At 73.0% G+C, this 55,052-nt stretch carries 55 protein-coding genes, 4 tRNA genes and 1 pseudogene (2 of these 60 running past the window's edge); 42 read left to right on the forward strand and 18 right to left on the reverse strand.

Features of this window, described 5'->3' with window-relative positions:
• The 3 genes in view from HOQ23_RS08590 to HOQ23_RS08600 are tightly spaced (at most 31 nt apart) and all read left to right on the forward strand, a layout consistent with a single transcriptional unit that may run on beyond the window.
• A protein-coding gene (locus tag HOQ23_RS08590; RefSeq protein WP_172213760.1) for a hypothetical protein crosses the window boundary here: on the forward strand, positions 1–1,405 show its 3' portion. Its footprint begins 164 nt before the window's first position; only the last 1,405 of its 1,569 coding nucleotides appear in the window; the start codon falls outside the window, past its left edge; its stop codon occupies positions 1,403–1,405.
• Between the two features lie 4 nt (positions 1,406–1,409).
• A complete protein-coding gene (locus tag HOQ23_RS08595; protein WP_172213762.1) occupies positions 1,410–2,177 on the forward strand; it encodes an SDR family oxidoreductase in 768 nt (255 codons plus the stop codon).
• Between the two features lie 31 nt (positions 2,178–2,208).
• Positions 2,209–3,612 carry an MFS transporter gene (locus tag HOQ23_RS08600; protein WP_172213764.1) on the forward strand — a complete coding sequence of 468 codons (1,404 nt, stop codon included), beginning with the start codon at positions 2,209–2,211 and terminating at the stop codon, positions 3,610–3,612.
• On the opposite strand, the gene HOQ23_RS08605 is transcribed toward HOQ23_RS08600, so the two are convergent.
• On the reverse strand, positions 3,524–4,291 hold the full coding sequence (locus tag HOQ23_RS08605) for a YoaK family protein (protein WP_172213766.1): 768 nt from the start codon (positions 4,289–4,291) through the stop codon (positions 3,524–3,526). The genes HOQ23_RS08600 and HOQ23_RS08605 overlap by 89 nt on opposite strands.
• 158 nt (positions 4,292–4,449) lie before the next feature.
• On the opposite strand from HOQ23_RS08605, the gene HOQ23_RS08610 reads away from it, so the two are divergent.
• The 7 genes from HOQ23_RS08610 to HOQ23_RS08640 are packed head-to-tail and all read left to right on the forward strand — an operon-like array spanning position 4,450 to position 10,688.
• Positions 4,450–5,166, forward strand: a complete 717-nt coding sequence (locus HOQ23_RS08610) for a TenA family transcriptional regulator (protein ID WP_172213768.1) — start codon at positions 4,450–4,452, stop codon at positions 5,164–5,166.
• A 43-nt stretch (positions 5,167–5,209) separates the two neighbouring features.
• Positions 5,210–5,536, forward strand: a complete 327-nt coding sequence (locus HOQ23_RS08615) for a Rieske 2Fe-2S domain-containing protein (protein WP_172213770.1) — start codon at positions 5,210–5,212, stop codon at positions 5,534–5,536.
• Positions 5,533–6,750, forward strand: a complete 1,218-nt coding sequence (locus HOQ23_RS08620; RefSeq protein WP_172213772.1) for an NAD(P)/FAD-dependent oxidoreductase — start codon at positions 5,533–5,535, stop codon at positions 6,748–6,750. Before HOQ23_RS08615 ends, HOQ23_RS08620 begins: the two co-directional genes overlap by 4 nt.
• Positions 6,747–8,180 (forward strand): aldehyde dehydrogenase family protein, encoded by a 1,434-nt coding sequence (locus HOQ23_RS08625; protein ID WP_172213773.1) that lies wholly within the window; start codon positions 6,747–6,749, stop codon positions 8,178–8,180. The genes HOQ23_RS08620 and HOQ23_RS08625 overlap by 4 nt, the downstream gene beginning before the upstream one ends.
• Positions 8,181–8,191: 11 nt before the next feature.
• The gene (locus HOQ23_RS08630) at positions 8,192–8,605 is read left to right on the forward strand and encodes a Rieske 2Fe-2S domain-containing protein (protein WP_253945281.1); all 414 of its coding nucleotides are present in this window, start codon (positions 8,192–8,194) and stop codon (positions 8,603–8,605) included.
• Between the two features lie 3 nt (positions 8,606–8,608).
• Positions 8,609–10,237 carry a gamma-glutamyltransferase family protein gene (locus HOQ23_RS08635; RefSeq protein WP_172213774.1) on the forward strand — a complete coding sequence of 543 codons (1,629 nt, stop codon included), beginning with the start codon at positions 8,609–8,611 and terminating at the stop codon, positions 10,235–10,237.
• On the forward strand, positions 10,227–10,688 hold the full coding sequence (locus HOQ23_RS08640; protein WP_216653914.1) for a RidA family protein: 462 nt from the start codon (positions 10,227–10,229) through the stop codon (positions 10,686–10,688). The genes HOQ23_RS08635 and HOQ23_RS08640 overlap by 11 nt, the downstream gene beginning before the upstream one ends.
• A gap of 86 nt (positions 10,689–10,774) precedes the next feature.
• Here HOQ23_RS08640 and HOQ23_RS08645 read toward each other — a convergent pair whose 3' ends face one another.
• Both HOQ23_RS08645 and HOQ23_RS21510 read right to left on the reverse strand, forming a co-directional pair.
• The gene (locus HOQ23_RS08645; protein ID WP_172213775.1) at positions 10,775–11,230 is read right to left on the reverse strand and encodes a heme-binding protein; all 456 of its coding nucleotides are present in this window, start codon (positions 11,228–11,230) and stop codon (positions 10,775–10,777) included.
• Between the two features lie 101 nt (positions 11,231–11,331).
• Positions 11,332–13,077 carry a helix-turn-helix domain-containing protein gene (locus HOQ23_RS21510; protein ID WP_172213776.1) on the reverse strand — a complete coding sequence of 582 codons (1,746 nt, stop codon included), beginning with the start codon at positions 13,075–13,077 and terminating at the stop codon, positions 11,332–11,334.
• A gap of 88 nt (positions 13,078–13,165) precedes the next feature.
• On the opposite strand from HOQ23_RS21510, the gene HOQ23_RS08655 reads away from it, so the two are divergent.
• A complete protein-coding gene (locus tag HOQ23_RS08655; protein WP_172213777.1) occupies positions 13,166–13,786 on the forward strand; it encodes a TetR/AcrR family transcriptional regulator in 621 nt (206 codons plus the stop codon).
• Positions 13,787–13,925: 139 nt separating this feature from the next.
• On the opposite strand, the gene HOQ23_RS08660 is transcribed toward HOQ23_RS08655, so the two are convergent.
• Complete coding sequence (locus HOQ23_RS08660) at positions 13,926–14,462, reverse strand: hypothetical protein (RefSeq protein WP_172213778.1); 537 nt, start codon at positions 14,460–14,462, stop codon at positions 13,926–13,928.
• 75 nt (positions 14,463–14,537) lie between these two features.
• Positions 14,538–15,368, reverse strand: coding sequence for an arsenite methyltransferase (arsM, locus tag HOQ23_RS08665; protein ID WP_172213779.1), 831 nt, complete (start codon positions 15,366–15,368; stop codon positions 14,538–14,540).
• Between the two features lie 89 nt (positions 15,369–15,457).
• Between arsM and HOQ23_RS08670 the strand changes: the two genes are divergently transcribed.
• Positions 15,458–15,799: a helix-turn-helix transcriptional regulator gene (locus HOQ23_RS08670; RefSeq protein WP_172213781.1), complete on the forward strand. Its 342-nt coding sequence runs from the start codon at positions 15,458–15,460 to the stop codon at positions 15,797–15,799.
• An 81-nt stretch (positions 15,800–15,880) separates the two neighbouring features.
• Here the strand turns inward: HOQ23_RS08670 and HOQ23_RS08675 are convergent.
• The 3 genes from HOQ23_RS08675 to HOQ23_RS08685 all read right to left on the reverse strand — a co-directional run bounded on the left by HOQ23_RS08675 (position 15,881) and on the right by HOQ23_RS08685 (position 16,167).
• Positions 15,881–15,955 (reverse strand) — tRNA-Val (locus HOQ23_RS08675).
• Between the two features lie 24 nt (positions 15,956–15,979).
• A tRNA-Cys gene (locus HOQ23_RS08680) sits at positions 15,980–16,050 on the reverse strand.
• 44 nt (positions 16,051–16,094) lie between these two features.
• Positions 16,095–16,167 (reverse strand) — tRNA-Gly (locus HOQ23_RS08685).
• Positions 16,168–16,308: 141 nt separating this feature from the next.
• On the opposite strand from HOQ23_RS08685, the gene HOQ23_RS08690 reads away from it, so the two are divergent.
• Positions 16,309–17,082 carry an aminotransferase class IV gene (locus HOQ23_RS08690; protein ID WP_172213783.1) on the forward strand — a complete coding sequence of 258 codons (774 nt, stop codon included), beginning with the start codon at positions 16,309–16,311 and terminating at the stop codon, positions 17,080–17,082.
• Positions 17,083–17,103: 21 nt separating this feature from the next.
• Positions 17,104–17,175 (forward strand) — tRNA-Val (locus HOQ23_RS08695).
• Positions 17,176–17,288: 113 nt separating this feature from the next.
• Here the strand turns inward: HOQ23_RS08695 and HOQ23_RS08700 are convergent.
• Positions 17,289–18,653, reverse strand: coding sequence for a rhodanese-like domain-containing protein (locus HOQ23_RS08700; protein ID WP_172213785.1), 1,365 nt, complete (start codon positions 18,651–18,653; stop codon positions 17,289–17,291).
• A 202-nt stretch (positions 18,654–18,855) separates the two neighbouring features.
• On the opposite strand from HOQ23_RS08700, the gene HOQ23_RS08705 reads away from it, so the two are divergent.
• The 4 genes and pseudogenes from HOQ23_RS08705 (at position 18,856) to HOQ23_RS08715 (ending at position 23,934) form a co-directional block, all read left to right on the forward strand.
• On the forward strand, positions 18,856–20,118 hold the full coding sequence (locus HOQ23_RS08705; protein ID WP_172213787.1) for an HNH endonuclease signature motif containing protein: 1,263 nt from the start codon (positions 18,856–18,858) through the stop codon (positions 20,116–20,118).
• 58 nt (positions 20,119–20,176) lie between these two features.
• Positions 20,177–20,341, forward strand: a pseudogene (locus HOQ23_RS21515) (hypothetical protein); the annotation flags it as partial.
• Between the two features lie 77 nt (positions 20,342–20,418).
• The gene (locus HOQ23_RS08710) at positions 20,419–21,651 is read left to right on the forward strand and encodes a tyrosine-protein phosphatase (RefSeq protein ID WP_172213789.1); all 1,233 of its coding nucleotides are present in this window, start codon (positions 20,419–20,421) and stop codon (positions 21,649–21,651) included.
• Between the two features lie 108 nt (positions 21,652–21,759).
• The gene (locus HOQ23_RS08715; RefSeq protein WP_172213791.1) at positions 21,760–23,934 is read left to right on the forward strand and encodes an acyltransferase family protein; all 2,175 of its coding nucleotides are present in this window, start codon (positions 21,760–21,762) and stop codon (positions 23,932–23,934) included.
• A 170-nt stretch (positions 23,935–24,104) separates the two neighbouring features.
• Here the strand turns inward: HOQ23_RS08715 and HOQ23_RS08720 are convergent, their stop codons facing one another.
• From HOQ23_RS08720 to HOQ23_RS08730, 3 genes are all read right to left on the reverse strand, one after another.
• Positions 24,105–24,917: a hypothetical protein gene (locus HOQ23_RS08720; RefSeq protein WP_172213793.1), complete on the reverse strand. Its 813-nt coding sequence runs from the start codon at positions 24,915–24,917 to the stop codon at positions 24,105–24,107.
• Positions 24,914–25,399, reverse strand: coding sequence for a sigma-70 family RNA polymerase sigma factor (locus tag HOQ23_RS08725; RefSeq protein ID WP_172213795.1), 486 nt, complete (start codon positions 25,397–25,399; stop codon positions 24,914–24,916). Before HOQ23_RS08725 ends, HOQ23_RS08720 begins: the two co-directional genes overlap by 4 nt.
• 120 nt (positions 25,400–25,519) lie before the next feature.
• The gene (locus tag HOQ23_RS08730; protein ID WP_172213797.1) at positions 25,520–26,305 is read right to left on the reverse strand and encodes a hypothetical protein; all 786 of its coding nucleotides are present in this window, start codon (positions 26,303–26,305) and stop codon (positions 25,520–25,522) included.
• 322 nt (positions 26,306–26,627) lie between these two features.
• Between HOQ23_RS08730 and HOQ23_RS08735 the strand changes: the two genes are divergently transcribed.
• A complete protein-coding gene (locus tag HOQ23_RS08735; protein WP_172213799.1) occupies positions 26,628–27,386 on the forward strand; it encodes a hypothetical protein in 759 nt (252 codons plus the stop codon).
• Positions 27,387–27,410: 24 nt separating this feature from the next.
• Here the strand turns inward: HOQ23_RS08735 and HOQ23_RS08740 are convergent, their stop codons facing one another.
• Complete coding sequence (locus HOQ23_RS08740; protein ID WP_172213801.1) at positions 27,411–27,677, reverse strand: hypothetical protein; 267 nt, start codon at positions 27,675–27,677, stop codon at positions 27,411–27,413.
• 83 nt (positions 27,678–27,760) lie between these two features.
• A complete protein-coding gene (locus tag HOQ23_RS08745) occupies positions 27,761–28,696 on the reverse strand; it encodes a universal stress protein (protein ID WP_172213803.1) in 936 nt (311 codons plus the stop codon).
• A gap of 145 nt (positions 28,697–28,841) precedes the next feature.
• Here HOQ23_RS08745 and HOQ23_RS08750 point away from each other — a divergent pair, with 145 nt between their 5' ends.
• On the forward strand, positions 28,842–29,717 hold the full coding sequence (locus HOQ23_RS08750; RefSeq protein ID WP_172213805.1) for a universal stress protein: 876 nt from the start codon (positions 28,842–28,844) through the stop codon (positions 29,715–29,717).
• 59 nt (positions 29,718–29,776) lie between these two features.
• Here HOQ23_RS08750 and HOQ23_RS08755 read toward each other — a convergent pair whose 3' ends face one another.
• The 3 genes from HOQ23_RS08755 to HOQ23_RS08765 all read right to left on the reverse strand — a co-directional run bounded on the left by HOQ23_RS08755 (position 29,777) and on the right by HOQ23_RS08765 (position 31,455).
• Complete coding sequence (locus tag HOQ23_RS08755; protein WP_172213807.1) at positions 29,777–29,986, reverse strand: PspC domain-containing protein; 210 nt, start codon at positions 29,984–29,986, stop codon at positions 29,777–29,779.
• A 101-nt stretch (positions 29,987–30,087) separates the two neighbouring features.
• Positions 30,088–30,846 carry a DUF4389 domain-containing protein gene (locus HOQ23_RS08760; protein WP_172213810.1) on the reverse strand — a complete coding sequence of 253 codons (759 nt, stop codon included), beginning with the start codon at positions 30,844–30,846 and terminating at the stop codon, positions 30,088–30,090.
• A gap of 174 nt (positions 30,847–31,020) precedes the next feature.
• Positions 31,021–31,455 (reverse strand): hypothetical protein, encoded by a 435-nt coding sequence (locus HOQ23_RS08765; RefSeq protein ID WP_216653915.1) that lies wholly within the window; start codon positions 31,453–31,455, stop codon positions 31,021–31,023.
• 131 nt (positions 31,456–31,586) lie between these two features.
• Between HOQ23_RS08765 and HOQ23_RS08770 the strand changes: the two genes are divergently transcribed.
• The 5 genes from HOQ23_RS08770 (at position 31,587) to HOQ23_RS08790 (ending at position 36,280) form a co-directional block, all read left to right on the forward strand.
• Positions 31,587–32,240 (forward strand): response regulator transcription factor, encoded by a 654-nt coding sequence (locus HOQ23_RS08770; protein ID WP_172213812.1) that lies wholly within the window; start codon positions 31,587–31,589, stop codon positions 32,238–32,240.
• A 93-nt stretch (positions 32,241–32,333) separates the two neighbouring features.
• A complete protein-coding gene (locus HOQ23_RS08775; protein ID WP_216653916.1) occupies positions 32,334–33,071 on the forward strand; it encodes a hypothetical protein in 738 nt (245 codons plus the stop codon).
• Positions 33,061–33,561, forward strand: a complete 501-nt coding sequence (locus HOQ23_RS08780) for a hemerythrin domain-containing protein (protein ID WP_172213814.1) — start codon at positions 33,061–33,063, stop codon at positions 33,559–33,561. The genes HOQ23_RS08775 and HOQ23_RS08780 overlap by 11 nt, the downstream gene beginning before the upstream one ends.
• 162 nt (positions 33,562–33,723) lie before the next feature.
• Positions 33,724–35,751 (forward strand): acyltransferase family protein, encoded by a 2,028-nt coding sequence (locus HOQ23_RS08785; protein ID WP_172213816.1) that lies wholly within the window; start codon positions 33,724–33,726, stop codon positions 35,749–35,751.
• Positions 35,752–35,779: 28 nt separating this feature from the next.
• Complete coding sequence (locus tag HOQ23_RS08790) at positions 35,780–36,280, forward strand: FBP domain-containing protein (protein WP_172213818.1); 501 nt, start codon at positions 35,780–35,782, stop codon at positions 36,278–36,280.
• A 17-nt stretch (positions 36,281–36,297) separates the two neighbouring features.
• Here HOQ23_RS08790 and HOQ23_RS08795 read toward each other — a convergent pair whose 3' ends face one another.
• Positions 36,298–37,461, reverse strand: coding sequence for a hypothetical protein (locus HOQ23_RS08795; RefSeq protein WP_172213820.1), 1,164 nt, complete (start codon positions 37,459–37,461; stop codon positions 36,298–36,300).
• A 223-nt stretch (positions 37,462–37,684) separates the two neighbouring features.
• On the opposite strand from HOQ23_RS08795, the gene thrS reads away from it, so the two are divergent.
• The 17 genes from thrS to HOQ23_RS08880 all read left to right on the forward strand — a co-directional run.
• On the forward strand, positions 37,685–39,622 hold the full coding sequence (gene thrS, locus HOQ23_RS08800; protein ID WP_172213904.1) for a threonine--tRNA ligase: 1,938 nt from the start codon (positions 37,685–37,687) through the stop codon (positions 39,620–39,622).
• A 357-nt stretch (positions 39,623–39,979) separates the two neighbouring features.
• Entirely contained in the window at positions 39,980–40,936 is a 957-nt protein-coding gene (locus HOQ23_RS08805; protein ID WP_172213822.1) for a hypothetical protein, read from the forward strand.
• Between the two features lie 43 nt (positions 40,937–40,979).
• The gene (locus tag HOQ23_RS08810; RefSeq protein ID WP_172213824.1) at positions 40,980–41,531 is read left to right on the forward strand and encodes an HIT domain-containing protein; all 552 of its coding nucleotides are present in this window, start codon (positions 40,980–40,982) and stop codon (positions 41,529–41,531) included.
• Complete coding sequence (locus HOQ23_RS08815; protein WP_367650429.1) at positions 41,528–42,295, forward strand: inositol monophosphatase; 768 nt, start codon at positions 41,528–41,530, stop codon at positions 42,293–42,295. Before HOQ23_RS08810 ends, HOQ23_RS08815 begins: the two co-directional genes overlap by 4 nt.
• A 15-nt stretch (positions 42,296–42,310) precedes the next feature.
• A complete protein-coding gene (pgsA, locus tag HOQ23_RS08820) occupies positions 42,311–42,928 on the forward strand; it encodes a phosphatidylinositol phosphate synthase (protein ID WP_367650430.1) in 618 nt (205 codons plus the stop codon).
• Between the two features lie 41 nt (positions 42,929–42,969).
• The gene (gene pdxS / locus HOQ23_RS08825) at positions 42,970–43,887 is read left to right on the forward strand and encodes a pyridoxal 5'-phosphate synthase lyase subunit PdxS (RefSeq protein WP_172213829.1); all 918 of its coding nucleotides are present in this window, start codon (positions 42,970–42,972) and stop codon (positions 43,885–43,887) included.
• A gap of 124 nt (positions 43,888–44,011) precedes the next feature.
• Entirely contained in the window at positions 44,012–45,058 is a 1,047-nt protein-coding gene (locus HOQ23_RS21520) for a metallophosphoesterase (protein ID WP_172213831.1), read from the forward strand.
• Positions 45,059–45,105: 47 nt separating this feature from the next.
• Entirely contained in the window at positions 45,106–45,687 is a 582-nt protein-coding gene (pdxT, locus tag HOQ23_RS08835; RefSeq protein WP_172213833.1) for a pyridoxal 5'-phosphate synthase glutaminase subunit PdxT, read from the forward strand.
• 98 nt (positions 45,688–45,785) lie between these two features.
• The gene (locus tag HOQ23_RS08840; protein ID WP_172213835.1) at positions 45,786–46,553 is read left to right on the forward strand and encodes a YebC/PmpR family DNA-binding transcriptional regulator; all 768 of its coding nucleotides are present in this window, start codon (positions 45,786–45,788) and stop codon (positions 46,551–46,553) included.
• Positions 46,554–46,679: 126 nt separating this feature from the next.
• Positions 46,680–47,225 (forward strand): crossover junction endodeoxyribonuclease RuvC, encoded by a 546-nt coding sequence (gene ruvC, locus HOQ23_RS08845; protein WP_172213837.1) that lies wholly within the window; start codon positions 46,680–46,682, stop codon positions 47,223–47,225.
• Positions 47,222–47,830: a Holliday junction branch migration protein RuvA gene (ruvA, locus tag HOQ23_RS08850; RefSeq protein WP_172213839.1), complete on the forward strand. Its 609-nt coding sequence runs from the start codon at positions 47,222–47,224 to the stop codon at positions 47,828–47,830. Before ruvC ends, ruvA begins: the two co-directional genes overlap by 4 nt.
• A gap of 4 nt (positions 47,831–47,834) precedes the next feature.
• Positions 47,835–48,914: a Holliday junction branch migration DNA helicase RuvB gene (ruvB, locus tag HOQ23_RS08855; RefSeq protein ID WP_172213841.1), complete on the forward strand. Its 1,080-nt coding sequence runs from the start codon at positions 47,835–47,837 to the stop codon at positions 48,912–48,914.
• Between the two features lie 149 nt (positions 48,915–49,063).
• Positions 49,064–49,378, forward strand: a complete 315-nt coding sequence (gene yajC, locus HOQ23_RS08860; RefSeq protein WP_172213843.1) for a preprotein translocase subunit YajC — start codon at positions 49,064–49,066, stop codon at positions 49,376–49,378.
• A gap of 1 nt (position 49,379) precedes the next feature.
• Complete coding sequence (gene secD, locus HOQ23_RS08865) at positions 49,380–51,167, forward strand: protein translocase subunit SecD (protein ID WP_172213844.1); 1,788 nt, start codon at positions 49,380–49,382, stop codon at positions 51,165–51,167.
• Positions 51,167–52,408: a protein translocase subunit SecF gene (secF, locus tag HOQ23_RS08870; RefSeq protein WP_172213845.1), complete on the forward strand. Its 1,242-nt coding sequence runs from the start codon at positions 51,167–51,169 to the stop codon at positions 52,406–52,408. The genes secD and secF overlap by 1 nt, the downstream gene beginning before the upstream one ends.
• Positions 52,409–52,428: 20 nt before the next feature.
• A complete protein-coding gene (locus tag HOQ23_RS08875; RefSeq protein WP_172213906.1) occupies positions 52,429–52,968 on the forward strand; it encodes an adenine phosphoribosyltransferase in 540 nt (179 codons plus the stop codon).
• A gap of 96 nt (positions 52,969–53,064) precedes the next feature.
• Positions 53,065–55,052, forward strand: the 5' portion of a protein-coding gene (locus HOQ23_RS08880) for a bifunctional (p)ppGpp synthetase/guanosine-3',5'-bis(diphosphate) 3'-pyrophosphohydrolase (RefSeq protein ID WP_172213908.1). 244 nt of this gene lie beyond the right edge of the window; the window shows 1,988 of its 2,232 coding nt (coding positions 1–1,988); the start codon lies at positions 53,065–53,067; its stop codon lies off the right edge, out of view.

Raw genomic sequence — 55,052 nt, forward strand, 5'->3', positions numbered from 1 at the left:
CGCGAGCCTGGTGGCGGCCTCCGAGCTGTTCAGCATCTTCTTGATCATCGCGCTGATCACGGCACTGCTCGGCGGGCTGAGGGCCATGGGCGCGGACGAGCGGATGGTGCTGCCGTTCCAGCGGATGATGCGCAACGGCTCGACCGCGTTCGTGATCATCTTCTCCGTCACCTACCTGATCAGCCTCTTCTTCTGGCCCACGCCGGCGGTGCCGCTGATCGGCGCGATCCTGCTTCCCGCCGCGATCCGTGCCGGTCTGCCTGCGATGGCAGGCGCGATGGCGATCGCCATCGCCGGCCAAGGCATGGCGCTCTCCAGCGACTACGTCATCCAGGTGGCGCCGGGGCTGTCCGCAGTCTCCGCCGGCGTCGACACCGGGACCGTGGCCGACCGGGCCATGGTGCTGTCCCTGATCACCGGCGCGGTCGCGATCGTGATCGTGTTCCTGCGCATGCGCAGGCAGATCCTGCCGCCCGACCAGGCGCTGCTCGACCAGTGGGAGCGCATCGGCGAGGACGGGTCCCTCGTGGAGGAGTTGGCCGAGGCGAACATCGAGGTCCCGGTCTCCGGCGACGACGGCATCTCGGGCACGACGACCGTGACCACGACCGGTGGCGGCGAGCACGCTGTTCCGGTGTCCGGGCGGGCCGGTGCACCGACCCTGAGCTTCGATGAGGACGCCGACGCCGGCGCCTCGGAGCGGCGGGCCCGGGTCTTCGCGATCCTGGTGCCGGTCGTCTTCGGCCTGCTCGTGGGCTACATGGCCCTCGGCAAGTTCACCGACGTGGTGCCCGAGAGCACCGGCGGCGACGCGGCCGGCCTGGTGGGCGGTACGGCGGCGCTGCTGCTGATGATCGCCACCCTGGCGCAGGACCGCTCCAACTTCCTCGACACCTGCGCCACCCACGTGGTCGACGGGCTGGTGTTCGCGTTCAAGGCCATGGGCGTCGTGATCCCGATCGCCGGGTTCTTCTTCATCGGCAACTCCGACTTCGCTGGACGGATCATGTCCCTGGACGAGGGCGCGGCCGCGCCGGGCTTCCTCTTCGACCTGGTCGCGCAGACCCAGGACGCGATCCCCGATGTGCCGCTGGTGATGGGGCTCGGCATGCTGCTGATCGGCATGGCGACCGGTCTCGACGGCTCCGGGTTCTCGGGCCTCCCGCTCACCGGCTCGCTGTCCGGCGCGCTCGGCCCGGCGGCGGGCATGGACCCGGAGACCCTGGCGGCGATCGGTCAGATGGGTGCGATCTGGACGGGCGGCGGCACGCTCATCGCGTGGTCCTCGCTGCTCGCGGTGGCAGGGTTCTGCAGGGTCTCGGTGCTGGAGCTGGTCCGCCAGCTGTTCCTGCCGGTGGTCGCCGGCCTGCTGGTGTCCACCTGCGTGGCCGTGTTCATCTTCTGACGCCATGGATCTCGGACTGAAGAGTGCACGGGCCCTGGTCCTCGGCTCCACCTCCGGCCTCGGCGCCGCCGTCGCAGCCGGTCTGCTGGCGGAGGGCGCCGAGGTCGTGGTGGCGGGCCGCGACCGCGCCCGCGCCGACGCGGTCGCCGTGCGTCTCGGTGCCCGCGCCGGCCTCGGTGCCGACCTGACCGACCCCGGCGCCGGAGCGAGGGCCGTCGCCGAGGCGGTCACCGCCCTCGGCGGCCTCGACGTCTGCGTGGTCAACACCGGCGGCGGTACGCCCGGCGGCCTCCTGGAGCGGGCGGACGAGCTCGACGCGGCGTACCGCTCGATGCTCGCCCCGGCGGTCGAGGTCGCCCACGCCGCCGCGCCCCACCTGGCCCGCGAGGGTCGCGGCCGCCTGGTCTTCCTGACCGCCCGGTCCGTGGTGGAGGCGACTCCGGAGCTGGCGCTCTCCTCGGTCATGCGCAGCGGCGTCGCCGCGGCGGCGCGCTCGTTGGCCCTCGAGCTGGCCCCCGACGTGCTCGTCAACGTGGTCGCCACCGGTCAGTTCGCCACCCCCGCCCTCGACCGCTTCGAGTCGGCCCGCGCCCGGTCCGAAGGTCGTACGCCGGAGGAGGTGCGGTCCGGGCACGTCGGCGCCATCCCGCTGGGCCGGCTCGGCGAGGCGGAGGAGCTGGCCGACGTCGTCACGTTCCTGTGCTCCGCGCGGGCCTCGTTCGTCACGGGGTCGGTGATCCGCGTCGATGGTGGTGCGGTCCGCGGGTTCTGAGGCGCGTGGGGCGGCGTCCTACCCTTCTGGCGTGGATCACCGGGGGGCCTCGTCGGCCGGCGCGCTCGCCAAGTACTCCCTCCTCGGCGTCACCGTGCTCGGCACGATGTCGAACAACATCATCAACGTGCCGCTGCACGCGATCGCCGCCGACTTCGACCGCTCGATCTCCGCCACCGTCCTCGCCGTGAGCGCCTTCGTGCTCGTGCTGGCGGTGGCGATGCCGCTCACCGGCTGGCTCGGGGACCGGCTGGGTCGCAAGCGGACCATTCTCGCCGCTCTCGTCCTCATGCTCGCCGCACAGCTGGCAGCGGCCGCGGCCCCGAACCTGGAGTTCCTGATCGGCACCCGTGCCGTGCAGGGCCTCGCCTGCTCGGCCATCCCACCCCTGGTGATGGGCATGCTGGTGACGCTCTTCCCGGACCGCCGGTTCCGGATGATGGCGGCCTGGGCCGCGGCCAACGGCGTCGGCCAAGCACTCGGGCCGCCGGTCGGCGGCCTGGTCAGCGAGGTCGCCGGGTGGCGGGCGATCTTCCTGGTGATGTCGGTGGTGACCGCGTTGATCCTGGTGGGCGTGTGGCGCTCCGTGGGATCGCGGCCCAGCGAGGCGCCCGCCCTGCACCTGCGCGGCGCGTTCCTGCTCACCAGTGGCACCGGACTGGTGCTGGTCGCCCTGACCGCGGTCAGCCAACCGGCGGTGCCGGTCGTGGTGGACATCGGCGCCGCGGTGCTCGGCGTGCTGCTGCTGGTCGGCTACGTGCTGGTCTCGCGCGACAACCCGCGGGCGATGATCCCACCGCGCCTGATCGTGGAGAGCCGGTTCCTGCGCAGCAGCCTCGCGGCCTTCTCACAGATGTTCGTGCTGGGCACCCTGCTGGTGGTCATCCCGCTGTACCTCACCGACACCCTCGGTCTCAGCTCCGGCGCCGCGGGCCTGCTGTTCTTCGCGCTGCCCGTGTCGATGGCGGCATTCGCGCCCGCCGTCGGACGCCTCGTCGACCACGCGCAGCCCCGGACGGTGCTGCGCAGCGGCCTGGTCGTGCTCATCGTCGGCTCGTTGGTCACCGGCCTGGTCGCCACCGACGAGGAATCGGTGGGACGGGTCGCGGCCGTGTGCGCGCTGCTCCTGCTCCTCGGGGCCGGCGTGGCCATGGTGCAGACCCCGGCCGCCGCGGGCGCCACTCGGTCGCCGGCGGGCCAGACCGGCGCCGCCCTGGGGCTGTTCAACATGCTGCGGTTCTCCGGCTCGACCGCGGGCACGGCCTGGGTGGCACTCACCTTCGGGCGCACCGACATGCTGGTCGTGCTGACCGGCTGCGCGGTCGTCGCCGCGCTCGGCCTGCTGGTCAGCTTCGTCGGCCCGAACCCGTCCGAGCCCGCGCGGGCCGCGTCGGGAGCTCCGGCTCCGGTGCCGCCGGGCGCATCGACCGGCTGAGACAGGCCACCGCCAGGACCCCGCCGACGCTCACCAGCTGCAGCGCCGGTACGGCGGCCGGCGCGAGCTCGAGGAGAGCGGTGGCGATCGCGGCCCCGGTGACCAGGCCGGCCAGGATCAGCAGGCTGTGGCCGACGGTGCGCAGGCCCTTGCCCTGGGTCAGCCGGATCACCACCGTGGTCAGCGTCCCGGTCAGGTAGGTCGTGGACAGGCCGGAGACCCCGAAGCGCTGGATGGCACTGCTCTGCAGCCCGAGTGCTGCCGCGTTGAGCGCCAGCATCGGCAGGAACACCCGCTCGCCGGGCGCGGAGCCCTCGGCCCACCACCAGGCGGCGAAGACCGCGAACAGCACCAGCTCCACGGCGAGGGCGATGGTGACCGCGCGGGGCCAGACCGTGTCGTCGTCACGGGCCTCGCCGGCGGTCCGGGCACCGACCGCGGCGCCCAGCATGAAGCTGGCGATCGCCACGCTTACCAGGCCGACGGCCTGGAGGTCGCGGTCGGCGGCACCGACTCCGAGGAGCACCATGTTGCCGGTCATGACGCTGGTGAAGGCACTGCCGAGCGCGAGGAATCCGATGGCGTCGGTGGCGCCGCTGGTGATGGCGAGGACCACGACGAGGCGGGCGCGCTGGCGCACCCCGATCGCGCGGTCGGTGGTCGAGAGGGTCGTGGTCACCGCGCCATCGTGTCGCGGCTCGCGCCGTACCGACTTCAGCCCAGGTGCACGATGAATCGCCGGAACGATGTGCATTGTGCCCGTGGAGCCGAGGTGCCCTGGATCACAGGATGGGGACAGGTCGACACACGACCTCGCGCCGATCCGAGAGAGGCATCATGACCGAGCTCCTGAACCGTGACGACTTCCGCACCGCGCTCGAGAACGCGATCAAGGGCCGGGAGGCCTCGAACGCGTCGTTCAGCCAGGCGTGGGCCGACGGCAAGCTCCAGCGCCACCACTTCGCCCGCTGGGCGGAGAACCACTACAACTACGTCGGCCCGTTCGCCGACTACCTCGGCTACATCTACGGCAGCACCCCGGACCACCTGACCGACGCCAAGGACTTCCTGCTCCAGAACATGTACGAGGAGGAGCTGGCCGACATCCGCCACACCGACCTGCTGATCCGCTTCGCGGAAGCGTGCGGGACCACCCGCGAGGCGGTCGAGGACCCGAACACGTGCAACGCGGTCACTCGCGGGCTGCAGGCCTGGTGCTACGCCACCGCCATGCGCGAGCACTACGTGGTCGCCACGGCAGCCCTGATCGTCGGGCTCGAGTCGCAGGTCCCGCAGATCTACAAGAAGCAGATCGTCCCGCTGCGGGAGGTCTACGGCTTCACCGAGGACGAGATCGAGTTCTTCGACCTCCACATCACCTCCGACGAGGTGCACGGCGAGCGCGGCTACCAGATCGTGCTCGACGGCGCGGACACCCCCGAGCTCCAGCAGCGCTGCCTGCAGTTCGTGCGCTGGGGTGCGGAGATGCGGTTCAGCTACACCCGGGCGCTCTACGACACCTACGTCGCGCCCGACCTCGAGCCCGCCGTCTGAGCCGGGCGCCGTCCCGCCCCTCGTGACCAAAGGAGGACCCGGCATGACCGACTGGCACGCCGTCACCACCCTCAGCGACCTTCGCGCCCGCAAGAAGAAGGCAGTCGAGGTCGCCGGCACCGCCGTGGCGTTGTTCTACATCAACGACGTGGTCTACGCCCTGGCCGACACCTGCATCCACGAACAGCGTCAGCTCAGCAAGGGCGCCCTGCTGTTCGGCAAGGTGATCTGCCCCGGTCACCAGTGGAAGTTCGACCCCGAGACTGGGGAGGCTGAGGGGCAGGACGGCTGCCAGCCGACGTACGCCGTGAAGGTCGACGACGACGGCATGGTGCACGTGTCGACGGCGCGTGCCCGGGCCGACGCATGAGCGCGGAGCACGGCGTCGTCATCGTCGGGGGCGGGCAGGCCGCCGCGGTCGCCACCCGGACCCTGCGCCGCCGCGGCTACGCGGCACCGATCACGATCCTCGGCGAGGAGCCGCATCGGCCCTATCAGCGTCCGCCGCTGTCGAAGGAGTTCCTCGTCAAGGGCGACGACTCCGCGCTGGACCTGCTGGCGCCGGCCTGGACCGAGGCCCAGGGGGTCACGGTCCGCACCGGCGTCCGGGCGACCCGGGTGGACAGCGCCTCCGGCGCGGTGGACCTGGCCGACGGCACCAGCGTGCGGGCCGACCACGTGCTCCTCGCGACCGGGGGCAGGCCGCGCCGGTTCCCGGGGGCCGATGGCGACCGGATCCGTTACCTGCGCACCCGCGCCGACGCCGAGACGCTGCGCGGGGACCTCGCTCCCGGCGCCCGGCTCGTCGTCGTGGGCGCCGGCTTCATCGGCGCCGAGGTCGCCAGCAGCGCTCGCGCCCTCGGAGCGGAGGTGACGGTCCTGGAGATGGCTCCCGCGCCGTTGCTCGGGCTGCTCGGCCCGCGGCTCGCGGAGACCTGCGTGCGCCGGCACACGGCCGCGGGCGTGGACCTGCGCTGCGGGGTCACCGTGGCGGGCATCCAGCAGGCAGGCGAGGAGGTCGTCGTCGAGACCTCCGCGGGCCGCTTCGTCGCCGACGTGGTCGTCATCGGCATCGGCATCGAGCCCAACGACGAGATCGCCGCGGCCTCCGGGCTCGTCGTCGGCAACGGCATCCACGTCGACGAGCACTGCCGCACCAGCCACCCGCACGTCTACGCGGCCGGCGACGTCGCCAACCAGCTGCACCCGCTCCTCGAGGGGCGGGTGCGCGTCGAGCACTTCGACAACGCCTCCAAGCAGGCGGCGACGGCGGCGAACAACATCCTGGGCCGGACGACGGTGGCGGCCGACCCGCACTGGTTCTGGTCCGACCAGTACGACGCGAACCTGCAGTACGTCGGCCACGCCAGCGGCAGCGACGACATCGTGCTGCGCGGGAGCACCGAGGCGGACTCCTGGACGGCGTTCTTCCTCCGCGACGGCGTCCTGCGTGCGGCCTTCGCGGTCGACAACCCCGAGGACATCATGGTCGCCCGCGAGCTGGTCGCCGGGCGCCGCGTCGTGGCGCCGGAGGTCCTCGCCGACCCCGACGTCGACCTATTCGAGATGGTGGAGCAGGCATGAGCATCACGGTCCAGAACTACGTTGCGGGGGAGTGGTCCACCGGTGGCGGTCGCACCTTCGAGCGCCGCAACCCCGCCGACCTCCAGGAGGTCGTGGCGACGGCACCGGAGTCGGGCGCCGACGAGGTGGCCGCCGCGGTGGCGCACGTCGCCGAGCACCGCCACGCCTGGTCAGCGCTCGCGCCCGAGGTCCGCGCCGACGTCCTGGTGCGCGCCGCGGACATGCTCCAGGCGCGCGCCGACACCCTCATCGAGGAGCTGGTGCGCGAGGAGGGCAAGACCCGGGCCGAGGCGCGCATGGAGGCGATGCGGACCCCGCAGAACCTGCGCTTCTACGCCGGAGAGGCGCTGCGGCTCTCAGGGGAGACGTACCCCTCCTCCGGGGGCGGGCTCGTCTACAGCTCGCGGCAGCCGGTGGGAGTCGTCGCGGCGATCACGCCCTGGAACTTCCCGCTCAACATCCCCTCGCGCAAGCTCGGCCCCGCCCTCGCCGCCGGCAACGGTGTCGTGTTCAAGCCCAGCGAGCTGACCCCGGTCACCGCCCAGCGCCTGGTCGAGGTCCTCCTCGAGGCCGGCGTGCCCGGGGGAGCACTCGCCCTGGTGCACGGCCATGCCGAGGCGGGCCGTGCGCTGGTCGCCGACCCGCACGTCGACGCCGTCACCTTCACCGGCTCCACCGCGGTCGGCGAGGCCATCCACCGCACCGTCCCGGTGCAGGTGCGCTGCCAGCTGGAGATGGGCGGCAAGAACGCCATGGTGGTCTGCGCCGACGCCGACCTCGAGCGCGCCGCCGACATCATCGCCAAGGGCGCCTTCGGGCTGAGCGGCCAGGCCTGCACCGGCACCTCACGGGTGATCGTCCACGAGAGCGTGCAGCTCGACCTGCTCGACCGGGTGATGGAGCGGGCCCGCGCTGCGGTGGTCGGCAACGGCCTCACCGACGGCGTCACGATGGGCCCGCTCGCCAGCGAGGCGCAGTGGGACAAGTACCACGAGTTCCTCAAGGAGGGCGACAACTCCGCCGCCCGCCGTGAGACGCCGCTGCAGGACCCGGTGCTCGACGGCGGTTACTTCGCCCGCCCGGCCATCTTCTCCGACGTCGACCCGCAGGACCGGATGGCGCAGGAGGAGATCTTCAGCCCGGTGCTCGCCTTCATCACCGTCGCCTCGTACGACGAGGCGGTGCGGGTCGCCAACGGCACGCCGTACGGCCTCTCTGCCGGCATCGCGACCCGGGACATCGCGACTGCGCTCGCCTTCAGCCGTGACGTCGACGCCGGCGTGGTCAAGGTCAACGAGGCCACCAGCGGGATGGCGATGAACGCGCCGTTCGGCGGCACCCGGCGCTCCAGCACGCAGACGCACAAGGAGCAGGCCGGCGCCACGATGATGCATTTCTACACGACCGACAAGACCGTCTACGTCAGCTGAGAGGGACGCCCATGTCCGACGCACAGACCACGCCCGCCGACAGCGGCACGCCGGCGTCCACCGAGCTGGAGTACCACCGGGTCGCCCGCTCCGGCCAGGTCCCCGAGGGCTACGTCCGGCGCTTCTACGTCGGTGAGCTGGAGTGTGCCGTCGCCCGGCTGGGCGGCAAGGCCTATGCCACCAGCAACTACTGCACCCACTTGGACTGCCTGCTGAGCAGCGGCAAGCTCGTCGACGACGGCCTCGGCTGCTCGTGCCACGGAAGCGTCTTCGACCTCGAGACCGGCGAGCCGGTCTACCCTCCTGCGACCGAGCCCATCCAGGTCTATCCGGTGCGCGAGGAGGACGGCCAGGTCTACGTCGGCGTGAGCGAGGCCGACGTCGTCGCGGGAGGCCCGCGCCGGCGCAAGCCCCGCGGGGACTGATCCATGGAGCACGGGCGCACCGCGCCGCGGCCCCGTCGAGAGGCCGGCCGCGCCTCGGTGCTGGGCGCCCGCGCGGCGGTGAGCTCGAGCAGCCCGGTGGTGTCGTTCGCCGGCGCCCGGGTGCTCGCCGACGGCGGCAACGCTGTCGACGCGACGCTCGCGATGGCGGCCGTCGCATGGATGGCGCTGCCGGGCCAGTGCGGTGTCGGAGGAGACGCGTTCGCGCTCGTCCGTGAGCCGGACGGCCGGGTGTGGGCCATCTGTGGCAGCGGCTTCGGGCCAGACGGCGGCGAGCCGGACTTCTACCGCTCGCTCGGGCACTCCGCCCTGCCGCTCAGCGGTGCGCTCGCCGTGACGGTCCCCGGTGCGCTGGCCGCCGTCCGCACCCTGCACGCCCACGGCGCCACCCGGGCGCTCGACGAGCTCTGGGCGCCGGCCATCGACCTGGCCGAGCACGGCATCGCCTGCACCGCGAAGACTCGCGCCGACATCGCCCTGCACGCCGACTCGCTGCGCGCGGACCCGGACGCCGCGGAGGTCTTCCTCCCCGGCGGGGACCTGCCGCGGGTGGGGCAGGTGCTGCGCCAGAGCGCGCTCGGCGCCTTCCTGCGTCGCACGGCCGCCGGCACGGAGGGGTTCTACGACGGTGAGTTCGCCGACCGGGCGCTCGCCGCGCTGGTCGGCGCCGGCGCACCGTTCAGCGGTGAGGAGTGGGCCGCAGGAGCAGACGCGCCCGCCGTCGCGGCGCTGTCCACGTCGTACGCCGGCCTGCGGGTGCACCAGACCCCCATGCCCTCGGCGGGGTGGATGGTCCTGCAGCAGGCCGTGATCTGCGACGGCGTGCTGGCCGGCCGCGAGCGCCTGGACGCCGAGTCGGTCCACTGGCTGGCCTCGGCCGCGCGGCGCGCGTTCCGTGACCGGTTCGAGGCCGGCGGGTCCGACTCGACCGGGTGGGCGGAGTCCTTGAGGCCGGAGCGCGTGGCCCGGGCCCGCGAGGAGATCGCCGGCGGTCTGGTGGCCGCCGGTCCCGCCCGCCTCGACGGCGACACCACCTCCACGGTGGTGGTCGACGAGGAAGGGCGGACGGTCTCGTTCATCCACTCCCTCGCCTTCACCTTCGGCGCGCACCTCAGCGTGCCCGGCACCGGGGTGCTGCTGAACAACCGCCTCGGCCGGGGCGCGTACCTGCTCGACGGTCATCCCAACGAGGTCCGGCCGCGGCGCCGACCGCTGCACACCCTCAATGCCTGGATCGCCGACGACGCGACCGGCCTGCGGCACGTCGGCAACTGCCCGGGCGGGGACGGGCAGGTGCAGTGGAACATGCAGGTGCTCAGCCACCTGGTCGACCACGGCACCGACCCGCAGGAGGCCGTCTCCCTGCCGCGGTTCACCGTCTTCCCCGGCTCCGACGCCGACGTGATCTCCGAGCCCGAGGAGCTGCGCTGCGAGGAGGGGCTGGCGGCGGATACCCTCGCCGGCCTGCGGTCCCGTGGCCACACGGTCCGGGAGATCCCGGTGCAGCACGGCGGGCCGGGAGGGTCGGCGCTGGCCATCAGCGTCGACCACGAGCACGGGGTCCTGCGCGCGGGCGCGGACCCCCGGATGGAAGGTGTGGCACTTGCGCTCTGAGGAGACCGACGTGGCCGGGGCCCCGACCCTGCTGCCGCCCCCGCCGCGGGCCCAGGGGAGCTACCGACCCGCCGTACGCCATGCGGACCTGGTGATGACGGCGGGCATGACCCCGCGGGTGGATGGTCGGCTGCGGCACGTGGGCCGGCTCGGTGCCGAGATCGACGTGGAGGAGGGCCGCGCCGCCGCGGCGATCGCCGCGGGCAACGCCCTCGCTGCCGCGGCCGCAGCCGCGGGCTCGCTCGACGAGCTGGGCAGGGTGCTGCGGATGACGGTCTACGTCAGCGCGGTCGACGGGTTCACCGAGCACACCCGGGTGGCCGACGGTGCCTCCGAGCGCCTCGCAGCCCTGGTCGGTGATCGCGGCGCCGCCGTACGCAGCGCCGTCGGCGTGGCTTCCCTGCCCGGCGGGGCCTGCGTGGAGGTCGAGCTCACCTGCTCCCTGAGGTGAGGACGGACGTCGGACGGCCCCGGTGAGCGAGGTGCTCACCGGGGCCGTGGGCCGGACGGGGTCAGGTCGGGCCGGGCCGACTCGGCTCAGCTTGCGGGCGGATTGTCGGCGATGTGCTTGGCGAAGGCCTCCAGGGCCGCCGCGCCGACCGCCTTGTCCTGCTCGCCGTTGCCGCCCGAGACACCGATGGCGCCGACGATCTGGCCGTCGTGCTCGAGCGGGAAGCCGCCGACGAAGATGGCGAACTTGCCCGGGAGCATGTGGCTGATCCCGAAGGCCTCGTTGCCCGGCAGGGCAGGGCCGTTCGGCGGCTCGTTGAACTTGTGCGTCGCACGCTCGTGCCCGGCCGCGGTGAAGGCCTTGGCGATCGAGATGTCGACCCCGGTCAGGCGCGCGCCCGGGATGCGGTGCAGCGCGATGACCTGGCCCGACTCGTCGACGACACACAGTGTCTGCTTCACGCCGATCTCGTCGGCCTTGGCGCGTGCCGCGGCCAGTACGGGAAGGGCGTCGTCCAGGGTGATCCGATAGATCCGGTGCATGTCCCTGAGCATCCAGCCCGGCGGTGGTGCGGCGCCATGGACACCTTGTCCGTGTCGGCGCTTGGATGACTGTGCGGTGTGCACAGGAGCGGTGGCTGCGCTCAGTGCGGTGGGGCGAGCTCGTCGTCGAGCTGGGCGGTGACCTCGCGCAGCGCGAGGAGGTGGTGGGCGAGCCAGACCATGAACTGGGCCTCGGAGGTGCGGATGTCCATGTGCAACGCACGGGAGGTGCGCTCCAGCTTGTAGAGCATCGTGTTGCGGTGCAGGTGGAGCCGACGGGCGGTCGCGTTGAGGTTCCCCGACTCCGCGATGTAGGCGAGCGCGACGGCCTCCAGGTTCCCGGTCTGCCCGTCGCTGTCCTGGAGCGGGGCCAGGATCTCGCGCGCGAACTCGATGCCGGCCCGGCTCGCGGCCGCGTCCTGGAGCGCCGCGAAGACGCGCAGGTCCTGGTAGGTCGTGACCGCGCTGGTGCCGACACGTCGGGCGAGGGCCTCGGCGGTCCGCGCCTCGCGATAGCTCTGGGCGACCCCGGAGGCGCCCTCGGCGGCCCGCCCGAACGTCACCCGGACGCCGTCGCCGAGGCGTCGGGAGGCCAGCTTGAGGACCTGGTCGGCGAAGGATCGCAGCGCCACGGTCTCCTGCTCGGGGTCGTCGCGTCGCGCGGCCGGCACCTGCTTGACCACCACGATCATGGACCCGATGAGCGCGCTCAGGGCGAGGGAGCCCGGGGTCGTGCCGTCACGGCGTGCCGCGCGCGCGACGTCGACGGCCCGCTGGCGGCCCATGGCGTCGTCGGGTCGGACGTCGGGGGAGGAGACGATCAGGACCGCGAAACGCCCGTCCAGGGGGAACCGGTAGTGCTCGGCCCGGGCGGCGAGCTCGAACTGGTCGGTGAAGCGGTTGTGCAGCAGCGCGTGCACGAAGTCGTTGCGCGCCCGCTCCTCGGCCTCGCGCACCGACTGCTGGCGCAGCAGCTCGCTGCCGGCGAGGCTCACGCCCTGCTCGGCCATGACGCGGTGCTGGGCCAGCTCGTGCCCGGCGACGGGCTGGTCGGGCTCGACGACGACTAGCAGCCCGTAGCGGGTCGCGGCCACGAGGACGCGGGCGACGACCAGGTGTCTCGTGACGCCGTCGAGCTCGATCGTGACGACCTCCGCGGCGGTCGGCCCGTCCTCGAGGAAGCCGCGGTCGGTCAGCTGCTCGACGATCGCGGTGACCTGGGAGGACGTGGCCTCGCCGGCCCGGTCGGTGCCGGTCTGGGCAAGCAGGTCGCCGCTGCGGTTCAGGACGAGGACCTCGGCGCCCGAGATCCGCGCCATCGCCTCGGTGAGGGCGGCCAGCCCTGCCCCGCGGGCGAAGACATCGCCGAGGGCGCGGTGCACCCGCGAGCCGTACTCGAGCACGTGGGTTGCCTGCGCGAGGACCTTGGTGGCGATCAGCTGACTGGTCTCGCGGAACGTCGCGTGGTGGGGGAGGAGGAGCACCGGGATGCCGAGGTCGTCGGCCAGGTCGAGCGCGGCCCGGGCCAGGGGGAGGTTGCGGTGCCCGTCGACGGAGGCGGGTGCATCTGCCCAGACCAGGACGGCCGCGGCGTCATGGGCGTGCAGCCGGGCCAGCAGGTCTGTTGCGTGCGCCTCGAAGTGGGTGCGGGGGTAGAAGACGGCGGCCCCGCGGATGTCGTGGGCCTCGACGGCGCAGGCGGTGCCCGGGCCGCCGGGCAGGCACCAGCCGACCAGGCGGCCGGTGGCGTCCGCGCCTGCGACGAGCGTGCCGCGCAGCAGGTCCTCGGCGAGCAGTGCTTCCAGGCTGATCGCGGCACTGGTCGGGGGAGCTGGGAGTGATGTCACGTGCGCCTCCTCGGCGGGACCCCGGGATCGCTGGTGACGTACGCTAGCCAGTCCTTACACCGCTGTAAAGGGTCCGACGAGGGATGCGATGACCAGGAAGATCTCGGGGAGCACACCGGACTCGGTCGGCACGCCGTCGCCGGCCCCACGGCGGGCGGACGCGCGGCGTACCCATGAGCGGATCGTGGGTACGGCGAGCACGATGGTGCTCGAGGGCCGCCCGCTCTCCATGAGCTCGCTGGCGCGGGAGGCCGGGGTCAGCAGGCCGACGCTCTACCAGCACTTCCCCTCGACAGAGGACGTGCTCGAGGCGGCGGTACGGCGGGCGGTCGACCTCGGCCAGGACGCCGTCGAGGGCGTGGGCGAGGCGACTGTGTCGCCGACCGGGGCGCTCGCCCGGCTCCTCGAGTACCGGTGGAGCAGCCTGGCGGCCTACGACGAGCTGTACCGGGTGGCGGCGGAGGTGCTGCCACCGGCGCGGATGCTGCGCCTGCACCACCGGGCCCAGGAGTCGTTGGGGACGCTCATCGACGAGGGCAGGGCGGTCGGCGAGTTCCGCGCCGACCTGCCGACCTCGTGGTGGGTGACGGTCGTCTACGGGCTCCTGCACCAGGCCGCGCACGAGGTGCTCGCCGGGCGGCTGACCAAGGAGGACGCGGGCAGCTTCCTCTCCGCGACGATTCTCAGCACGCTCGCCGTCCGCTCCTGACGCGACGGTGCCGCGCGGTGCGGCTCGGCGAGGGCCGCGCGCCCGGGTGGGCACCGACGCGCACGAAGCCCCCTCGCCGAGCGTGTCGGCGAGGGGGCTTCCTGTGACGCTGCGGGGCGCAGCGGCGCCGGACGGGACCTCAGGTCGCCGGGCCGGGGCTGCGGTGGCTACCGCCGGTCGCCTCGGGGCCGTCGGGACCCTGCGTCCCGTCGCCGGGACCGTTCGTGTGCTCGTCGGGGGCTGCGGTCGGGGTCGCGGGAGCAGCGTGGGTGGCGGTGGTGCCGTTCTCGCTGTGCCGCGGGTCGGGGACCTCGGGCCGGTAGTCCTTCGAGCGGTGGTCGACCGCCGGGTCCATCCGGTCGGCCTCCCGGACCACGTCCTCCTGCTGTGCGGAGGTGGCGGCGGCCGCCTGTCGGGTCTGGGCGGCCTCGGCCTCGGCGCGCTCGGCCTCGGCGCGTCGCAGGTCGGCCTCGGCCTGCGCCTTGCGTGCCTCCAGCTCGGACTGCTGCACGGCGGGCTGGTGCTGCGCGGCCTCGCGGCGCAGCTGCTCGGCCTGTGCGTGTGCCTGCACGCGGTCGCGTTCCCTCTTGCGCTTGAGCAGCAGGTAGGCGAGCGCGGCGAGGAGCGCGATCACGACCACCGCGATGACGATCCACACGACGTTGTCGTTGTCCATGCCGGTTGACCTCTCGTTGGGAGGGTCCTCCGGTACCCGACCTCGGCGATGCGTACGCCGAGCCCGCGCCGGCGCTCAGCTCCTCGACGCCGGCTTGGTCGCGCGGATGATGGCGCCGTGCATCCCGGGGGCGGCCTCGTGGGTGAACTCGACCACCGTCTCGGTGAACCCGGCCGCGGCCAGCCCGTCGAGGTACTCGCTGCGCGACAGTGCGCCGGCGATGCACCCGACGTACGAACCGCGCTCGGCCCGCTCGGCGGGCGTGAGGTGGTCCTCGGCGACGACGTCGGAGATGCCGATCCGGCCGCCCGGGGTCAGGACGCGGTACATCTCCGCCAGCACGCGCGGCTTGTCGACGGAGAGGTTGATGACGCAGTTGGAGATGACGACGTCGACAGCTCCGTCCGGGAGCGGGACGTCCTCGATCGTGCCCTTGAGGAACTCGACGTTCGTCGCGCCGGCCTTCGCGGCGTTCGCCCGGGCGAGCTCCAGCATCTCGTCGGTCATGTCGACGCCGTAGGCGAACCCGGACTCCCCGACGCGCCGGGCGGAGAGGAGCACGTCGATGCCACCGCCGGAGCCCAGGTCGAGGACCCGCTCGCCGGGGCGGAGGTCGGCGACCACGGTGGGGTTGCCGCAGCCCAGGCTGGCTGCGAGCGCCTCGGCCGGCACGTCGCCGTGCTCGTCGGGGGAGTAGAGCCCGGCGCCGAAGGCCCCGTCCACGACGGTCTCGTCGGTACCGGTCGGGGAGCAGCACGACGCCGTCCCGCAGTCGTCGGCCAGCTGGAGGGCGTCGTTCAGGTCGGCGTTGCTCTGGCCCTGCCCGACCGCGACCGCCGCCGCGGCGTACCGGGACCGGACCTCCTCGCGGAGCTCGTCGGTGCTGGTTCCTGTGGTGTCGCTCATGGTGGCGCTCCTGGCGGATCGGTGACGGTCGATGTATCGAGGATTCTCGATGCATCGACGGATGTCAATCTCTCTGGCACGATGGCGCCATGTCCACCACGCCGCTCGTCGAAGCCACCGCGTCCTGCTGCAGCTCGGTCGTGGGGGGCGTCCTCGACGTCGAGGAGGCGGAGCGGCTCGCCCGGGCGTTCAAGGCGCTCGGGGACCCGACGCGCGTGCGGCTGCTCTCGCTGATCGCCGCCAGCCCCGAGCGTGAGGCCTGCATCTGCGACCTCGTCGACCCCGTTGGCCTGAGCCAGCCCACGGTGTCGCACCACATGAAGCAGCTGGTGGACGCCGGGCTGGTGCTGCGCGAGCAGCGGGGCCGTTGGGCCTTCTACCGGCTCGCCGACGATGCGCTTGCAGCCCTAGGTGGGGCGCTCGTGCGCTGATCTGCGGGGCGGGGGCCCTCCGCTGCATGCGTTGCATGCGAAAGGCCCCGGCTGCGTCTCCGCAGCCGGGGCCTTTCGTGGTGGTGGGCGATACTGGGTTTGAACCAGTGACCTCTTCCGTGTCAAGGAAGCGCGCTACCGCTGCGCCAATCGCCCATGTTATTCAGTTGTGGTAAATCGAGGTGGGTACGGGATTTGAACCCGTGTAGACGGATTTGCAGTCCGTTGCCTCGCCTCTCGGCCAACCCACCGCGGTGGCCCTCCCATGGGAGGACCCGGTGGAAAGACCCTTCCGAGCGGACGACGAGGCTCGAACTCGCGACCTCAACCTTGGCAAGGTTGCGCTCTACCAACTGAGCTACGTCCGCTTGCTGCCTTGGGCCGTGGCCCTCGGTGCGGTCAGAACATTAGCCTCCTGGGGTCCGGGGCGCAAAACCGGGGGGTCCGCGGGGTGTCGCTGAGGGTTGGGATCGCGGCGTTTGCCGAGGTCAGAGGCCTAGAGTGCGGGCGTGGACGCATGGAGCGGGATTGCGCGAGGTGAGGGGGTCTTCACCTCGGTGCTCGTCGAGGACGGTCGGGCGTTCGCCCTGGAACGGCACCTGGACCGCCTCCTCGGCAGCGTCGAGACGCTGGGGTTGCCGGCGCTGGACCGTGAGGCGGTACGCCGCGCGGTCGCCGGCCCGGTGGGCGCGTGGCGGTCCGGGCGTGGACGCCTCCGGATCGTGTGGGTCGCCGGGGCGCGGGAGGGGGAGCTCGTCGTCGACCTCGACCCGATCGGCGCGGCCGCCGAGGCGGTGAGCGTCGTGACCTCGCCGTACGTCGTGGACCACCACGGCGTCCTCGTCGGTCACAAGACCACGGCGTACGCCGACAACGTGGTGGCGCTCGCAGCGGCGCGGGCAGCCGGCGCGGGGGAGGGGATGCTCGCCAACCTCGACGGCGACCTGTGCGAGGCGAGCGCGGCCAACGTCGTCCTGGTGCTCGACGGGGAGCCGGTGACCCCGACCCTGGCCAGCGGGTGCCTGCCGGGTGTCACGCGCGAGCTCGCGGTGGAGGCGTGCGGGGTGCGGGAGGTCGACGTACCCCTGACGGAGGCGGCGGCCCGTGCCGAAGAAGTCCTCCTGACCTCCACCACCCGCGGGGTGCAGCCCGTGAGCGCGTGGGACGGGCGTGCGCTGCCGACCGATGGCCCGGTGCTGCGCGAGGTGCGCCAGCGCTGGTCGCAGGCGGCCCGGGACCCGTGGTGGACCCCGGGATGTGAGCTCGCGGCCGGTATGCGTTAGTGTTTCCGACCGCAGCACAAGGGGCGATTGGCGCAGTGGTAGCGCGCTTCGTTCACACCGAAGAGGTCACTGGTTCGAACCCAGTATCGCCCACCCTTGACAGAAGGCCCCCGCCAGCGGAGACGCTGGCAGGGGCCTTTCTTGTTTTTCGTTTCCGTGCCTGCTCGGCCTTCCGCCGTCGCGCGTAGCGCGCCCGCGGAGCCCGGTCAGGCGCTGCGCAGGCCGAGCGGGCCGGCGCGGTCGAACGAGTCGTCGACCAGGGTGACCTGGTGGCCGGCGCGGGTCAGGACGCTGGCCGCGATGGCCGCGCGGTAGCCGCTCTGGCAGTGCACCCACACCGGGCGCGCCGGGACCTCGTCGAGGCGGCCCGCCAGCTCGTGGAGAGGGATGTGGGTGGCGCCGCGGACGGTGCTGGCTGCGTGCTCGTCGTCGCGGCGGACGTCGAGGACGGTGACGCCGGCGCGTTCCTGCGCAGTCATCGCGGCCAGCTCCTCGAACGTGCCGACCGCGTAGCCGTCGAGGTCGTCACCCAGGGACCACTGCTGCGGGTCACCGACGCTGGCCGCAGCCGGGCGATCGATGCCGATCCGGACCAGCTGGCGCTGGGCCTCGGCCACCTCGTCGGCGCTCGTGCCGAGCAGGGTCAGCGGGGTGCCCCACGGGATCATCCACCCCAGGTAGGTGGAGAGCTGGTCGCTGATCTCGAAGCCGATGCTGCCCCGCAGGTGCGAGCGCGCGTGGGCGCGGCGGTTGCGCAGGTCCACCACCCACTCGCCGGCGTCGAGACGACGTCGCAGCTCGGCCGCATCGGCGGAGGGCGGGGGACTGAGGTCGACGGGGCCGGCGCCGCTCAGGTTCCGCGGCGCCATGTGTCGGTAGTACGCCGGGTAGGCGGTCAGTCCGGCCACCAGGTCCGCGACGAAGCGGTCCTCGTCGGTGGCCAGGAACGCCTGGTTCCCCCGCAGCTCGTCCTCGAGGGTGGAAGCGGTCGCCCCGCTGGTCGCGCCGGTCGAGCAGAAGCTCCCGAAGCCATGGGTGGGGAACACCCGTGACGCGCCGGGAAGGGTGGCGAGCACGCGTGCGGAGCGGTACTGCGCCCGGCTGAGGTGGTCCACGAGGCCAGGGGAGACCAGGTCGGTGCGCCCGACCGAGCCGTAGAGCAACGACCCGCCGGTGAAGATCGCGGGATCGTGCTCGCCGCTCCGGTCCGTGACGGCGTACGCGAGGTGGGTCAGGGTGTGGCCCGGCGTCGCCATGACGCGGACCTCCAGGTCGCCGTAGACCAGGCGTTCGCCGTCCGCGACACCCTGGCGATCGAAGGAGACCGGGTCCTCGATGTTGACGAGGTAGTCGGACCGCGCGCGGCGGGCCAGCTCGAGGCCGCCCGAGACGTAGTCGTTGTGGATGTGGGTCTCCAGCACCGCGACGCAGCGCAGCCCCCGCCGGCGCACCACGTCCAGGACCCTGTCGATGTCGCGCTGTGGGTCGACGACGATCGCCACCTCGCCGTCGTGGGCGATGTAGCTGCGGTCGCCGAGGGAGGTGGTGCTGATGATCTCGACGTTCAACATCGTGTGCTCCATCTGTCGCCCGACTTGTGAATACAACTGTATGCATCGACTTAGCCAAGTTACACATGCAGGATGCCTGCGCCGTCCGGGGGTCCACAGGCAGCGGGAGGGCGGGCGGTCCGAGCCCCGGAAATGTCCCCGGTCAGTCCTACGATGAAGCCATGTCGTAGAGCTCCGCAGCACCTGGTCCAGGGAGGCCCGGATGGCCGAAACGCTCGATCCCTATCTGGTGGATCTGGAGCGTCTGCACGCCGACCTGGACCGGGTGGTCGAGCGGGACCCGGTGTTCCTTCCCGTGGCGACGAAGCGCCAGGCGTTGCTGAGGGCGGCCTCGGCATCGTCGCGGGCCCAGGCTGTCCTGGCGCGGCTGGTCGGGTGCGCCGACGACGTGGCGGACGCGGAGGGACACCGGGACGTCGCCTCGTGGTTGACGCACCGCAGCCATGACTCGCTGACCACGACCCGTCGGGTGCAGCGGCTGGGGGTGGCGTGCGAGCAGCGTTGGCACCGGGTCGGTCTGGGGCTGCTGGGCGGGAGGGTGACGGCCGACCAGGGGCACGTGATCGTGGCGGCGCTCGACGAGCTGGCCTGCGGGCGTGACCTGGTGGACGCGCCGGCGGAGGAGTGGGCCGAGGTCCTGGTCCGCGCGGAGACCTACCTGGTCGAGCAGGCGGTCGACTTCGGTCCGCGGGAGCTGCGGAGGCTGGGGGAGCGGCTGCTCGAGGTGGTCGCGCCGCAGTGGGCAGAGGAGCTGGAACGGCGCCAGCTGGAGGCCGCGGAGCGCGCGGCTCGGCGGCGTACGACGCTGTCGGTGCAGCACCAGGGCGACGGCACCGCGTTGATCCGGGCGCGGGTGCCCGAGAGCGTCGCGTTGCGGGTGACCACGATGCTCGAGGCGTTCACCAACCCCCGCAAGGAGGACGGCGCGGCGGCTGCGGACGACGGGCGCCGGCTGCCGTACGAGCGGCGCCTCGGTGAGGCGTTCTGCTCGCTGATGGAGGCCCTCGACCCGGCACGGCTGCCGCTGCACGGCGGGGACGCGACGACGCTCGTCATCACGATGGACCTGGCCACCCTCACCAGGGGCCTCGGGACGGCCACGCTCGCCGACGGCTCCCGGATCACCGCCGGCGAGGCCCGGCGTCTCGCCTGCACGGCGGGCCTGGTGCCCGCGGTGCTGGGCACCCGCTCGGTCCCGCTCGACCTCGGCCACGCCACGAGGCTGTTCAGCCCGGGCCAGCGCAAGGCCCTCGCGATCCGCGACCGGGAGTGCCACGCGGCCGGCTGCTCGATCCCCTCGAGGTGGTGCGAGGCACATCATCTGAAGCCGTGGTCAGCGGGCGGGAGGACCGACCTCGCGAACGCGCTGCTCCTCTGCTCCCACCACCACCATCTGATCCACGACGACCGCTACCTCCACCAACGGATGCCGAACGGCGACATCCGCTTCGCCAGGCGGACGTAGGCACCGTGCCACGGCTCACGCACGCCCGGCGGCGAGGGGGCGCGTCGACGAGGTCCTCGTCGACGAGAAGGTCATCACCTTCGCGAACCGGTTCGTCGGCTTCTGGCTGCGGCGCGACATCGCGGGCACCCTGACCGTGTGCCACGAGGGGCGGCACGGCGCCGTCGACATCGCCACCGGCGAGTCTGACCCGATCTGCCTGACTACGCTCCGGCTGGCCTGACCGGCAGAGACGCTGCTGCGTTCCGGTCATCGGGAGTGACGGGCGTCACCAGGCAGAGTCCGTCCTACGTTCCCGGGATGTCCCCCCATCTGTCACCCGTTCCTCGTGAGCGGTCGCCGCGTCTCCGCACGCGTACCGCTCGCGTCGTCGTCACCACCTCCCTGCTCGCCGGGCTCAGTGGCGGCCTGGCTGCCGGTCCGGTGGCCGCAACCGGGGCGCTCGACGCCCGGGCCGCTTCCGGCCGGCACGACCAGTCGCCGGAGACGGCCGCCGTGAACCGCACCGCCGCCGGCAGCCACACGGTGACCTGGTCGGCGCCGGGTCGTCACGTGGTGTTCGCCAGCAGCAACCGGGTCAACCCCTCGAAGTCCGGGCGCCGGGTCGGCGCGAGCGCCTGGGGCTCGGTCACGGTCAAGCGGCTCGACCCCCGTGCCCGGTGGTACTTCGAGGTTGCGCCGGCCCGAGCCGTGCGGGCTGCCGCGCGCGAGGGGCGGGACGTGCGCGGGACCGTGGTGTCGACGCGCAGCGTTGGCTTGGACGGCTCGACCAACACCCGCGACCTCGGAGGGATGCGGACCAGCGACGGCCGCTCCGTGCGCTGGGGCGTGCTCTTCCGCAGCGATGCCGTCACGGCACCTACCGAGCGGGACATGGCCGTCCTGCGGTCGATGCGCCTGCGGCACGTGGTCGACTTCCGTGCCGAGTCGGAGGTCGCGGCGAGCGGCCCGAACCGTCTTCCCGCCGGCGTGACCGCCCACGCCGTACCGCTGCTGGACGCGAGCACCGACGCGCTCTCGCAGGCCATCCAGGCAGCCCTGCGGGAGCGTGACCCCGCGATCGTCGAGGCGCTCCTCGGCGACGGCAAGGCCGAGCAGATCGCCGCCGATGGTCCGATCGACCTGATCCGCAGCACACCGGCCCGCGAAGGCTTCGCGGCGACGCTCCGCACGCTGGCTGCGTCGGACGGAGTGCCCCTGATCTTCAACTGCACCGCGGGCAAGGACCGCACCGGAGTCTTCGCCGCGGTGCTCCAGCGGCTGCTCGGGGTGTCGGAGAGGACGGTGCTCGCCGACTACGAGCTCTCCAACTCCTACCGCGCGACCGGCAATGCCGCCACCTACGAGCGCCTCTCCGCGGCCGGGGTCGACCTCGCCCTGATCCGACCCTTGCTCGAGCAGAGCGGCGCCAACCTGGCCGGCATGTTCCGGGCGATCGAGGAGGACTACGGCACCTTCGACAGGTTCCTCCTCCGAGGCCTCGGGCTGGAGCGCTCGACCATCGCGGCCCTGAAGGCGCGCCTGCTGGTCTGACCGCCTCTGCGCCGGCTGGCCTCGTCGGAGCCCCGGGCGATCGCGCGCTTCGGGAGCGTGCCTAGGATCACGCGACGTGTTCATCTCGGGACGGGAACCCGCACACACATGACCGTGACCGCGAAGCGGCTCGACATCCAGGGCCTGCGCGCCGTCGCCGTCGGGCTGGTGGTGGCGGGCCACGTGTTCGGCCACCCGGTGGGCGGTTTCGTCGGGGTGGACGTCTTCTTCGTCATCTCCGGCTTCCTGATCACCGGCCTGCTGCTGCGCGAGGTCGAGGAGCACGGGCGGATCTCCCTGGGCGGGTTCTACCGGCGCCGGGCCCGCCGGATCCTGCCCGTGGCGCTGCTCTCGCTGGCGGCCACGGTCACCGCGTCGTACGTCGTGCTGCTGCAGGACCGCTTCGAGCGCACCGCGGCGGACGCCGGCTGGGCGGCGGGGTTCGTCGCCAACTGGCGCTTCGCGGCCAGCGACGCCGACTACTTCAGCTCCGCCCTGCCGCCCTCGCCGCTCCAGCACTACTGGTCGCTGGGGGTGGAGGAGCAGTTCTACGTGGCGTGGCCGCTGGTGCTGCTGGGCCTGGTCGCGCTCGCCCGCCGGGCGCGGCACGGCCGCGGCGTCGACGTGCGCACCGCGGTGGCCGTCCTGGCCGCGGTGGTGGTGGCGGCGTCGTTCGCCTGGGCGTGGGTCCAGTCAGGGCAGGAGCCGACCCTGTCCTACTACTCCACGCTCACCCGAGCCTGGGAGGTCGCGGCCGGTGCGCTGCTGGCCGCGCTGGCCCCTCGGCTGACGAGCATCCTGGGCCCGGCCCGCAACGTGCTCGGGGGCCTCGGGCTCGCCGCCATCGTGGCCGGTGCGCTGCTGCTCGACGGCGGGTCCGCGTTCCCGGCGCCGCTGGCGGTGCTGCCGGTGCTCGGCGCGGTCCTGGTCCTGGCGTCGGGGATCGGCACCGGCAGCAGTGCCGGCACCGGCTCGCCCCGGGTCGCCGCGACCGCGCTGCTGCGCACCCGCCCGTTGGTCCACCTCGGCGCGCTGTCCTTCTCGATCTACCTGTGGCACTGGCCGGTGCTGGTCCTCGGCGACGTGCTGGTGGCCGAGCGCACGCTCACCTACCAGGTCGCGGTGCTCGCGCTGACCCTCGCGCTCGCGACCGCGTCGTACCGCCTCGTCGAGCGCCCTGTGCTCGACTCCGACTTCCTGCGTCCGGACCGGGATGGCGCGTCGCGGGCGGGCCGCCGGGTGGCGCTCGCCGCCGTCGGCGTCGGCGTCGTGCTCCTGGCGGTGGCCCTGGTCGTCCCGCGCGACGCCCCCGGGACCCCGTCGCACGTCGCCACCGCACCGGGATCGGCACCGGGCGAGGAGGGCCAGCAGGCCGCGGGCCGCACGCCACGGCAGGCCGCGGAGGACAAGGTGGCCGGCGCCCTGGTGGCGGGGCTGACCGCGGAGGAGTTCCCCGCGCTCCAGCCGCCGCTGGACGACGTGGTCGAGGGCGGCATCAACCCCGAGCTCGAGCCCGGGGCCGAGTGCCTCAACCCGAGCAGCCTGACCGACCCGGACCTGTGCTGGCACGGCACCGGACCGCGGCGCGCGATGGTCGTGGGCGACTCGGTCGCGATCGCGTGGATGCCCGCGGTGATGAAGGCCCTGGGTCCGGACTGGTCGGTGCGCGGCTACGGGCTGTCCAACTGCCCCTACGTCGACGCCACGATCGAGATCGACTACGACCCCGAGGGCGCCGCCAGGTGCAACGAGGCCCGGTCGACCATCCACGAGCAGGTGCGTGCCGAGCGGCCCGACCTGCTGGTGCTCTCGACCTTCGAGGCCGGCGTCCTGTGGCTGGGGGAGTCGCCGCTGCCGCGTGCCCACGACGCGTGGCGCGACGCCGCGGTGCGCGCCATCGACAAGATGGCGGGGGAGGGCACGCAGGTGGCGATCATGGCCCCGCCACCGGCCGGGCACGCGGTGGAGGGCTGCGTGAGCAGGTTCTCGGTGCCGCGCGACTGCCAGGGCTCCCCGAGCGACGCTTGGACGGCGCAGGCCGCCGCCGACCGCGCAGCCGCCCGCCGCACCGGTGCGACCTACGTCGACACCTCGTCGTGGTTCTGCCTCGAGGACCAGTGTCCGATCTTCGCCGGCGACACGGTCGTCCGCTGGGACATCGTCCACGTCACCCGCCAGTACGCCGACTCCCTCGGCGACGTCCTGCGCTTCGCGCTGCGTCCCGCGCTGCGAGCGGTCGCGCGACCGCCTGCGACACCGGACGCGTCGGTCGGCGGACGCTGACCCTGACGCTCCTGCGCGCGTCACCGCCCCCGCCACCATGGCGGTGCGAGCACCAGGAGCAGTGACGGTGCCAGCACGGCCAGCGCCACGGCCGGGCCGAGCGGCGAGAGCTGCACGGCAGGACGGTAGCGTCCCGCTGCTTCACGGCGTCAGCGGTGCGTCGGCCCCGCTCAACGCCACCTGAGCGCGGGGTCGATCGCCACGGCGGTGAGCTGCTGCTCCGTGGCGGCGAACGAGGTCTCCTCGAGTCGAGGAGGACCGTCCACGGTCTCGACCACCGTGGTCTTCACGCCGGACGGCCGGACCAGGGAGACGTGCTTCTCGAGTCGTACGTCGGCGAGGTCCTCGGGAGTCAGCAGGCGGGGGTCGTCGACGACGCTGTAGGCGGGCCCGCCCCCGGGGAGCTGCAGGTCCGGGAGCCTCCTCAGCACGTACTGGCTCACGACCACGACGCCGTCGGCGGTGTCACGTGCCGAGCACGGCAGGACGGTCGTGGTCCGCTGCGGGCACAGCCGCGCAGGATCGTCGGGCAGGTCGCTCGCCGGTCCCACGTAGATGCGCCAACGGTGCCTGCTGTCCCGGGCGCCGAGCTCCATGCGGGCGGCGGACGCCTCCGCCGCCCGCGCCGCAGGCAGCTTCTCGGAGTTGTCGCCCAAGAGCTGGAGCCTGATCGGCGCGCCTTCGACCAGGACCCCGAGAGACCGCTCGGCGGACCGGCGCATGGCCTCGGCGATGCCTCCTGGATCGGTGCTCAGGGTCGCGACAGGTTCTCCGGTGGTCGAGCGGCGGTCCTCGAGGATCGCCACGGCCTGCGGAAGGGCGACGAGCACCGCTGCCAGGACGCTCGCCGCTGCCATGACGAGCACGCGGTGGCGGACGCGACGCCTGCGTCGGTCGCGCTGCCGCGCGGCTCGCAGGACGGCGTGGGCGTCGAGCTCAGGCTGGTCGGCGAGACGGCGGAGGCGCTGCTGGAGATCGGTCATCGCGGGGCTCCGTGGGTCTCGGGGGCGGTCGCGCGCAGCGACTGGAGCGCGCGGGTGAGCAGGCTGCGGGCCGAGGACTCCGTGCACCCGAGCACGACCGCGATGTCACGGTGGCTGTAGTCCTCGTAGTAGCGCAGGACCACGGCCGCGCGCTGCCGTGCGGGGAGCCGGGCCAGCCGTCGTTGCAGGTCCAGGTCCTCGACGACCGCGTCGTCGTGGCGCACGACCGCCGGGGGCGGGACGGGATGGGCCTGCTGCACGGCGCGGTGCCGCCACACCGAGCGGAGCCGGTTGACCACGGCGCGGCGGCTGTAGGCGTCGATCACCTCGACCTCCCGCTCCAGTCGCGCGCGGTGGCGCAGCAGGTCGACGACGACGTCCTGCACCACGTCCTGCGCCAGCTCGGTGGACCCGCACTGCAGGTAGGCGAAGCGCAACAGCCGGTCGGTGCCGTGCGCCAGCCACTCGTCAAGATCGGGCACGTTCGGCTCCCTGACTTCTTTCCATGCCCAGCAGACGCCGGGGCCCCGCGAAACGCTGCGCCGACGTGCCGACCGCCCGACAGGTCTAGAGCGGCCCGTGGCGGTGTCGCCCGCCGTCGCTCAGATGCCGAGCCAGGTGGCGGCGAGCTCCCGGTCCTCGAACGGGCACAGCACCCCGACGGCGGTCAGGAGGAGCTCCTCGGAGTGCTGTTCTCCGAACTCCGGGACGAGGATGTCGTGCAGCTGGCCGGCGGTGGAGGTGAAGGCGTCCTTGCTCTCGCAGATGGCCTCTCCGACGTCGACCAGCGCGGCTGCCATCGCGTGGCTGACCGTGACCGGAGCCAGCACGTCGCGCATGGCACGAAGGAAGTCCTCCTCGGCGACTGCGGGGTCGGGCAGGTCCACGTCCGCGTCGGGATCGCAGGCCGTCGGGTCCTCGGGGACCGCCTCGCAGGTGTTCTCCTGCAGGTCGCCACCGATGATCGGGACCAGGGCCCGGAGCTGCTCCGCGGCGCCCTCGACCGCCCAGTTCGGTCCGACGAGCAGCGACGGGACGATGTCGGAGGTGCCGATGGCCCGCCACTTCTCGGCGAGCTCGGCCTTCTCCAGGATCGCAGCCTGGGTCCGTTCCTCCGAGGTGTACAGGTCGAAGGACGCCAGGCTGGCAGCGTCGTCGCAGAAACGGGTCTCGGTGTCACGCCGCTGGAGCATGGGCTTCTTCCACAGCGAGTCGCACGCCAGTCCGGCGTCCATGACCATGTCCTGCAGCTCCTCGATCGTGTCCGGGCTGGCCGGGACCGGCGCGTCGGCCTGCGAGGAGTCGGCAGGGTCGCTCGCGCAGCCGGCCACGAGCGTGAGGGCCAGGAGGAGCACCGCGAACGGTGTGAGGGTGGCGCGCTGGAACATGTGAGCGGATCCTTCGGGGTCGGGGCGTGCGTCGGGACCGGCAGGGCTGTCCCCGGGCGTCAGTGTGAGGCCGCGGTGCCGCACCGGGTCCGCGAATCGGAGCGGTGTGTGCCAGGACACGGGACGGGGGGGCGAGACGTGTCCTGCCGGAGGACCAGCAACGGGCGACACGGCGCCCGGCGGCGGTCTACGTTGGGCCATGGCCTTCGCGCACCGCTCCGTGGAAGCTGGGCTCGCGGGCGCGGTGGTGGGACCGGACCACCCCACGGACGGGTCGCAGCGGCTGCCGAGGCCATGGCTGTGGTTGTCGCTCGCTGCGGCCGTGCTGGCCGCAGCGGGGAGCGTCGTGGGGCTCTGGGCGCCCGAAGCGGTCTACGGCGAGGAGACCGCGGCTCTCGCCGACTCCGCAGCGGCGCAGGACCTCGTCAACCTCGTCCTGGTCGCTCCGCTGATGGCGGCGACGGCGCTCGCGGCGTCACGTGGGTCCCTGCGGTCCTGGCTCTGCCTGGTGGGCTTCCAGGGATTCACGGTCTACAACTACGCGATCTATGCGTTCTCCATCCACTTCGGACCCCTGTTCCTGCTCTGGGTCGCCGTGCTCGGGCTGTCGCTGTTCGCCCTCATCGGCACCCTGGCCGCGTTGGACTCCGCGGCGGTCCGCGCACGGTTCATACGGCGGTCGATGGCGCTGCCCGGGAGCTTCCTCGTCGCGGTCGCGTCGCTCTTCGTGCTGCTGTGGCTCAGCGAGATCGTCCCGGACCTCGCGGCGGGACGCCCCTCTCGCAGCGCGCGTGACTGGAACGTCCCCACCAACCCGGTGCACGTGCTCGACCTCGCCTTCTTCCTGCCCGCGGTGGTGGTGAGCGGGGTCCTCCTGATCCGCCGGCACCCGCTGGGCATGGTCACCGCCGCCGGCCAGCTCGTGTGGCTCGCCCTGACCTGCCTGCCGATCTTGGCCACGGTGTTCGTGGCCGATGCGCGCGGCCGTGAGGCGGGCTGGGGGCTGCTGGCCCCCATCGGCGTCCTGTGCGCCGTGACGGTGGCAGTCCTCCTCGGTTTCCTGCGCCGGGTCCGCGCCTGACATCGGGAGGTCGGTGGCCCGTGCTCAGTCGAACGTCACCACGGCCGAGCCGCCCATGCCCCGGCGGGCGATGTCGCGCAGCGCCTCGTCGGCGCGCTCGAAGGGGTACGTCGTCAGGTGCGGGCGGATGCCGAGGCGCGCCGCCAGCGCCAGCAGCTCCTCGCCGTCGCGGCGGGTGTTGGCGGTGACGGTGCGTAGGTTCCGTTCCAGGAACAGGTGGCGCTGGTGGTCGAGTGCCGGCACCTGGCTCATGTGGATGCCGGCCAGGACCACGCTCCCGCCGCGGTCCACCGCGGTCCACCGCGGTGAGCGTCACCGGCACCAGCTCGGCGGCCGGCGCGAAGACGATGGCGGCATCGAGCAGTCGAGCCTGCTCAGCCGCGCGCGGCGTGGCGGCCGGGCCTGGGGATCGAGGGATCGACGCCGGTCTCGACGACGACGGGGCACATCGCCTCGCGCAGGACCACCCGGGTGATCGGCCCGAGGTGGGAACCCAGCGGCAGCGCCGGGTGGTGACGGCCGACCACGACCTGCCGGGCGCGCTCGGAGTCGGCGACCAGCGCCTGCGCGGGCGGCGCGTGGGTGATGACCAGGGCAGCCTCGACGTCGGTGAACTCGCTGAGCAGCGGCCCGAGCTCGATCTCGAGGCGCTCGCGCTGGCGCTGGGCCTCCGCCTCGCCCTCATCGCCGGCGAAGACCAGGGTGTCGAAGGCATCGGAGTACCACCAGGCGTGCTCCAGCTCGACGCGCGTCGGGGAGCGCCGGGCGCGGGTGAGCACCGCGCGCACCATCTCGCCGGACTCCTCGGCCCCCTCGACCCCGACGACCACCGGGGCGTCCTCCCGGGCCGACTCCCACTCCCGGGGGACCACGGCGACCGCGCAGTCGGCGCGCGCCGCCACGCCGTGCACCACCGACATCGCGCTGAGAGCGGGGACCGGACGCGGATGGGTGCGGGTGAGGACCACCAGCTCGGCGTCGTGGCTGCTCTCGACCAGGGTCGCGGCGACCCGGCCGTGCAGCACCTCGCCGGTGACCGCCAGGTCGGCGCCCGCGAGCGCCTCGCGCACCGCCTCCTGGCAGTGCTCGACCGCCGAGGACCCCAGCACGCGCATCTCCTCGCCGTCCAGCCCGACGTCGGAGGTCACCGGCATGCCGGGGAAGCTGGGGGTCACGACGTGGACGACGTGGATGCCGGCGCCACGGCGCCGTGCCTCCTGCGCCGCGAAGGCGACGCCGGGACCGTGGTCGTCCACCCCGTTCACCGCAAGCAGGATCGTGGCCGGACGACTCGTGGGGGACTGGCTCATCGGCTGCTCCTCTCCGCCCGGCCACCCTCGCGGATCGACGGCGGCCAGAACAGGGCCGTTCGCCCCTACGCCCCGGGCCCCCGGCACGGGAGCATCGACGCCCAGGAGCACCATCCGTCCCGTCCGCGAGCCACAGGAGATCCCGATGTCCCTGATCGACACGTGTGCCGGCGCCGTCGTGGTCGGCGTCGACGGCTCGGAGGACGCCGAGCAGGCGCTCGCCTGGGCGGCCACCCAGGCGGCGCTGGAGGCGCGGCCGCTCACGATCATCCACGCTGCGGGGCTGGCCAGTCTGACGGGGGACGAGGTCGACCCGGCGATGGTCATGGCCGCGGTGCGGGCGGAGGGTCGTGCCCTGGTGCAGCGCAGCGCGGCCGCGGTGGCCGCCCGGGAGCCGGACCTCGAGGTGCGCTCGGAGCTGGTCCTCACCGATCCGCGGGTGACGCTGCTCGAGGCGGCGGAGCACGCGCACCTGGTGGTGGTGGGCTCGCGCGGGCGGGGCCCGGTCAGCAGCCTGCTGCTCGGCTCGGTCGGGGTCGCGCTGTCCCAGCACGCCCGCTGCCCGGTCGTCGTACGCCGGCCGCATCCGCCCGAGGACTCCGGCGAGGGGGTCCTGGTCGGCACCGACGCGACCGACCGCTCCGACCCGGCCGTGGCGTGGGCCTTCCACCAGGCGTCGCTGCGACGTACGCCGTTGACCCTGGTGCTCACGTTCTTCGAGGCGGGGCCCGAGGGCGACGTGGCCGAGGGCGAGGGCGGGTACGACGCGCTGTGGGCCCAGCTCCGCGAGGTCGCGGACCGGTTCCGCCCGCGCTTCCCGGACGTCGAGGTGGTGCTGAGGCTGCGCCGGGGGCTGGCCGACGAGGCGCTCACGCATGCCGCCGCGTCGGTGGAGATGGTGGTGCTCGGTCACCACGTCAGGCGTTCGATCTTCGGGCTGCTCGACCTCGACGTGCCCCACGGCGTGCTCGTGCACGCCCCGCGGTACGTCGCGGTCGTCCGGGCGCCGCCCGGCCTCTGAGTCCCACGGGCTCCGAGCCGGACGTCGGTGCGTCGGCGCCAAGGGTCACCCGCCGGGCCTCACTCGTTCGGCATCAGGATCCACAGCACCGGGTAGATCAGCAGCTGGCTGCCCGGGATGATCATCAGCACCAGCACGAACAGCAGCCGGGCGATCCACGGCGACAGGCCGAAGCGGCGCCCGAGGCCGGCGCAGACGCCGGCGATGACCCGGTCCTGGCGGGGGCGGACGAGGCCCTGACGGGCGAGGCTGGAGCGGATGTCGGACATGTGAGGCGTTCCTCCGGTCGGTGGCGGTGATGGGCCCAGACTGCCCGATCCGCGCGACCTGGCCCATCGGGACCAGCCCTGGTCCCACCCTGACCCAGCCCTCAGGTGTGCGGCGGGTACGGCGGCGCCCCGGCTCCGGGATCGGTCCAGGCCGGGTCGCTGGAGGTCGGCTGCGCAGGGGCGGCGGGCGGACCGCCGTCGTCCTCGCGACCACCTTGGTCGAGGCGCAGCGGCGGGTAGACGTCGGTCATCAGCGCGACGTACCCCGAGACCCGCAGCGACCAGCGGTTCAGACCGAGGACCAGGTCGAACAGCGGCTGCGGGTAGCGCCCGGTGAACAGCAGCAGCACCCCGGCGAAGAAGACCAGGACCCCGACCAGGCCGGGGGTGGACACGGTCGCCTCGCCGCCGCTGGCAGTGGTGGCGACGTAGCTGGTCCCGGACACGATCAGCCCGACGACGATGTAGTGCGGGATCGCCAGCAGCCACCACTTCACCAGCACCAGGCCGCGGGAGAGCCGCTCGGGGTAGTCGATGTCGAGGTGGGCGGGGTAGTCGGGCACGTCGCGCAGCGCGAACGGCGGGTAGCGGTCGGTGCCCAGTGCCGAGTAGGTGTAGAACGAGACCCGCCAGCTCCAGCGCATCACGCCGACGTTGAAGTCGAAGATGCCTTGCGGGTAGCGCGCGGTGATGAGGATGGCGAAGAACGCCACCACGGTCAGCACCACGAAGGCGACCCACAAGAAGAACAGCACGACGAGGTGGGGGATGGCCAGGAGCCACTTCACCAGCCAGAGCCAGCGGCTGAGCGGCTCGTCGAGGTCTCCCGTCACATGGACGGGGTAGCGGTAGGTGCTCATCGCGCGTCCTCCTCCGGAGTCGCCTCACCGTCGCCGCTGGCGCGCCACCGCGGACAGGGCCGAACGGACCGCGGCGGCCGGGACCGTTGCCCACGACAACGGGACGTCGTGCCTGACGGCGGCGGGCCGGAGCCGGCGGCGGGCGGGTGCGCGGGAACACCCGCACCCCCGGCCTCAGCCCAGCCGCCATCCGCGGTCGCGCGCGGCCAGCACGGTGAGGACGGCGAGCGCGGGCACGGCGTACCACCACGCCCAGAGGCCGAAGAGCAGGAGCAGCACGTGGAAGCCCAGGACCCCGGCCCAGCCCACGGCCGCGACCCGCCCGCCGATGAGCAGCAGGACGCCGAGCAGCGCCTCGCCGGCGGCGAGCTGCAGCCCCCAGAGGCGCGGGTCGTCCATGAAGACGTCGCGCCATCCGGTGCGCACGAACCCGAACAGCGCGTCGCCGGCGAAGGGCGCGTACGTCGTGGGGTCGGAGGCCACGATGCCGACGTGCACCCCGGCGCCGACGAGGTAGACCGCGGCGACCACGGTGCGTTCCCAAGGGGCGCGAGCGGGTCGGGTGACCGGCGCCATCTGATCCTCCTCGCCCGCACCGGGTACTGGCATGCGCACCATGCTGGCACAGGACGGGCCCCGCGGACCGGGGCCCACGGCGCCGGCAGGGACGACATCAACGGGGCAGGAGCCAGGACCCGGCGAGGGACGCCGGGCCGGACGCCCCGCAGGGAGGGGACCGCATGAAGCCGGTCAAGGTCGCACTGTCGAACGACTACGAGCTGGTGCTGCGCGGCTTGGGAGCGCTGCTGGCACCGCACGCCGACAAGGTCGAGGTGGTCGAGGCATCCACGGGCACCGACTTCGTACCCGAGGCCGACGTGATCCTCTTCGACACCTTCGGACGCCTCCCCGGCAAGGACGAGAAGCTGCAGGCCGTCGCCGACTCGAACCCCCGGGCCAAGATCGTGGTCTACAGCTGGGAGAGCTACCCGCCGGAGGTCGCGCTCGAGCACGGCGCCGTCGGCTGGATCGGGAAGGGGGTCAGCGGCCAGGAGCTGGCCGAGCGGCTGGTGGAGGTCCACGAGGGCGCCGAGGTGACGGTCGTGCCTCCGGACAGCGCAGGCGGAGGAGGAGGTGTCGACGCCGAGGACACCACGATGCCCGACTGGCCCGGGCGCGCCCACGGCCTGAGCCCCCGCGAGGGGGAGATCCTCGGGATGATCTGCCGCGGCCTCACCAACGACGAGATCGCGTCCCGCTCGTTCCTCAGCGTCAACACGATCAAGACCTACATCCGCACGGCGTACCGCAAGATCGGCGTGAGCAGCCGGCCGCAGGCCATCTTGTGGGGCATCGACCACGGCCTGCGCGGCGAGGGGTCGATCCAGCCGTAGCCGGCCCCGGGCACGCCCCGCCGGAACCTCACCCGTCCGTGCGGTGTCCCCGCCTCGGGCGCGGGGTACCAGTCGCGCGGACAGGAGGCCCCGATGGACACCGAGCAGCTCACCCGTGCCGCGGCCGGCGCCGGCGGTGCCGTGCTGGCCGCGGGCACCCGGGCGCTGGCGGCGGTGCGTCCCGCGCGCAAGCCGCTGCACCCCGACGGGGACGTACGCCCGGGGCGGATCCGCCGCACCGGCTCCGCGGTGCGCAGTGGCGTCGCCTGGCTCGACGAGCCGGGGGAGGACGAGGTGCGGGTGCGCCTGTCCCGCGCGGTCGGGCTGCCGGCCCCGCTGCCCGACATCCACGGCATCGCCGTCCGGGTGCCCGGCCCCGCCGGCCCCGGCGACCTCCTGTTCGCGAGCACCGGCTGGGGTCGTCTGACGCGCTTCCTGCTCACCGGCGGGCGGCACCCCGACAGCCGGCCGATGACCACGCTGCTGCCCTACGCCACCGCCGGGGGCCCGGTGCTGCTCGGCCTCGGCGCCGCCCCCGCGGCCCCCGGCGGGGCGACGGAGGCATGGGAGCTGCGCTGGGCGCGTCCCAGCGGGCCGTGGCACCGCTTCGCCGAGCTGCGCCTGGCCCCCGGGCCGCGCGAGCCCGCCGCCGGCGAGGACCGCGCGATCTCCTTCGACCCGGTCCGCCACCAGGTCCCCGGCCTGCGCCAGTACGACGTCGTACGACGCCTGCGCGAGCCTGCCTACCTCCGCGCCCGCGCCTCGCGCACGGCCGGCCCCGCGACACCCGCCCCGACACCCACCACCGAGGAGAGACCCTGTGTCCACTGACGCCATCGTGATGCTCAAGGACGACCACAAGCTGATCCTGCGGGCCTTCCGCGAGTTCGAGGCCGCCGGCGAGGAGGCCCACAAGACCAAGGCCAGGATCGTGGACCGGATCATCGAGCTGCTCACCGTGCACACCTACATCGAGAACGAGGTGATGTACCCCCGGGTGCGCGAGCTGGTCCCCGAGCTCGAGGACGACGTGCTGGAGTCCTACGAGGAGCACCACGTGGCCGACGTCCTGGTCATGGAGCTGGCCGGGATGCAGCCCACCGACGAGCGGTTCACCGCCAAGACCACCGTCCTCATCGAGAACGTGCGTCACCACATCGAGGAGGAAGAGGAGGAGTGGTTCCCGCAGGTGCGGGAGGCGCTGGGCCGCAAGGTGCTCCAGGAGATCGGGGCGGAGATGGCGGAGGCCCGGGAGAAGGCGCCGCGCAGCCCGGCCCAGCCGAGCGCGCTGAAGAAGACGATCGACGCGGTCATCGCCTGACCCTCGCCCGGCCGGGCCGCCCGCGCGGTCCCCGGCGTGGCGGCGCCGGGGACGCGGTGCGGGCTGCTTGCATGCTGCTCGCACTGACATCGCGTGATCCCGGTCACCTCGACGGGGTCGCCCCTGCGAGGTCCCGGGCACCCGGGCAGGACGGACGGCACGGTGAGCCAGGCGAGCACGGGCACTCACCGCGGCGACATCCAGGGACTGCGCGCACTCGCCGTCCTCGCGGTCGTGGCCTACCACGCCGGGATGCCCGGCATCAGCGGCGGCTTCGTCGGCGTGGACTTCTTCTTCGTCCTCTCCGGGTTCCTCATCACCAGCCTGCTGCTCGCCGAGCACGCCCGCACCGGCACGGTCTCGCTGCGCGGGTTCTGGGCCTGGCGCGCGCGTCGGCTGCTGCCCGCCTCGACCCTCGTGCTGCTGGCGACCGGGCTGGCGGCGGCGCTGTGGATGCCGGTGCTCGACCGGCGCTCGATCGCCCACGACATCGGCTGGTCGGCGCTGTTCTCGGCGAACTGGCGCTTCGCCCAGCAGCAGACCGACTACCTCGCCCAGGACCGCACCTCGAGCCCGGTGCTGCACTTCTGGTCCCTCGGCGTCGAGGAGCAGTTCTACGTCGTGTGGCCGCTGCTGGTCGTCGCGATCGGGCTGCTCGTCGCCCGCGCCGGGCTGCGCCGCCACCTGCGCACGGCGTACCTGCTGGTCTTCGCGCTGGTGGTCGTCGTCTCCTTCGCCTGGTGCCTGCACCAGACCGGCGTGAGCCAGCCCTACGCCTTCTTCGGCACCCCCGCCCGGGCCTGGCAGCTCGGTATGGGTGCGCTGCTGGCCGCCGCGGTGCCGCTGCTGCGCCTGGGCCGCCGCACCCGCGTCGGCCTCGGCCTCGCCGGCCTGGCCGGGTACGCCGTGGCGCTGGTCGCGCTCGAGGAGAGCGGCGCCGGCGGGTTCGCCTACCCCGGCTTCCTCGCGCTGCTGCCGTCGCTGGCGGCGCTCGCCCTGATCGCCGGCGGTACCGACGGCCCCTCCGGGTCCCCGACCCTGCTCAGCCGCGCGCTGTCGATCCGGCCGCTGCAGTGGCTCGGCGACCTGTCCTACTCCTGGTATCTGTGGCACTGGCCGGTGCTGGTCATCCTCCCGTACGCCGTGGGCGACGGCAGCTGGCCGTGGCGGGTGCTGGCCGTGGCGCTCTCGCTGCTCGCGGCCTGGGGCTCCTACGTCCTGGTCGAGCAGCCGCTGCGCCGCGCGCGGCTCCTCGTCGTGCGCCCGTGGCGCTCGATCGCGTTCGGCGGCGCGCTGGTCGCGCTGGTGGCCGTGCCGGTCACGGTGCTCGCTGCCGCGCGGACCGACGGCGTGGTCGAGCTGCGCGACGGCCGCACGGTGACGCTGGTCCCGAACCCCGCCGTCGCCGCCAGCGACGTCTTCTCGATGCGCCAGCGCGGCTGCGACCTGGACTACGAGGCGAGCGAGCTCGGCGACCTCGGCGCCTGCGGCTTCGGCGACGCCGAGGGCGAGCGCAGCGTGGTGCTGCTCGGCGACAGCCACGCCGTCCAGGTCTTCCCGGGCCTCGAGGTCGCCGCCCGCGCCGAGGGCTGGCAGCTGTGGTCGTGGACCAAGAGCGCCTGCCCGGTCGCCGACGTCACCAAGCTCGACCGGGCCCTCGGGCGTGCCTTCGAGGAGTGCGACACCTTCCGCGAGGCGATCCTCGACGAGGTCGTCGAGGCGAGCCCCGACCTGGTCGTGCTGGGCATGGCCAGCGACAACGTCCGGGTCGTGGACCGCGGCAGCGGCGAGCAGCTCGACGCCCGGGCGTCCCGCGAAGCGGTGGTCGCCGGGCTGCGCAGCACGGTGCAGCGCCTCACCGACGCCGGCGTGCCGGTGCTGATGGTGGCCGACCTGCCGGCGGCGCGGGTCAGCCCGCCGTCCTGCCTGGTCGAGACGGGACGGGTGGCCGACTGCCTGGTCCCCGCGCGCCGCGGCGTACGCGTGGAGAAGGCGGCGCTGGCCGGCATCGACGGGGCCGAGCTCCTCGACCTGCGCCGGGGCGTGTGCCGCGACCGCGTCTGCACGCCGGTGCGCGGCGACACCCTCGTCTACCGCGACACCAACCACATCACCCGCACCTACGCCCTCACCCTCGCGCCGCGGTTCCGCGCGGTGCTGGCCCGCCAGGACACGGACCGCCCGGGGTGAGGCCGGCGACGGATGGGAGGCTGGGGTGATGGAACCGCTCACCTCGGAGGAGATCCGCCGCTCGTTCGTCAACTGCACCAAGGGCGAGGCGAGCCGGCTCCCGCTGCCGAAGGCGGTCCCGGCCTCGCGCTGGGAGCAGCTGGACTTCCTCGGGTGGCGCGACGCCGGCGCGCCCGACAGCGCCTACCTGGTCGTGCCGGGCGACGCCGGGCCGGTCGGCGTGGTGCTGCGGATCAGCAACGGGGCCGGTCGCGGCGGGCGCAAGAACATGTGCGCCTTCTGCCTCACCACCCACTCCAGCACCGACATGGCGCTGATGGTCGCGCCGCGGGCCGGCGCCGCCGGTCGCGCGGGCAACACCGTCGGCACCTACCTGTGCGCCGACCTGGCCTGCTCGCTCTACGCCCGCGGCATCCGCCGCCCCGACCGAGCCCAGCCGCACGAGACGCTCAGCCCCGAGCAGCGCGTCGAGCGGTTGCGCGCCAACGTCGACACCTTCATGCGCCGGGTGCTCGCGCCGCGTCCGTGACCGGCTGACGGCGGGCGTCATCGACCGAACCGCGCCCAGCCGCGGGCGGTGACCCCGGCGACCCGGGAGAACTCGCCCCCGACGACCAGTGCGTCGGGGGTGGCGGTGATGGTGCGGACCCCCCAGAACCCGTCGACCGAGGGGCTGAACGAGGCGTCGAGCTCGCCGGTCACGGCGTCCGCGGAGAGCAGCTTGAGCCGGGTGTCGCCGCCGAACCCCTCGTGGAACCCGAAGTAGACCCGGTCGCCCTCGACGTCGACGGCCTGTACGTCGCCCATTGCGGTGTGCCGGAACAGGCGGGTTCCGCTGGCGGCGTCCCACGCGACCAGGGCGTTGGCGTACTCCCCGGCGGCCACGAAGACCCGCCGCCCGTCGTCGGAGACGTCGACGCCGAGCGAGGGCGAGACCGAGGAGGCGTACGCCGGCCCGCTCAGCGCGCCGGTGGAGCGCGCGACCGCGCCCACCCCGCGCCGGGTCGCACCGCCGACGGTGGTGAAGTCCCCGGCGAGGTAGGCGCGCGAGCCCGTGACCGCGACGCCGTGCACCCGACCGTTCACCGCGGGGCGGAACCCCGTGTCGACGGCGCCGGTGCGCGCCCGGACCCGCGCCAGCCGCGCCCGCGCGGTGCCGGCGACGGAGGAGAAGTCGCCGCCGACGAACAGCGCGCGCCCGGAGTGCTCCAGGGCGAGCACGGCGCCCCCGGAGGCGTTCGCCCGGAACGACGTGTCGACCGCGCCCCACAGCGCCCACAGCTTGGCCAGGCGCGCTCGGGCGACCCCGCGGACGCGGGTGAACTGCCCGCCCACCCACAGCGACGTGCCGTCCGTGGCCAGCGCGCGCACCGGGCCGGAGGTGTCGGCGTGCCAGCCGGTGAGCAGTCGGCCGGTCCGCAGCGAGAACGCCGCCAGGTTGGCGCGCGGCACGCGCGCGCCGGTCGGGCCCATCGCGGCGGAGAAGCTGCCGCCGACGACCACCACGTTCCCGGCCACCGCGGTCGCGTAGACCGGCCCGTTCACGCCCCAGCTCGCCGTCGGGGTGTCCCGGACCGACGCGACCGGGGCGGCGGAGGCGGAGGCGGTGCGGGCAACCGAGCCAGCAGCGGGGAGCAGCGCCGGGAGCCCCGCCGCCAGCACCGCGAGGGCGAGCAGCACGAGCGGGACCCGGCGCGAAGGAGCGGACATGGGGGGAGTCTGGACACCGCCCGCGAGGAGCGCATCGTCGCAAGTGGGGACCCGGGGTGCGAAACCGATGCGGGACGAGGGGCACGCGCTCGATACGATCGCGGGGGACGCCCGGGGGCGTCCGCACCGACTCAAGCCGTTCCAACCGAGCCAGCCGATCCAAGGGAGCACCCACGTGTCCGACTACAAGATCGTCCTCGTCCACGCCGACGCGCGTGAGGACATGACGGTCACGGCGGGCACCAAGGCCTGGCAGCTGTTCTCCGAGAACCCCGACATCATCGCCGCGCGCGTCGGCGGCGAGCTCAAGGACCTCTCCTACGAGCTCGTCGACGGCGACGTGGTCGAGGGCGTCGAGATCGCGTCGAAGGACGGGCGCGACATCCTGCGCCACTCCACAGCCCACGTGCTCGCCCAGGCCGTGCAGCAGCTCTTCCCGGAGGCCAAGCTCGGCATCGGCCCGCCGGTCACCGACGGATTCTACTACGACTTCGACGTCGAGACCCCGTTCGTGCCCGAGGACCTGGTCAAGATCGAGTCCGCGATGCGCAAGATCATCAAGGAGAACCAGCGCTTCGAGCGCCGGGTCACCACCGACGCCGACGCGCTCGTCGAGCTCGCCGACGAGCCCTACAAGGTCGAGCTGATCGGCCTCAAGGGCTCGGGCAACGCGGAGAACGCCGCCGAGGGCGCGTCCGCCGAGGTCGGGGCCGGCGAGCTGACCATCTACGACAACATCAACCGCAAGGGCGAGGTCGCCTGGTCCGACCTGTGCCGCGGCCCGCACCTGCCCACCACCAAGCGGATCCCGGCGTTCAAGCTGATGCGCACCGCCGCGGCGTACTGGCGCGGCGATGAGAAGAACAAGATGCTCCAGCGCATCTACGGCACCGCGTGGGAGTCCAAGGAGGCCCTCGAGGAGCACCTGCACCGCATCGAGGAGGCCGAGCGCCGCGACCACCGCAAGCTCGGCCGCGACCTGGACCTGTTCAGCTTCCCCGACGAGCTCGGCTCCGGCCTGCCGGTCTTCCACCCCAAGGGCGGTGTGCTGAAGCGGGTGATGGAGGACTACGTCCGCAACCGCCACATCGAGGAGGGCTTCGAGTACGTCGGCACGCCCCACATCTCCAAGGACGGGCTGTTCCACACCTCCGGGCACCTGCCGCACTACGCCGACACGATGTTCCCGCCGATGGAGTTCGAGGGGTCGAACTACCAGCTCAAGGCGATGAACTGCCCGATGCACAACCTCATCTACAAGAGCCGCGGCCGCTCCTACCGTGAGCTCCCGCTGCGCCTGTTCGAGTTCGGCTCGGTCTACCGCTACGAGAAGTCCGGCGTCATCCACGGCCTGACCCGCGTGCGCGGCTTCGCCCAGGACGACTCGCACTCCTACTGCACCCCCGAGCAGGCACCCGAGGAGGTCAAGCACCTGCTGAACTTCATGCTCAGCGTGCTGCGCGACTTCGGCCTCGACGACTTCTACCTCGAGCTGTCCACCCGCGACCCCGAGAGCGACAAGTTCATCGGCTCCGAGGAGCAGTGGGCGGTCGCCACCCGGGTGCTCGAGGACGTCGCCGCGGAGACCGGCCTCGAGCTGGTCCCGGACCCGGGCGGCGCGGCCTTCTACGGCCCGAAGATCTCGGTGCAGGCCAAGGACGCGATCGGCCGAACCTGGCAGATGGGCACGGTTCAGTACGACTTCAACCAGCCGCACCGCTTCGAGCTCGCCTACCAGGCCGCCGACGGCTCGCGCCAGGAGCCGGTGATGATCCACTCGGCGAAGTTCGGCTCGATCGAGCGCTTCATCGGCGTCCTCGTCGAGCACTACGCCGGCGCCTTCCCGCCCTGGCTCGCTCCCGTCCAGGCCGTGGCGATCCCGATCGCGGAGCGCCACGACGGCTACCTCAAGGACATCGTGGCCCAGCTCAAGGCCGCCGGCCTGCGCGCCGAGGTGGACCTGAGCGACGACCGGATGCAGAAGAAGATCCGCAACGCCCAGCTCCAGAAGGTGCCGTTCATGCTGATCGCCGGCGACGACGACGTGGAGGCCGGCGCGGTGTCGTTCCGCTACCGCGACGGTCGCCAGGACAACGGCGTGCCGGTCGCCGAGGCGATCGCGCGGATCACTGCGGCCGTGGAGGCACGCGAGCAGGTCTGATCGAGCCTGGCTGTCTTTGGTTCGTGCTTCGGGTGGTGCCTTTCGGCGCAGTTGCGCAGAAGCACCACCCGACGTGCAGCTCGGCCGGTGCCTGCTCTCCTGGGTGGATGGCTGGTGTCGCTCCCCGGCGGGCGACCACACCAGCCCCAACAGCCACATCGCGTCGACGTTTGGTCCCCAACGACAACGTTCCGGCCTGGTGGGGTGCCGTTCGTGACCAATCGTCGGCCGGGTCTCGACGAGCTCGACCAACGACCACCCCGCAACGACCACCCCGCAACGACCACCCGGCTCACCCCCGGACGACGACGTCGCGACGAGCGCAGGCCCTCGGGTGCGCGACCTACGCTGGATGCCATGTCGCTGCTCCGCACGCTGATCGCGCTCGTCATGGCGACGGCGCTCCTGCTCGGCTGTGGGAGCGGCGGCGACGAGCCGGCGGAGCGGGAGGCGGGGGCGTCGAAGGCCCCGTCGCAGGACTCCGGGTCCGACCGCGACAGGGGCGCGCCGGGCGATGCGAACCGGCCTGACACCGACGAGCTGGAGTCCCTGGCGAAGGAGGCCGAGGAGGAAGCGGTCAAGGCGTCCAAGGCGCGCCGACCGCTGCTGGGGGCCGACGCGGGCTGGCCGCAGTGCCGCAAGGGTCTGGGCATCCCCGAGCGTCCCACCCAGGGTCAGCCGATGCCGTTGCCGGAGGCGCGCTACGTGATCCTCGGGCTGACCAACGGCCCCGGCTTCACCCGCAACCCCTGCCTGCCCTGGCAGGTCCGCTGGGTGCGCGAGCGCGGGATGCTCCTCGGCGCGTACGCCGTGGTGAGCTACCCCTCCGCCGCCCAGCTGCGCAAGCACCGCGACGACGGGCCGTACGCCGGGGGCACGCGGATCGGCGCGCTGCGCAACGTCGGCTACGCGCAGAGCCGGGCCAACCTCACCACGATGAAGCGGGCCAAGCTCAAGGTCCCCGCCGTGTGGCTCGACGTCGAGCCGGTGACCATCTGGGAGTGGAGCCCGGACCGGCTGGCGAACGCCGCGGTCGTCGAGGGCGCCGCCCGCGCCTACCGCGACGCGGGCTACAGGATCGGCGTGTACTCCACCGCCCACCTGTGGGAGCTGATCGTCGGCGGCTTCCGCCTCGGGGTGCCCGAGTGGCGCGCGGCGGGGGAGACCTCGCGGGCCGAGGCGCTCCGACGCTGCGGCAGGGACCACTCCATCCAGGGCGGGCGGCCGATCCTCAGCCAGTGGGTCGCGTTGGACCGCGACCAGAACGTCACCTGCCCGGGCGTCGACGCGCGGCCGTGGCTCGCCAAGCCCTGACCCGCCGCCTGGCGGCTGGCGCGCCGCCCTAGGATCGGGTGCCATGAGCCAGCCCGAGGAGACCCTGACCCAGGACGGGATCGGCCGGCCCGACGACCTCGAGCGGCTCTGGACGCCGCACCGGATGGCCTACATCCGCGGCGAGAACAAGCCCAGCGACGCCTCGTCCGGCGAGTGCCCGTTCTGCCGGATCCCGCGCGGGGACGACGCCGACGGGCTGATCGTGCACCGTGGTGAGCACTCCTTCGTCGTGCTGAACCTCTACCCCTATGCGCCGGGCCACCTGATGGTGTGCCCCTACCGTCACATCGCCGACTACACCCAGACCACTCCCGAGGAGATGGTCGAGATCGGCGAGCTCACCAAGCGCGCGATGACCGTGCTCCGGTCCCGCTCCGGCGCGGAGGGCTTCAACATCGGCATGAACCAGGGGCACCTCGCCGGCGCCGGCATCGCCGCCCACCTGCACCAGCACGTCGTCCCGCGCTGGGCCGGCGACCAGAACTTCATGCCCGTCATCGGGCGCACCAAGACGGTGCCGCAGCTCCTCGGCGACACCCGCGCGCTGCTCGCCGAGGCGTGGGACACGGCGTGAGCGACCTGGCCCGCGACGCCGGGCTCGCCGCCCGCCTGGTGACCGAGGCCGGTCGACTGGCCCACGCCATGCGGGCCGAGGGGCTGGACGCCGAGCAGAAGACCTCGGTCTCCGACGTGGTGACCGCCGCGGACCGCGCGGCGGAGCGCCTCGTCGTCCAGACCCTCGCTGCGGAGCGCCCTGCCGACGGCGTGCTCGGCGAGGAGGGCTCGGCACGCGACGGCACCAGCGGGCGCACCTGGGTCATCGACCCCGTCGACGGCACCTACAACTTCGTGGCCGGCCTGGACTGGTGGTGCTCCGCGCTCGCGCTGCGCGATGGCGAGGACCTGCTCCTCGGCGCGGTCCACCACCCCGCGAGCGGGACGACGTACGTCGGCGGGCCCGGGGTGCCGGCGACCGCGAACGGCGTCGCGCTGGCGCCCCTGGCCGACCGCCCGCTCGCGGACGCGTGCCTCACGACGTACCTGCACCCGCCCTTCCTCGGCACCGAGGTCGGCGAGGCGTTCGCCCGGATGGCCAGCGGCGCCGCGACGGTGCGGATGCTCGGCTCGGGGTCGATGGACGCGATGGCGATCGCGAGCGGGCGCCTGCACGTGCTGTGCCAGCACTCGGTGCCGCCGTGGGACGAGCTGCCCGGGGCCGCGATCATCCGCGCGGTGGGCGGCGAGACCCGGCACGTGGAGGCCGCCGGGCGGCGCTGGTACGTCGCCGGCGCGCCCACCGCCGTCGCCGAGGTCTGTGCGGCGCTCTCCGAGCGGTAGCCTGCTCGGGCCATGATGGAACGTTTCCGCGCTTTCTGGACCAAGATCGTCGCCGCGCCGATCGCCGCTCTGCTGATCCGTCTGGGGGTGAGCCCCGACGCGGTGACCCTCGTCGGCACGCTCGGCGTCTGCGCCGGCGCGCTGGTCTTCTTCCCCCAGGGCAAGCTGCTCACCGGCGTCCTGGTGATCACCGCCTTCGTGTTCAGCGACCTGATCGACGGGACGATGGCCCGCTCGACGGGCCGGGTGAGCAAGTTCGGCGCGTTCTGGGACTCCACGCTCGACCGGATCGCCGACGGCGCCATCTTCATCGGCCTCGCGCTCTACTTCGCGTGGGAGGAGCCCAGCCGGCTCTACCTCGTGCTCTCCCTGGTCTGCCTGCTGATGGGCGCGGTGACCTCCTACGCCCGCTCGCGCGGGGAGACCCTGGGCTATGACGTCAAGGTCGGCATCGCCGAGCGCGCCGACCGCCTCGTCGCGATCCTGGTGATGACCGGCCTCGGCGCGATCTTCGACCAGCCGTGGCTGATGTACGCCGCCCTGTGGTTCCTCGCGGTCGCCAGCACGATCACCGTGGGCCAGCGGGTCTGGGTGGTCCGCAAGCAGGCATTGGCCGAGGCCGCCGCCAGCTGAGACACCGGACGCGGCGCCCCGCCGCGTCCTACGATCGGGCCATGTCGCAACCCGAGCAGGCCACGTCCACGACCGGTCCCCGCACCGGCACCAGCCGCGTCAAGCGCGGCATGGCCGAGATGCTCAAGGGCGGCGTGATCATGGACGTGGTCACCCCCGAGCAGGCGAAGATCGCCGAGGACGCCGGCGCGGTCGCCGTGATGGCGCTGGAGCGGGTGCCCGCCGACATCCGCGCCGAGGGCGGGGTGTCCCGGATGAGCGACCCCGACATGATCGACGGGATCATCGAGGCGGTCTCCATCCCGGTGATGGCCAAGGCGCGCATCGGCCACTTCGCCGAGGCCCAGGTGCTCCAGAGCCTCGGGGTGGACTACATCGACGAGTCCGAGGTGCTCACCCCCGCCGACTACTCCCACCACATCGACAAGTGGGGCTTCACCGTCCCGTTCGTCTGCGGTGCCACCAACCTGGGCGAGGCGCTGCGCCGGATCACCGAGGGCGCGGCGATGATCCGCTCCAAGGGCGAGGCCGGCACCGGCGACGTCTCCAACGCCGTCACCCACATGCGCACCATCCGCGGAGAGCTGCGCCGCCTCGCCGCGCTGGAGCCCGACGAGCTCTACGTCGCGGCCAAGGAGCTCCAGGCGCCGTACGACCTGGTCAAGGAGGTCGCCGAGACCGGCCGCCTGCCCGTGGTGCTGTTCACGGCGGGCGGCATCGCGACCCCGGCCGACGCGGCGATGATGATGCAGCTCGGCGCCGAGGGCGTCTTCGTCGGCTCCGGCATCTTCAAGTCCGGCAACCCCGCGCAGCGCGCCGAGGCGATCGTCAAGGCCACCACGTTCCACGACGACCCCGACATGGTCGCCAAGGTCTCGCGCGGCCTCGGCGAGGCGATGGTCGGCATCAACGTCGAGGAGATCCCGCAGCCGCACCGGCTCGCCGAACGCGGCTGGTGATCGGCCCCTGAGCGGCCTGGACGGGCTCGGCGGGCTGGCGGGCGGGGCGGCGCGGATCCTCGCGCTGCTGGTCCTCCTCGCCCTCGCCTGGGGCTGGCTGCGCTGGCTGCACGGACGGCTCGCGGTGGTCACCGGCTGGCCGCGGTGGGCGCGGCGTGCCACCTGGGTGCTCGTCGGCGGGGGAGCGGCGCTCTGCGTGGCCGCCAACATCGCCTACCGCACCATCGACCCCGCGCCGTGGCGCCCGCTGGTGTGGCTGGGCCTGGCCTGGTTCGCGGCCGCCTGGTACCTCACCCTCGGCTGCCTGGTCCTCGCCGTGCTCGCGCTGGTGCTGCGCCTCGCCGGGCGGCCGGAGGCCCGGCTGCGGCTGCTGCGCGTCGGCACCCCGCTGGTGGTGCTCGGCACCGTCGCGGCGATCGCGGTGGGCGCCGTCGTCGCCCAGCGCCCCCAGGTCGTGTCGTACGACGTGGGGGACCCCGACCTGCCGCCGGCCTGGGACGGCACCCGGATCGTCCTGCTCACCGACCTGCACGTCGGCGCCGTGCGCGGCCGGGCCTGGGTCGAGCGGGCCGTCGAGATGGTCGACGCCGAGGACCCCGACCTCGTCGTCCTCGCCGGGGACCTGGTCGACGGGCGCGAGCGCTACACCGGGCCCGACCTCGCGCCGCTGGCCGACCTCGACGCCCCGCTCGGGGTGCTCGCGGTGTCGGGCAACCACGAGATGGAGACCGGCGACGCCACGGCGTACCTCGCGCGCTGGGAGGAGCTGGGCATCACCGTCCTGCGCAACGAGCAGCTCGTGCTCACCCGCGACGGCGAGGAGCTCGTCGTCGCCGGGATCCACGACGACACCGGCACCGGCGACCTGGCGCCCGACCCCGAGGCGGCGCTCGCCGGCACCGCCCCCGAGGAGTACGTCGTGCTGGTCGCCCACCAGCCCCGCCAGCTGGTGGCCGACGCCGGGGTGGACCTCCACCTGTCCGGGCACACCCACGGCGGCCAGCTGTGGCCGTTCGGCTGGCTGGTCCCGCTGCAGCAGCCGACGCTGGCCGGCGTCGACGAGGTGGACGGGGTCACCGTGGTGACCTCCCGCGGGTTCGGCACCTCCGGGCCGCCGGTGCGCACCGGCGCGGCCCCCGAGATCACCGTCGTCACGCTGCACGCGCGCTGACGCGGACGCCGGTCCCGCGGGGCCTCGCGGCTCACTAGCCTGAGCCGGTGACCGGACCGACCGTGGGCGTGCTCGCCCTGCAGGGCGACGTGCGCGAGCACCTCGACGCACTGGCCTTGCTCGGGCTGCGCGGCGTACGCGTGCGGCGCGCCGCCGAGCTCGACGACTGCGACGGGCTCGTGCTGCCCGGCGGGGAGTCGACGACGATGATGAAGCTCGCCGCCATCCTCGGCCTGCTCGAGCCGGTGCGCGAGCGCCTCGCCGCGGGCATGCCCGCCTTCGGCACCTGCGCGGGGATGATCCTGCTCGCCGACCGGGTGCTCGACGGCGCCGCCGGTCAGGGCAGCATCGGCGGCCTCGACGTCACGGTGAGACGCAACGCCTTCGGCCGGCAGGTGGACTCCTTCGAGGGCCCGCTCGACGTGCGCGGGCTCGCCGAGCCCGTGCACGCGGTGTTCATCCGGGCACCGTGGGTCGAGCAGGTCGGGCGGGGCGTCGAGGTGCTGGCCGAGGCCGCCGGCCACCCGGTCGCGGTGCGCCAGGGCCGGCTGCTGGCCACGTCGTTCCACCCCGAGGTGGGCGCCGACACGCGCGTCCACGGCCTGTTCGCGGAGCTCCTGCGAGACTGATCCGGGTCCGGAACGGGGCACTCCTCGGCCGGTCGTGCACCGCCGACGGCGGGCGCGAGTAGGATCGACAGCCGATTCGGCGAGCAGAAGAGGGACGCATGTCTGGGCACTCCAAGTGGGCCACCACCAAGCACAAGAAGGCGGCCATCGACGCCAAGCGCGGCAAGATGTTCGCCAAGCTGATCAAGAACATCGAGGTCGCGGCCCGGATGGGCGGCGGTGACCCGACCGGCAACCCGACGCTCTACGACGCGATCCAGAAGGCGAAGAAGTCTTCGGTCCCCAACGACAACATCGACCGCGCGGTCAAGCGCGGCTCGGGCGCCGAGGCGGGCGGCGCGGACTACTCCACGATCATGTACGAGGTCTACGGCCCCCAGGGCGTGGCCTTCCTCGTGGAGTGCCTCACCGACAACAAGAACCGCGCCGCGATGGAGGTCCGCACCGCGGTCACCCGCAACGGCGGCACCCTGGCCGACCCCGGGTCGGTCTCGCGGCTGTTCAACCGCAAGGGCGTCGTGGTCGTCCCCAAGCACCACGAGTCGACCGAGGTCAGCGAGGACGACATCCTCGAGGCCACCCTCGACGCGGGCGCCGAGGACGTCGTCGACCTGGGGGAGTCCTTCCAGGTGCAGTCCGAGGCCACCGACGTCGTCGCGGTCCGCACGGCCCTGCAGGCCGCCGGCATCGAGTACGACTCCGCCGACGTGCAGTTCGTGGCCAGCCTGGAGATCCCGGTGGACGCCGAGGCGGCGACCAAGGTCTTCCGCCTCGTCGACGCCCTCGAGGACCTCGACGACGTGCAGGACGTCTTCACCAACGTCGACGTCCCCGACGACGTGATGGCGCAGCTCGACGAGGAGTGACCGACTGCCTCTCCTGACGCGCGAACCGGCGCTGGAGCAGCACCTCGGGCGTGTCGGTGTCGGCACGCCCGAGGACGCCGGATAGCGTGACCCCCGAACAGACGTTCGAGGAGAGGTTGGTCGTCCATGCGCGTGCTCGGGATCGATCCGGGCCTGACCCGCTGCGGTGTCGGCGTGGTCGAGGGTGAGGTCGGCCGTCCGCTGCGGCTGGTCGACGTCAACGTCGTCCGCACCTCCTCCCACCTCGCGGTGCCCGAGCGGTTGGTGAGCATCGAGAAGGGCATCGACGCGTGGCTCGACGAGCACCGTCCCGACGCGGTGGCGATCGAGCGGGTCTTCGCCCGCTCCGACGTCAGCACCGTGATGGGCACCGCCCAGGCCAGCGGCATCGCGATGGTCTGCGCCGCGCGTCGCGGGCTGCCGGTCGCGCTGCACACCCCCAGCGAGGTCAAGGCGGCGGTCTCGGGCAACGGCCGCGCCGACAAGGCCCAGGTCGGCGCCATGGTCACCCGCATCCTGCGCCTCGACACGCTGCCCAAGCCCGCGGACGCGGCCGACGCGCTCGCGCTGGCGATCACCCACATCTGGCGCGGCGGGGCGCAGGCGCGCATCGACGCCGCGGTCGCGCAGGCCCGCACCGTCCGCGCCCAACCCTCGAGGAGCAGAGCATGATCGCGTTCGTCCGCGGCGAGGTCGCCGCCGTGACCCCCACCAGTGCGGTGCTGGAGGTCGGCGGCATCGGCGTGGAGCTGATCTGCACGCCCGGCACCCTGGCGACCCTCTCGCCGCGGGTCGGCTCGCGCGAGCGCGCCACCCTCTCGGCCAGCATGGTGGTCCGTGAGGACTCGCTGACCCTCTTCGGTTTCCTCGACGACGACGAGAAGGCGGTCTTCGAGCTCGTGCAGACCGCCTCCGGCGTCGGCCCCAAGCTCGCCCAGGGGATCCTGGCGGTGCTGACCCCCGACGACCTGCGCCGCGCGATCGGCTCCGACGACGTCAAGACGCTGACCCGCGTGCCCGGGATCGGGCAGAAGGGTGCCCAGCGGATCATCCTCGAGCTCAAGGACCGCATCGGCGCCCCGGTCGGCTCGCGTACGACGGGGGCCGCGGCGCCCGTCGACCCGTGGCGCGACCAGGTGCTCCAGGGCCTGGTCGGGCTCGGCTGGTCGGCCAAGGACGCCGACCGCGCGATCGAGACCGTCGCCCCCGAGGCCGGCCCCAGCCCCGACGTGGCGACCCTGCTGCGCTCGGCCCTGCGCGCCTTGAGCAAGGCCTGATCCGGTGTCGTTCCACGAGGACGAGCTCGAGGAGGCCGAGAGCAGCCACCTGCGCTCGCTGACCACCGCCGAGGCCGACGGCGACGAGCGCGCCATCGAGGCCGCCCTGCGCCCGCGCACCCTCGACGAGGTGGTCGGCCAGACGCGGGTGCGCGACCAGCTCGGCCTGGTGCTCGAGGCGGCCCGCCAGCGCGGGCGCGCGCCCGACCACGTGCTGCTCTCCGGCCCGCCCGGGCTCGGCAAGACCACGCTGGCGATGATCGTCGCGGCGGAGATGTCCGTGCCGCTGCGCCTGACCAGCGGTCCGGCGATCACCCATGCCGGCGACCTCGCCGCGATCCTGTCGGGGATGAACGAGGGCGACGTCCTGTTCGTCGACGAGATCCACCGCATGTCCCGGCCGGCCGAGGAGATGCTCTACATGGCGATGGAGGACTTCCGCGTCGACGTCGTCATCGGCAAGGGCCCCGGCGCGACCGCCATCCCGCTGGAGATCCCGCCCTTCACGCTGGTCGGCGCCACCACCCGCGCCGGGCTGCTCCCGGGACCGCTGCGCGACCGGTTCGGGTTCACCGCCCACCTGGAGTTCTACGAGCCCCACGAGCTGGACCGGATCGTGCACCGCTCCGCCGGGCTCCTCGACGTACGCCTCGAGCCGGAGGGCGCGGCCGAGATCGCGTCGCGCTCCCGGGGCACGCCCCGCATCGCCAACCGGCTGCTGCGCCGGGTGCGCGACTACGCCGAGGTGCGCGCCGACGGGCTGGTGACCCTCGAGGTCGCCCGCGCCGCGCTCGACCTCTACGAGGTCGACGCGCTCGGCCTGGACCGCCTGGACCGTGCGGTGCTCGACGTGCTGTGCCGCCGCTTCGGCGGCGGGCCGGTCGGGGTCTCGACGCTTGCGGTGGCCGTGGGGGAGGAGCGCGAGACCGTCGAGGAGGTCGCCGAGCCCTTCCTGGTGCGCTCCGGCTTCCTGGCCCGCACGCCCCGCGGCCGGGTCGCGACCGCGGGCGCGTGGCGCCACCTCGGGCTCGCCGCGCCGGCCCACCTGGCCCACCTGGACGACGTACCGTTGCCGGAGGGGTGAACACGGGGCCCGGAGCCGGCGAGACCGCCGCGTCCGGGATCGGCCGGGTTGGCCCCGTGGCGCGACGCCACCGTTACACTTTGCCGTCGGCCCCGCGCGCCCCTCCGCGACCGCGGGCCCCCTCCCACACTCGTTCGAGAGGTTTCGTCTTGCTTGAGCTCCTGCCCATCGTCGCGGTCGCGCTGCTCTTCTGGCTGCTGATCATCCGCCCGGCCAGCCGGCGCCAGAAGGAGCTCTCGCGCATGCAGGGCTCCCTCACGGTGGGCGACGAGGTGATGCTGACCTCCGGCATCCTCGGCACCGTCAGCGAGATCACCGACGAGCACGTCTCGGTGCTGATCGCCGACGGCGTCGCGATCAACGTGGTCCGCGGCGCGATCGGCTCGATCACCCGGCCGGCGCCCCGCGAGGACGACGACGCCGCCACCGGCGGCTCCACCGAGGACGGGCCGGGGGCGATCTGACATGGCCAGGCCCATGAACCGCCCCGGGCGCGTGCTGGTGGCGTTCTTCGCCACCATCGCGATCCTGTACGGGCTCGTCGCGATCGGTGGGGACTGGAAGCCGGCCCTGGGACTGGACCTCCAGGGCGGCACCCGCATCACGCTGACCGCCGAGGGCGACCCCGAGGACAGCAGCCTCGAGGAGGCCCGCGAGATCATCGACCGCCGCGTCAACGGCTCCGGCGTCGCCGAGGCCGACGTGACCACCCAGAGCGGCCAGTACATCCAGGTCGAGATCCCCGGCGACACCCGTCGTGACCTCGTCGAGGTCGTCCAGCGCCAGGCGCAGCTGCGCTTCCGCCTGGTCGGCTGCAGCGAGCTCGACGGGCGCTGCGGCACCCAGGACCCGGTCGTCGGGCAGGGCCCGCAGGACCCGACCGCCGGCGGCAACCAGCAGGGCACCCCGGGAAGCCAGCAGGGCAAGCAGAACCGCCAGCAGGGCAACCAGGGCAACCAGCAGGGTCCCAAGAACCGCCCCGCGACCGGCTTCGCCACCGACGACACCACCGCCCCCGCGGACGGCTCGTCGCAGGCCCCCACCACCGACCCGGCCGCGCCGAGCCAGGAGGCCAGCGAGCCCGCTGACCCGACCGCGCCGCCCGCGCCGAAGGACGACAGCGAGCGCGTCCAGCAGCTCCTCGCCTGGCAGGACAACCCGTCGCCCGCCGACATCCAGGCCTACAACGCCTTCCAGTGCCCGCCCGGCAACGACCCGGACACGGTGATCCCGGTCGACGACGTCCCCGACAAGCCGCTGGTCACCTGCGGCTACATCGAGGGCGAGGAGGAGGGCGACGGCTACTGGGCCAAGTTCCTGCTCAGCGCCACGGTGGTCGAGGGCACCGAGCTCAACTCCGCCTCGGCCGGCATCCCGCCGAGCAGCGTCGGCTGGGCCGTGCAGCTCGACATCGGCGGCAAGGGCGAGGACGCCTTCGAGCAGATCTCGCGTGCGCTCTACACCAACGACAAGCAGTTCGCGATCGTCCTGGACGGCGAGGTCATCTCGTTCCCGGGCTTCACCAGCCCGATCACGAACGGCCAGGCCCAGATCACCGGTGACTTCTCCGAGGCCGAGGCCAACGACCTGGCCACCAGCCTGAAGTTCGGCGCGCTGCCGATCTCCTTCGAGGACGACGCGACCGTCGAGACGATCGGCCCCTCGCTCGCCGGAAACCAGCTCACCGCGGGCATGTGGGCCGGCGGCATCGGCCTGCTCCTGGTGATGATCTACTGCCTGTTCTACTACCGCGGCCTGGGCCTCGTGGTCCTGAGCTCGCTGGTGGTGGCGGCCGCGATCACCTACGCGCTGGTGCTGCTCCTGGCCAAGACGGCCGGGTTCACGCTCACGCTGCCGGGCATCGCGGGCCTGATCATCGCCGTGGGTGTCACCGCGGACTCCTTCATCCTGCTCTTCGAGCGGATCCGTGACGAGATGCGCGACGGCAAGTCGATGCGCGTCGCGGTCGAGTCCGGCTGGCGCCGGGCCCGGGTCACCCGCCTCGCAGCCAACACGGTCTCGCTGCTGTCGGCCCTCGTGCTCTACATCTTCGCGACGGGCGCGGTGAAGGGCTTCGGCTTCGCGCTGGGCCTGTCCACGCTCATCGACCTCGCCGTGCTGTTCTGGTTCACCCGCCCGATGGTGGTCCTCCTCTCGCGGTTCACGTTCTTCAACGGCGGCGGCCGCTGGTCCGGGCTCAGCCCCGAGACCCTCGGCATCGACGACCGCGTCCCGGTAGGAGGCAAGGCCTGATGGGCAAGTTCTCACGGCTCGGCAACGACCTCTACACAGGTCGCCGCTCGCTCGACTTCGTCGGTCGCCGCCCGATCTGGTACGGCGTCTCCATCGTGCTGGTCGCCCTCGCGATCGCCGCGGTGCTCATCAAGGGCCTCAACTTCGGCGTCGAGTTCACCGGCGGCACGCAGTACAAGGCCACGCTCAGCTCGAGCGCCACCCAGGACGACGCCGACGCCGTGCGCGAGGCGATCGGCGAGGCAGGGATCGAGGGCGCCGAGACGCCGTCGGTCGTCACCGCCGGCTCGGACTCCCTCACGATCAAGGTCGGCGAGCTCTCGCCGGAGGCGACCGAGGAGGTCGCCGACCTGATCGGCGACACCGTCGACGTGTCCTCGGCGATCTCGATCGAGGAGATCGGCGCGAGCTGGGGCCAGGCGGTCGCCGAGCGCGCCCTGCTGGGCGTGGCGGTCTTCCTCGTCCTGGTGATGCTCTTCATCTGGGGCTACTTCCGCGAGTGGAAGATGTCGATCGCCGCCCTCGTCGCGCTGCTGCACGACATCATCCTCACCGTCGGCGTCTACTCGCTGTCGGGCTTCCAGGTCACGCCGTCCGCGGTCACCGGCCTGCTCGCGATCCTCGGCTTCTCCCTCTACGACACGGTCGTCGTCTTCGACAAGGTCCGCGAGAACACCCAGAGCCTGCGGCGCAGCGGCCAGACCTACGCCGAGGCGACCAACCTCGCGGTCAACCAGACCCTGGTCCGCTCGATCAACACCAGCATCGTCGCCCTGATCCCGATCGGCGCGATCCTGTGGGTCAGCGCCGTCCAGCTCGGCGCCAGCTCGCTGCAGGACCTCGCGCTCGCGCAGTTCGTCGGCACCGCCGTCGGCGTCTACTCCTCCGTCGTGCTCGCCCCGCGTCTGCTGGTGCAGCTGAAGTCGAAGGAGTCGGACGTGCAGATGGCCGACCGTCGCGCCCGCGCCGCTGCCAAGCGCAACGTCGACCCGTACGCCTCGGTGCCGGCGTTCGTCGAGGACATGCCCGTCCCGGACGGGCCCGCGCTCGAGCTGGACGACGACGACCTCGAGGAGCGGGATGAGCGGGACGGCTCCGCCAGCCGCGCCCCGCAGCCCTCGATGGGCGCGACCGGCCGTGGCCGGGTGGTCCCGAAGCCGAAGAGCGAGACCCGCTCGACCGGTGCCTCCGGCCGGGCGCAGCCGGCCCGTCAGCCCCGCTCCAAGCGGGGCCGCAAGTGAGCGAGGGCCGCGAGGAGCGGATCGCGGTTGCTCGGGAGGCGCTCGACCGGCTGGTGCGCGACGTCCAGGACTTCCCCGAGCCGGGGATCGTCTTCAAGGACATCATGCCGCTGCTGGCCGACCACGACGGCTTCCGTGCCGTCGTGCTGGCGCTGGCCGAGAGCGGTCGTGACGAGAGCGGCGAGGTGGTCGTCGACAAGGTGATCGGCATGGAGGCCCGCGGCTTCCTCGTCGGCGCCCCGGTCGCGCTCGCCCTGGGCGCCGGCTTCGCGCCGGTGCGCAAGGCCGGCAAGCTCCCCGGTCCCACCCACGCAGTGAGCTACGACCTGGAGTACGGCACGGCCACCCTCGAGCTGCACGAGGACGCCGTCACCCCGGGCGACCGGGTGCTGCTGGTCGACGACGTACTCGCCACCGGCGGCACCGCCCGCGCGACCGCCGACCTGGTGCGCCGCTGCGGTGGCACCGTCGTCGGGGTCGCGGTCCTGATGGAGCTCGGCTTCCTCGCCGGCCGCGACCGGCTGGGCGACCTGGCGGTCGACAGCCTGGCCGTGGTGTGACGGCTCTAGACTGAGACAGTGACCGAGGACCGCACGACCCCGCCGCGTCGAGAGCGGGCTCCGGAGCGCTCCGAGGGTGCTCCGACGGCCCGCAGCATGCGCGCGCGCCTGGCCCGGATGGGCACCCGCAACCAGACGGCCAACCCGGTCCTGGAGCCGCTGTTCCGCGCCGTGCGGGCCAACCACCCGAAGGCCGACCTCGCGCTCATCGAGCGGGCGTACAAGACGGCCGAGGAGAAGCACGGCGCGCAGATGCGCAAGAGCGGTGACCCCTACATCACCCACCCGCTCGCGGTCACCACGATCCTCGCCGGCATCGGCATGACCGAGCCGACCCTGGTCGCCTCCCTGCTCCACGACACGGTCGAGGACACGCCGTACACCCTCGACCAGCTGCGCGCCGACTTCGGGGACGAGGTGGCCCGCCTGGTCGACGGCGTGACCAAGCTCGACAAGGTGCAGTACGGCGACACCGCCGAGGCCGAGACGATCCGCAAGATGATCGTCGCGATGTCGCGCGACATCCGGGTCCTGGTGATCAAGCTCGCCGACCGGCTGCACAACATGCGCACCCTGCGCTACGTCAAGCAGGAGACGCAGGAGCGCAAGGCCCGCGAGACCCTCGACATCTATGCGCCGCTGGCCCACCGCCTCGGCATGAACACGATCAAGTGGGAGCTGGAGGACCTCGCCTTCGCGACCCTGCACCCCAAGATCTACGACGAGATCGTGCGCCTGGTCGCCGAGCGGGCGCCGTCGCGCGACCAGTTCCTGGCGGAGGTCATCAAGCAGGTCGAGAACGACCTGCGCGAGGCCAAGATCAAGGCGACCGTCACCGGGCGCCCGAAGCACTACTACTCGATCTACCAGAAGATGATCGTCGGGGGCCGCGACTTCTCCGACATCTACGACCTGGTCGGCATCCGGATCCTCGTCGAGGACGACCGCGACTGCTACAGCGTCCTCGGTGTGCTGCACTCGCGCTGGAACCCGGTCCTGGGCCGGTTCAAGGACTACGTCGCGATGCCGAAGTTCAACATGTACCAGTCGCTGCACACCACGGTGATCGGCCCGCAGGGCAAGCCGGTGGAGCTGCAGATCCGCACCTACGCGATGCACCGTCGCGCGGAGTACGGCGTCGCGGCGCACTGGAAGTACAAGGAGAACACCCGCGCCGGCGTCGACACCGACCGCACCGGGGACATGGACGACATGACCTGGGTGCGCCAGCTGCTCGACTGGCAGAGCGAGGTCGAGGACCCGGGGGAGTTCCTGGAGTCCCTGCGCTTCGAGATGAACCGCGCCGAGGTCTACGTCTTCACCCCGCGCGGCGACGTGATGGCGCTGCCGGCCGGCGCCACGCCCGTCGACTTCGCCTACGCCGTGCACACCGAGGTCGGGCACCACACCATCGGGGCGCGGGTCAACGGACGCCTGGTGCCGCTGGAGTCCCCGCTCGACAACGGCGACGTGGTCGAGGTCTTCACCTCCAAGTCCGCCAATGCCGCTCCCTCGCGCGACTGGCTGACCTTCGTGAAGTCGCCGCGGGCGCGCTCGAAGATCCGCCAGTGGTTCACCAAGGAGCGCCGCGAGGAGGCGATCGAGCGCGGCAAGGAGCAGATCGCCAAGCTCATGCGCAAGGAGGGCCTGCCCCTCAAGCGGCTGATGTCGCACGAGTCGCTCACCCTCGCCGCGAGGCACTTCAACATCGCCGACGTCTCCGCGCTGTACGCCGCGGTCGGCGAGGGCAACCTGTCGGCCCAGGCGGTCGTCAAGCGTGTCATCGAGGAGCACGGCGGCAACGACGGGGCCCAGGAGGACCTCGCCGAGGCGGTCACCATCACCGGGCGGCGCAGCCGCTCGCAGGTCACCGGCGGCAACCACGCCGGCGTGATCGTCAAGGGCGCCTCGGAGGTCTGGGTCAAGCTCGCCAAGTGCTGCACCCCCGTGCCGCCGGACGAGATCCTCGGGTTCGTCACCAAGGGCGGGGGAGTCTCGGTGCACCGCACCGACTGCACCAACGCCGCGGCCCTGCTGGCGCAGCCCGAGAAGCTGCTCGAGGTCGAGTGGGCCCCGACGTCGGA

The sequence above is a fragment of the Nocardioides sp. zg-DK7169 genome, assembly GCF_013155365.1.
In the GTDB taxonomy this organism is placed as follows: domain Bacteria; phylum Actinomycetota; class Actinomycetes; order Propionibacteriales; family Nocardioidaceae; genus Nocardioides.

What these genes read in the sequence shown, in the direction of transcription:
- HOQ23_RS08615 (WP_172213770.1), top strand. Translation starts at nt 5,210, where the DNA reads ATGACCGACTGGCACGCCGTCACCACCCTCAGCGACCTTCGCGCCCGC.
- ruvC (WP_172213837.1), top strand. Translation starts at nt 46,680, where the DNA reads ATGCGCGTGCTCGGGATCGATCCGGGCCTGACCCGCTGCGGTGTCGGC.
- HOQ23_RS08700 (WP_172213785.1), bottom strand. Translation starts at nt 18,653, where the DNA reads ATGTTGAACGTCGAGATCATCAGCACCACCTCCCTCGGCGACCGCAGC.
- HOQ23_RS08720 (WP_172213793.1), bottom strand. Translation starts at nt 24,917, where the DNA reads ATGACCGATCTCCAGCAGCGCCTCCGCCGTCTCGCCGACCAGCCTGAG.
- HOQ23_RS08765 (WP_216653915.1), bottom strand. Translation starts at nt 31,455, where the DNA reads ATGCCAGTACCCGGTGCGGGCGAGGAGGATCAGATGGCGCCGGTCACC.
- HOQ23_RS08625 (WP_172213773.1), top strand. Translation starts at nt 6,747, where the DNA reads ATGAGCATCACGGTCCAGAACTACGTTGCGGGGGAGTGGTCCACCGGT.
- HOQ23_RS08710 (WP_172213789.1), top strand. Translation starts at nt 20,419, where the DNA reads ATGTCCCCCCATCTGTCACCCGTTCCTCGTGAGCGGTCGCCGCGTCTC.
- secF (WP_172213845.1), top strand. Translation starts at nt 51,167, where the DNA reads ATGGGCAAGTTCTCACGGCTCGGCAACGACCTCTACACAGGTCGCCGC.
- HOQ23_RS08840 (WP_172213835.1), top strand. Translation starts at nt 45,786, where the DNA reads ATGTCTGGGCACTCCAAGTGGGCCACCACCAAGCACAAGAAGGCGGCC.
- HOQ23_RS08730 (WP_172213797.1), bottom strand. Translation starts at nt 26,305, where the DNA reads ATGTTCCAGCGCGCCACCCTCACACCGTTCGCGGTGCTCCTCCTGGCC.
- secD (WP_172213844.1), top strand. Translation starts at nt 49,380, where the DNA reads ATGGCCAGGCCCATGAACCGCCCCGGGCGCGTGCTGGTGGCGTTCTTC.
- HOQ23_RS08630 (WP_253945281.1), top strand. Translation starts at nt 8,192, where the DNA reads ATGTCCGACGCACAGACCACGCCCGCCGACAGCGGCACGCCGGCGTCC.
- HOQ23_RS08760 (WP_172213810.1), bottom strand. Translation starts at nt 30,846, where the DNA reads ATGAGCACCTACCGCTACCCCGTCCATGTGACGGGAGACCTCGACGAG.
- HOQ23_RS08645 (WP_172213775.1), bottom strand. Translation starts at nt 11,230, where the DNA reads ATGCACCGGATCTATCGGATCACCCTGGACGACGCCCTTCCCGTACTG.
- HOQ23_RS08770 (WP_172213812.1), top strand. Translation starts at nt 31,587, where the DNA reads ATGAAGCCGGTCAAGGTCGCACTGTCGAACGACTACGAGCTGGTGCTG.
- arsM (WP_172213779.1), bottom strand. Translation starts at nt 15,368, where the DNA reads ATGAGCGACACCACAGGAACCAGCACCGACGAGCTCCGCGAGGAGGTC.
- HOQ23_RS08795 (WP_172213820.1), bottom strand. Translation starts at nt 37,461, where the DNA reads ATGTCCGCTCCTTCGCGCCGGGTCCCGCTCGTGCTGCTCGCCCTCGCG.
- HOQ23_RS08660 (WP_172213778.1), bottom strand. Translation starts at nt 14,462, where the DNA reads ATGGACAACGACAACGTCGTGTGGATCGTCATCGCGGTGGTCGTGATC.
- HOQ23_RS08635 (WP_172213774.1), top strand. Translation starts at nt 8,609, where the DNA reads ATGGAGCACGGGCGCACCGCGCCGCGGCCCCGTCGAGAGGCCGGCCGC.
- pgsA (WP_367650430.1), top strand. Translation starts at nt 42,311, where the DNA reads ATGGAACGTTTCCGCGCTTTCTGGACCAAGATCGTCGCCGCGCCGATC.
- HOQ23_RS08610 (WP_172213768.1), top strand. Translation starts at nt 4,450, where the DNA reads ATGACCGAGCTCCTGAACCGTGACGACTTCCGCACCGCGCTCGAGAAC.
- HOQ23_RS08755 (WP_172213807.1), bottom strand. Translation starts at nt 29,986, where the DNA reads ATGTCCGACATCCGCTCCAGCCTCGCCCGTCAGGGCCTCGTCCGCCCC.
- HOQ23_RS08655 (WP_172213777.1), top strand. Translation starts at nt 13,166, where the DNA reads ATGACCAGGAAGATCTCGGGGAGCACACCGGACTCGGTCGGCACGCCG.
- HOQ23_RS08805 (WP_172213822.1), top strand. Translation starts at nt 39,980, where the DNA reads ATGTCGCTGCTCCGCACGCTGATCGCGCTCGTCATGGCGACGGCGCTC.
- HOQ23_RS08715 (WP_172213791.1), top strand. Translation starts at nt 21,760, where the DNA reads ATGACCGTGACCGCGAAGCGGCTCGACATCCAGGGCCTGCGCGCCGTC.
- HOQ23_RS08670 (WP_172213781.1), top strand. Translation starts at nt 15,458, where the DNA reads ATGTCCACCACGCCGCTCGTCGAAGCCACCGCGTCCTGCTGCAGCTCG.
- HOQ23_RS08750 (WP_172213805.1), top strand. Translation starts at nt 28,842, where the DNA reads ATGTCCCTGATCGACACGTGTGCCGGCGCCGTCGTGGTCGGCGTCGAC.
- thrS (WP_172213904.1), top strand. Translation starts at nt 37,685, where the DNA reads ATGACGGTCACGGCGGGCACCAAGGCCTGGCAGCTGTTCTCCGAGAAC.
- pdxS (WP_172213829.1), top strand. Translation starts at nt 42,970, where the DNA reads ATGTCGCAACCCGAGCAGGCCACGTCCACGACCGGTCCCCGCACCGGC.
- HOQ23_RS08620 (WP_172213772.1), top strand. Translation starts at nt 5,533, where the DNA reads ATGAGCGCGGAGCACGGCGTCGTCATCGTCGGGGGCGGGCAGGCCGCC.
- HOQ23_RS08775 (WP_216653916.1), top strand. Translation starts at nt 32,334, where the DNA reads ATGGACACCGAGCAGCTCACCCGTGCCGCGGCCGGCGCCGGCGGTGCC.
- HOQ23_RS08705 (WP_172213787.1), top strand. Translation starts at nt 18,856, where the DNA reads ATGGCCGAAACGCTCGATCCCTATCTGGTGGATCTGGAGCGTCTGCAC.
- HOQ23_RS08790 (WP_172213818.1), top strand. Translation starts at nt 35,780, where the DNA reads ATGGAACCGCTCACCTCGGAGGAGATCCGCCGCTCGTTCGTCAACTGC.
- ruvA (WP_172213839.1), top strand. Translation starts at nt 47,222, where the DNA reads ATGATCGCGTTCGTCCGCGGCGAGGTCGCCGCCGTGACCCCCACCAGT.
- HOQ23_RS08745 (WP_172213803.1), bottom strand. Translation starts at nt 28,696, where the DNA reads ATGAGCCAGTCCCCCACGAGTCGTCCGGCCACGATCCTGCTTGCGGTG.
- HOQ23_RS08810 (WP_172213824.1), top strand. Translation starts at nt 40,980, where the DNA reads ATGAGCCAGCCCGAGGAGACCCTGACCCAGGACGGGATCGGCCGGCCC.
- HOQ23_RS08595 (WP_172213762.1), top strand. Translation starts at nt 1,410, where the DNA reads ATGGATCTCGGACTGAAGAGTGCACGGGCCCTGGTCCTCGGCTCCACC.